The sequence below is a fragment of the Lysinibacillus sp. NPDC047702 genome (assembly GCF_050272555.1).
Lineage (GTDB): Bacteria > Bacillota > Bacilli > Bacillales_A > Planococcaceae > Lysinibacillus.
In genome coordinates, this window is record NZ_JBNNMG010000027.1 from 1 (window position 1) to 57,671 (window position 57,671).

Consider the following 57,671-nt stretch of genomic DNA (forward strand, 5'->3'; position numbering starts at 1 on the left):
GAACGGAGATCAACCCCTCGTTTTGAAAAAGGGCTATACTTTTTAATTTGTCACCTTGATTTCATTGACATAATAGTATTTCAACAACATGAAAAGACGAGAATCTAAATTATTCTCGTCTTTTCATCATGCTCTTATTCAGCATTTCGCATTTCATCTAATACACGATTTACACGTTTTTCTAGCATTTTCATACCGCTGCCACCAGCTTGCATATGACGCAGCTGACCATCTTTATCAAACACAAAATATGCAGGCACATATTGGTTTTCAAAAGCATCTGTTAACTTCATTTCACTATCCACAAAGATTGGTTGCACAATGTCATGCTCAGCCGCTACTGCTTTAATTGTCTCTAAATCAGTATCTGCTTCAGAACGCGGCATATGTACTGCTACAACATTTAGCTCATCTTTATATTGATCACGGAAATTATTAACATCTGGCATAGCCTCTTTACATAAATGACAGCTCACTGACCAGAAATGGATTAATGTTGGTTTTTTGCCTACTAATTCTGCTTTTGTTACTTCTCCATTTAACCAAGTCGTTGCGCCAACTAATTCAGGCATTTGTTCACGAAGTTTCATAAAAATCCTCCTCTAATATATCATTTGTTTTAAATGTTTTAGATTATGGTCGAAAACTCTTCCCAAAATCTATTACAATCCGAGGTAAAGTAAATTAACATTCACCAATTCACTTAAAAGTCCCCACAAGCATGTCGTGGGGACTCTTTTTTTGTTAAATAATGACTCAACTCTATTTTATTATAGAGTTGCTTGACCTGGACGCCAGTTTGCTGGGCAAAGACCACCAGTTTGTAATGCTTGAAGTACACGTAAAGTTTCATCTACATCACGGCCGATGTTGTTATCGAAAATTGTTTGGTATTTTAATTCGCCTTCTGGGTTGATGATGAATAAACCGCGTAGTGCGATACCTTCTTCTTCAATTAATACACCATAATCTTTAGAAATTTGGTGGTTTGTATCAGCAGCTAATGGATATTTTAATTCACCAAGACCATTTTGAGTGCGGTCTGTGTTGATCCATGCTAAGTGTGTGTGAATTGTATCCGTAGACACACCAATTACTTCTGCATCTAAGTCCTCGAACTCGTCGTAACGATCGCTCATTGCAGTGATTTCAGTTGGGCATACAAAAGTGAAGTCCATTGGGTAGAAGAAAAGAACAGTCCATTTGTCTTGTGCTTTAATGTCTTCTAATGATACTTTGCCAAAAGATTTGTCTGGAAGTACTGCTTCCATTGTAAAGTCAGGTGCTTGTTTACCTACCATGCGTTCTGCCATAATAAATCCCTCCGATTAAATATGTAGTGTATATATTCCATTCGCACTAGCGAACTCGTCTTCTACGATAGCAGAGTAATCGTAGTTTTTCAAACAAGTAAACTTCGTTAAGGGACATGTTTCAAATTATCTGACAAATTTTTGTCAAATCCCGAAATGGAATAGCGGCTACAGCCTATTTATTAGCTATTTTTAACAATTTTATTCTAGAATAAACAAACTTTTTCTTCTTGCGATTTATGTTAAATTTCTAAAAATTTTTTCTTCTTTTTTTTCACTAAAAACGATTGCATATCTAAAATTTTTATGTATAATTGTAATGGTTTTAGTAAACTAAAAGTTTTGTTAAAGTAAACTTCATATTTCAAAAGTTTATGATTGCTAAACTTCTTCTAGGAGGGAAAAGATGCAAATAGGAGCAAAAATTAAAGCGCTTCGTTTAAAAAAAGGTCTTACCCAAGAGGAGCTTGGAGAACGTACAGATTTAAGTAAAGGTTATATTTCCCAATTAGAACGTGATTTAAATTCACCTTCTATAGAAACACTCTTTTCGATATTAGAAGTGTTAGGGTCAACACCTAAGGAATTTTTTGATGATGAATCACCTGAACAAAAGGTTGTTTATACAGAGGAAGATCAATCCACCTATACGGATGAAGAAAAAAAATATGAAATTCAATGGCTTATTCCAACATCAAATGAAAAAGAAATGGAGCCTATTTTCCTAACTCTTGCTGCTGAAGGTGAATTTAAACAATTTGAACCCTCACTCTCCGAAACCTTTATTTATGTAGTGAAAGGTCGTATTCGTCTCGTTTTGGGGAATGAACAGTATATAGCTAGTGAAGGTAACGCTCTCTATTTTGATGCGACAGATCATCATCAAATTTTTAATGCACATGATGCTGAAACAAAGATTTTGCTTGTCGCTACGGATTCATACTTATAGCTAAGGAGGCGCATCTATGACAACGAATTCAATTATCCGCTTTGAAAATGTTTCAAAGTCTTATAATGACGGCACGATCGTTTTAAAAAACATTAATCTAGAGCTAGAAAAAGGGAAATTTTACACATTATTGGGTCCCTCTGGTTGTGGTAAAACAACTATTTTACGAATTATCGCAGGCTTCACTGAACCATCTACAGGAGATGTTTATTTTCACGATAAGAAAATCAACTCAGTGCCAGCAAATGAACGTCAAGTAAACACAGTCTTTCAGGATTATGCATTGTTTCCTCATTTAAATGTCTTTGAAAATGTCGCATTTGGACTACGTATTAAAAAGCTGCCTGAAAACGAAATTAAGGAACGTGTGGCTGAAGCATTAAAATTTGTCAATCTTGCTGGGTACGGAAGCCGTGAAATTTCTGAAATGTCAGGTGGTCAGCGTCAGCGTGTAGCAATTGCTCGTGCGATCGTAAATGATCCAGAAGTAATCTTATTAGATGAACCTCTTTCAGCGTTAGATTTAAAGCTACGTACTGAGATGCAATATGAGCTTCGAGAATTACAGCAACGTCTTGGCAAAACGTTTGTCTTCGTGACACACGATCAAGAAGAAGCACTTGCTATGAGTGATGAAATATTTGTACTAAGTGAAGGCCAAATTCAACAATCAGGTACTCCTGTTGATATTTATGATGAGCCCATTAACCGCTTCGTAGCTGACTTTATAGGAGAATCAAATATTGTACCTGGTGTAATGGTTGAGGATTTCAAAGTAGAGTTTGCTGGCAAAATGTTCGAATGTGTTGACCAAGGGATGAAACCAAATGAAAAAGTCGATATTGTTATTCGTCCAGAGGATTTAGAAATGACAACTATTGATAAAGGTAAACTTATCGTAAAAGTTGATACGCAATTATTCCGTGGTGTGCATTATGAATTATCCACATATGATAAAGATGGCAATGAGTGGCTTGTCCATTCTTTGAAAAAAGCTGAGGTAGGGACAGAAATTGGCTTAGATTTTGATCCAGAGGCTATTCATGTTATGCGTTTAAATGAAACCGAAGAAGAGTTTGACAAACGTTTAGAAGCTTATGGAGATGAAGACGATGCAAGCTAAAACATCGAAATCTGCCTTATTTCCATACGTTTTATGGATTGCATTTTTCGTTATTGCACCAATTGCACTGGTCGTATACTATTCCCTACTAGATATACATGGCAATTTCACGTTTGATAACTATAAAGCATTCTTTACTTCCGTTTATTTAAAAATGACCTTAAGCTCGTTCTGGTATGCGTTTTTAATTACTTTCTTTACGTTACTAGTTTCGTATCCAACAGCCTATTTTTTAACAAAAACTAAGTATAAGCAGCTTTGGCTACTACTAATTATTATTCCTTCTTGGATTAATCTTTTGTTAAAAACGTATGCTTTTATCGGTATTTTTGGCTTGTACGGTCCATTAAATGCATTTATTGAAGTATTTGGCTTTGATCCAAAGCAAATGCTATTTACAGATATTAGCTTTGTATTTGTATCAGTGTATATTTTTATACCTTTTATGATCTTACCTATCTTTAATTCTTTAGATCGTTTAAACCCTACTCTTATCTATGCAGCACGTGATTTGGGTGCATCTGCCTTTACGACATTCCGTCGTGTTGTACTGCCTTTGACTATGGATGGCGTTAAATCGGGAATACAGGTTGTATTTATTCCTGCATTATCTCTATTTATGATTACACGCTTAATTGCTGGAAACCGCGTGATTACACTTGGCACAGCTATTGAACAACAGTTCTTAGTGACTCAAAACTGGGGAATGGGCTCGACTATCGCTGTATTCCTAATTTTATTCATGGTCATTATTATGCTGATTACAGGACAAAAGGATAAAGGGGGCAGCGTACGATGAATAAATTATCAGCTTCCGCAAAGGTGTATTTAGCTCTTGTTTTTATCGTTTTGTATGCACCTATCTTTTATTTAATTTTTTATTCTTTTAACAGTGGCGGCTCCATGAATAATTTTGAATCCTTTACGCTTGAACATTATAAAGCTGTATTTGAGGACTCCCGTCTGCTGGTTATTTTAATTAATACGGTCATCGTAGCACTGCTTTCCGCTTTAATTTCAACAATTATCGGTACATTAGGTGCAATTGGTATTGTAACAGTGAAAGATGCAAAAATGCGTAATACATTACTTTCCTTAAACAATGTATTGATTGTCAGTCCTGATGTTATTATTGGTGCGAGCTTTTTAATTTTGTTCACGATGGTTGGTATTAAATTAGGCTTTGCTTCTGTTTTATTAGCACACGTAGCTTTTAGTGTACCAATTGTTGTACTGATGGTTTTACCAAAGCTGTTAGAAATGAATACATCATTAATTGATGCTGCATTAGATTTAGGCGCATCCAAAAAAGATGTGATGATGCGTGTCATTTTACCGTATATTCAGCCTGGGATCTTTGCAGGGTTCTTCCTTGCCCTTACGTATTCCTTAGATGACTTTGCGGTTACCTTTTTCGTAACTGGCAATGGCTTCAGTACATTATCTGTGGAAATTTACTCTATGGCACGTGCTGGAATTTCCTTAACGGTAAATGCTATTTCTGGCTTAGTATTCTTCGTTACGGTGATTGTCGTAGTCAGCTATTACTTCATCACAAGTCGAGCTAGTAAAAGAACGGAGGGACAACAATGAAGCAATTAATTCAAGCTACAATTGCGATACTTGTCGTGTCCGCCCTATTATTCTACGCTGCTGATGCCTTGAGTGCTGGTGGTGGAAAAAGCGGGAAAAACACGTTAACGATCTTTAACTGGGGAGAATATATAGATCCTGATTTGCTAAAGCAATTTGAAAAAGAAACAGGTATTCATGTAATTTATGAGACGTTTGACTCCAATGAAGCCATGATGACAAAAATTCAACAGGGTGGAACAGCTTATGATATTGCTGTACCTTCTGAATATATGATTGAAAAAATGAAGGAAGAAAATTTATTAATTCCTTTAGATAAAACAAAAATCCCTAATTTAAAAAATATTGATCCATATTTTCTAGATTTACCATTTGATGATGACAATAAATATTCAGTCCCTTACTTCTGGGGAACAGTAGGTATTGTCTATAATCCAAACCTTGTTGGTGATTTAGATTTCTCTTCATGGGATGATTTGTGGGACCCTTCATTAAAACGAAAAGTCTTTTTAGTAGATGGTGCTCGTGAGGTAATCGGGATGGGCTTAAATAGCCTAGGACATTCGCTGAATTCATTGGATAATCATGAACTACGTGAAGCTACAGACAAATTAATCACACTTGCCCCAAATGTTAAAGCCATCATTGGTGATGAAATTACGCCGTTAATGATCAATAACGAGGCAACTGTAGCCCTCACTTGGTCTGGGCAGGCAGCAGACATGATGTCAGAAAATGAAGAGCTAGACTTTGCAGTACCAGAGGAAGGCTCAAACTTATGGTTTGATAATATGGTCATCCCAAAAACATCTAAAAATATTGAGGGTGCTCATGCCTTTATTAATTTTATGCTAAAAGCTGAGTCAGGTGCCCAAAACGCTGATTATGTTGGCTACTCTACCCCTAACATTGCAGCAATGGATTTAATGGATAAGGAAGTTGTATCTGATGAACGCTATTATCCTTCTGAAGAGCAACGAGAAACATTAGAAGTATATAAAAACTTAGGTCCTGATTACTTAGGCAAATACAATGAATTATTTTTAGAATTTAAAATGAGTATTCGATAGATTATAAAAAGTGATGAAAAACAAAATTGTTTTTCATCACTTTTTTTCATGTTGTTGAAATACTATTATGTCAATGAAATCAAGGTGACAATTTAAAAAGTATAGCCCTTTTTCAAAACGAGGGGTTGATCTCCGTTCCGACTGAGTGCTTTCCTGGGGGCGTCCGATGAGCCGCTTGGGGCAACAGGAGGTTGGTCACGAAGGCGTTATCACAGGACGTGACGGTTTTAGCCTTCGTTCCCCTAATTTGCTCGCTCCAGGGTCTCATCTGTGACGCTGAATCCCCGAGGAGTCACGCAGTCTACACTCCAATCAACCATCGCTCATAGTATTTTCATTGGCATTTCACATAAATGTATAGTGATTAATTGAAGTCTTAACCATCACTATTTTGCGGTAAAATGGAGATTTTATATAACATTTTACTTATGCGAAAACAGAGCGACAGCAACAAGTAGCTTTATGTAAAGTGACAATGTGGTTTTAACCATAAAATGCAGGACAACAATTATAGAATTGTGCCACTATTCTATCCATTTAATGATGGTGAGTAACATGCTTTTACTTTACTTTTCTTTTGAAGGAAGAAAATATTTAAAGTTCTACACTATTGCTGATTGGAGTGCAAGGCTACTCGACTCCCGTGGGATAGCGAGACAGACGAGACCCTGCACGGAGCGTTAGCGCAGGAAGCGGCTCGTCGCTCGCCCACAGGAAGCCTTGCTCTGCGCGAAAGCGAAGCGTCAGCGGCAAAGCGAGTAGCCTGGAACGGAAATCACCTTCATTTAACTTAGTAGTGTTCACAAAGAATCCCTTGACCATTTAGTTTTTTTGTTGAAGGAAAGAAGAAGCATTTTTTATCGAGGAAGCCATGTTGATGATTTTTGGATTACATCTGATTTATCAGTATTCTGTACTGCCTCTTGGATAATATTTAGCTCAGTAGCTGAAAGATCACCCGTTATCTGTAATTGTTGTAAATCAATTTCACCTTTATTAGAATTTGAAAGTAATGTATGAACCATATTCATTATCATAGTATTCCCTTCCTTTCAATTTGTTTACAGTTATAATAATATAAAGGGAGTGTGTATTAACCGCAAATCTATTTGTAATAACCGCAAATTTTTTATTTGGGGAGGGTTATATGAAGAGTAATAAAAGAAAAATTCTATTTTTACAATTAATATTTTTATTAGCCCACTTCTTTTTAATATTCACTATGTTGAAACCATATATAGGTATAGATGTACAGTATAATAAAAATGGCCAAATCATCATATCCAATATCTATGATAACGATGGCTGGGCTCGCTATTCAAATCTCGCTATCGGTGATACTATCTTAGAGGTAGATGAGATCAATATGACTACGATCAATAATCATCTCAAACATAATAATTGCTTTGTTCATGGTTCCTCTATAAAAATTATAAGAAACAATGAAATACAGTACATACAAGCACCACCTGATTCTGTTAAAGACACCTTTCAGGAAATTATCATTCCTAGCATATTTTCCTTAACAGTATTCATTCTGACTCTTTTTATCTATCAACAAAATAGTAAAGTTGCTTTTTATTTAACTGGATTTCTATTATCAGTGTCTCTTAGTTTTTTTGCCTCGACAGAATCTGGAAGAGGAGATATTGTTTCCAGTATTATTATTAGTGTATTTTTTCCCTTAGGCTCTCTTTTTCTGACACATTTCATTCGAGTGCTGTTGTTAGAAAAGGGTATTAAAATCAAATGGCATATTTTTTATAAAATAAATGGGTTTATCTGTTTGGCTATTATTATTTCAAAATTATTAACTCTTTTCTTCATTAATAATTTAGATGCTTTCAACACCATTCTTGTTATAAGCTACTTCTGTTTCAATATTTGTTTTTCAATTTTGCTACTAATTTATTTTTATTTAACAACTAAAGGTTCTCATCATGAGGTATTTTTAAAATGGTTAATATTAATTCATGTTTGTGCATTTGTACCTTTTATTTTTTTACATGCAGTTCCATTTATCTTTAGACTACCTTATATACAAGATGATCTTGCAGCTTTTACGTTATTTATTATTCCTATTGGTTACACTTATATTGTGTTGACTAATCGCTTAATAGATATTAATTTTATATTAAAACAAATTCCATATTATGTATTTTTAACTTTTATCCCCACTCTTATCTTGACAATTTTCATTATCAGTGAAAGATTCTACTCTAGAAATATTATTTTATATTTTATAATTTTATTTCTAGCTATTCTTACCATCAATATTGTGACATTATTTCTAAAAGAAAAATTAGATTTTCAATTAAAAGATAGTTTACATTATCATCAGTCCTTTTTTTCTAAAAATTTAAATGAATTTTCACAAAAACTAGCTTCTGTTATGAAAGAAGATGATTTAGAAGATTTATTACTGCATCAAATCAAAGAGACATTAGATCCTCAAATTCTACTATTGATAAGAATAAATTATGAAACCACCGAGTACCAATGCTTTGATTTCACCCAAAATAATACAGAAAGCATACTTGCAGATTCTATTAAACTTAAGCTCAAAAACAATCATACAGATATATTAATTGACCATCCTAATTATCTTGGAATTCAGCTTTATGAACATCATCACATAGGTACGTATATTTGGATTAGCAAAAAAAGAAATAATACTACGTTCAATTTGCATGAAAAAATGTGGTTAATAAATATTGTTAAATATGTAAGATTAGTCTATGAAAATTTAAATATAGTAAAAAATATTATTGCAACTATCGAAAATAGAGACACAACCAATCAACAATCATCAAACACCCTTACTCGATTTTTATTGCAATTAAGTGAACAGGAACGTAAACGATTGGCTTCAGATTTACATGATTCTGCTTTACAAGATCAAACAATTTGGTATCAGAAATTAAATCTTCTTATACAAAATTCAAACACTTTACAGAAGGAAGACTTAGAAACATTAAATAAAATCAAGAACGGTTTATTGGATGTTATTAAACAAATTAGAGACACCTGTAGTGAGTTACGTCCCAACTTTTTGCTAAATACTAATTTTACTGCATCTTTAGAGGATCTTTGTAAAAAGAAACAAGCGAAAGCTAGTTTTAGTCTACGGTATGAATTTCTACTTTCTAATTACGCGAACAATCATAATTTAACAATTTCTATCTACCGTGTACTTCAAGAACTGCTGACCAATGCTGAAAAGCATTCTGATGCCACATTAGTATCCATAGAAATGTGGGAGGATGATCATTATATTTACTTAGATTATAAGGATGATGGTGTAGGGATGGACAATATAAGTGAGCAGTATAATGAGGATCATATTGGATTAATAGGTATAAAAGAACGTATTCATATTTTAGATGGAGAAATTGAATTTATTACAGAACTTACTCAAGGATTACAAATTTTAATAACAATTCCGAGGTGAGAACATTGATTCAGCTATTAATTGTAGACGACCATCCAATGGTTGGTCTCGGTACTAAAAATATACTAGAGGAAGTAACTGATTATCATATCACTTATCTATCAAATTGGCAGCAGGTCATACAAGACATAAAGAAAAAATCATTTGATCTTTATTTATTGGATATTAATATGCCTAACTGCTCTGGCATCGAATTATCAAAAAAAATCTTACTTACTCATTCGGATGCTAAAATCATACTTTATACAGGATTTGATTATTCCTGTCAGTTGAACACTCTAATCGAGTTGGGAATTTGCGGTATTATAAGCAAATCTGCATCCTATCAGGAATTAGTGATAAATATACAAGCTGTACTAAATGGTTACGTAATGATTCCAAGGGAAATGTTAATACGTTCGTTACCATCTAACATATCCCAAGGTTTATTAGTCGCTGAGCAACAACAAGAATTTTCACAAAAGGAGATGGAAATTTTAGAGAGTTTAGCCAAAGGATCCAGCAATAAAGAAATTGCAGATGAACTTTTTATGAGCATTCGTGCCGTTGAATACAATTTAACTAAAATATATAAAAGGTTATGTGTAAATTCTCGTTCTGAGGCAGTTGCAAAAATTTTAAATAATAGTCGTGCTCAATTTTAATAATGACTTTCAAGAGATGGAGGGATTATATTGAAGGCATATCAGGACATGAATTTACAGGAAGAATTAATCACATTAGCAAATCAAATAATTGAAAAGTCATTTTCCGATGTCTATTTGCAACAGCTTGCTCAAAGCTATGTAAATTTTAAATTTCAACAAAGTTTAAATTTTGCCCTATTAACTGAACTTCATTATTCCATCTTTAGAGAGCAACAGAATTTAGAAGAAAAAAGAGAATTACAAGTCATTGTAGAATTCATCATATTAGCAGCAGATATATTAGATGATATACAGGACGAGGATGTATTGATTTATCCTTGGTCAAACGTTAATTTAGGGGAAAATTTAAATATTATTATCGGGTTTTTACTAACCTCCCTCCATAAAGTTACACTATTAAATTGTAGTGATGAAGCTAAAAATTTTATCAGTCAACAAATTCAACTATTACTACTCAAGTCAATCAATGGACAACAAAAGGATATGCATAACCGTATTTCTAATGAATCTGAATATTTGGAAATGGTTAGCCTAAAATCTGGCTCTCTTATGCAACTTGCTTGTATTTTAGGAGCTGGGAATGTTCTATCAGAAACATTGCAAACGATTAAAACATATGCAAATTATTTAGGCATAGTAGCTCAAATTCGTAACGATGTACATGATGTTTTAACAGATCATACTATAAATGATTTACATATTAAAAAGGTCACTTTACCTATCCTCTACTATTTGTACATAGAGGATAGTAATTTTCAACCGATTAAAAATTACTATCACAGCAAAACCCAATATATGCATTTAACAGAATCTGAAAAAGCAAATTTAATGGACATCATTCGTAATGGTGGAGCTATTCCATACTGTCATATTCTAGAAAAAATATACTACCACAAATTTCAAGCTTGTATTAATGATATGACTCTCACTAGTGTAGCTCGTGAGCAGCTATTAAATATTGATATTTAAAACATGAAAAGGATAAACTCGCTTCGAATTGAAAGCGAGTTTATCCTTTTCACTGATCCCTCAACATATCTAACTTTTTATTTATTTTCTTTCTTTTTTTATTAAACAACATCTCTTTCAGCTTACTATCCGTATTATTATATTTCTTAAATAAATCATCTGGATTATCAAATATTCCTAAATCATCTGTTATAGAAAAGCTTTGGACATATACACTTTCACCAGTCCAGCAGAGATTTATATTATCTTTATCCTTAACTGAAATTCCATAACCGATAAATCCTTCATTAAAGCTACATAGTCGATTTTTCACTTGCTTTAAATAGGAATCATCTATAATCACCCCTTCTAGCACAATCCAGTCATCATGTAATTGAACCTCCGTCCACGCGTGAACAATTTTACTTGGTGCTAATAGATAAGTGATGCCAGTCAAAGCTCCCTTTTGCATTTTTTTATCAATCAGGAATCCATGTATTCTACAAGGAATTCCAACTGCTCTAAGGAAAGCCATTAAAAGTGTACTTTTTGTATTACATTGCCCATATCCATCACGTAATACTTCAGAAGCGGGAATATCATCTGTCCGATTATAGCCAAACTTAATTTCGTTTCTTACAAAATCATAAATTTCTTTAATTCGATCCTCATAGGCTAAGTCACTCCATCCTCTTTGTTTAACTAGTTGCTGGAGAGCTTCGTCTTGAAAATTTAGCATGGCTGTCGGTTCCAAATATTTCATCATCAGTATTCACCCTTTTCTCCCTCTCTTAATTACCTTATATTACTATTATATCTATAATTATCTATTTCTACTAGAGTGTCGTATGACTATTGTCTATTGTTCTTTAATCATTGCAAAGTATGTATTAAATTGAGTAGTAATTAAGAGAAGATATACATTTGAATCGGTAGGGATTTTTTACCCTACCGATTACTAGTTCATAATTTACCCTTCAACATGCTTCTTTCTTAAAAAAATCAAGGATAAACTAAAAAGGCATGTTAACAATAATCCACACCAAAATGCTTTTGTCATTGCCTCAACAATATATCCTTGCGCATCATTTCGGATATTGCTCTGAATAGCTTTAACTTCCTTTTCTATATTTTCAATTTCAGCATTTACCATAGCAGTTATTTTCTTTTCTATATCTGGTGAAGCATTGACCTCCACAGTTTTAGGCATTTGTTTTAATGCTTCCTCCATTTTCATCGCAACAAATTGATCAGACATTTCCTTGGAGACCTTAAAATCCTCTACCTTCTGCTCTCCTTCAAAAAAGCTATCTTTTTTTCCCTTTAAATTATCAATAGCTATCGTCTTGACAGCATCAGGTACTTCACTATTTTCAAAGCGTGTCACACCATCATCCACTATATCGTTTGCATATTGATTTAAAAAACTTAGAGTAATAGAAACAAATAAAGATACACCAATGGCACCTCCAAGATTTCGTGCTGTCGCAAATATACCTGACCCCAAAGAGACATGCTTTTCTGAAACAGAAACCGTGCACACCGTTACACTTGTAACCATTATGATACCTAATCCAGTTCCTAATAAGGACATCATCGTAATAAGCATTGGAAATTCAGTATCCGGTGTTAATTTTAAGAGGAAAATAAAACCTGAAACAGTAAAAACATATCCAAAAAGCATTGGAACTTGATAGCCAATTTTGTCAATTATTCTTCCTACAATCGGTGCTACGATTAACATTACTGCTGATAAAGGTGTAATAAGAAATGATGCATAAAGAGTCGTAAAATCCTTTACCTGTGTTAGATAAACAGGTAACAAAATTAAAGTACCCATTAACAAAATGCCACCTAAAAAATTCGAGAGAATGCCACCTAAATAATGTTTATTGTTAAATATTGAAAAATCCACTAATGGCACCTTAGCCCGTTTTTCTATAAAAATAAATAATAGAGTGGCTATGATACTAATTGAAAAATAAATATATATGGTCGTTGAAGTCCATCCTAATTTTTCACCCTGTAATATCGCATAAGTTAAAAAATAGAGCGCAATGCTAACAACTAGCATACCTAGAACATCTAATTTAAATGGGGATTTGATATCTTTAAATCCTTTAAAAGCTAGTAGGATGAATGGAAAGGCTACTATAATAATTGGAACATTGATATAAAAGATCCAACGCCAATTAATAAAATCTGTCACTACACCACCAAGACTAGGACCAATAGCTACAGCTAGTGCACCAACGGCTCCCCATATCCCCATGGCAAGCCCCATTTTTTCTGCTGGTACAGCTGTCCTCACTAGCATCATACTAGTTGGAATAATCATTGCCCCACCAATTCCTTGTAAAACTCTAGCTGCAATTAAAACTTCTACTGTAGGGGCCATTCCACATAATAATGAGCTTACAGCAAATACGATAACGCCAATTAGAAAAACTTTTCTCCTGCCAAAAAAATCTGCAATTTTTCCTAAAGTAATTAGTAAAATAGCGAGCGTTAGCACAAACGAATTGATAATCCAAGAAGCTACACTTAAATTTATTTCATAATCATTCATAATATTTGGGAGTGAAATATTAACTACAGTACTGTCTAAAAAAACTAAAAATAAACCAAGGCTTACCGCTAATACCTGCTTCATACCCCCGTATATAGGCTCATTTTGATTTGTCATTGTCAACCCTCTTTCATCTGTTCCATCAATTTATAATTGAGTCGGGACATCCAATACAATTTTCCCAATCAATTCCTTTAGAACATCTGGCGTTGGCCCCATGACTGTTCCTGCCATACTATCACGAATATACCTCTCAATCGGTGTATTAGCGGAATAGGCATGCCCTCCACAAACTTTTAAGCCTAATTCTGCCACCTGTAATACTGTTTGACAGGCCATTACCTTAACCTCTAGTGTACTGACCATATCAACTTCCTTTTTCTCCATCCGTTGAACAAATACATTTAACGCTGTCTCTGCCTGATCGCATAGTACTTTTATTTCTCCGATCATTTGCTGAATACTTTGAAAATCAGAAAGATTTGTATTGATATGTGTATAAAATCGTTTCTTCACATAATTTACTGATTCATTATATATTGCCTTTGCGATACCAATATTGACTGCTGAAATTCCAATTTGCCCCATTGGAAGCAGAGCCTCTCGAGTAATTTTAAAACCCTCGCCTTCTTCCCCAATAAGCATCTGTTTATTTAAATAGGTATCTATATTTAATGGTGCACTTTGGTTCCCTCTTAATCCCATGCCTTCCCATTTTCCACCAACTTCAATGCCATTATATTCGCTAGCTACAGCAAAAAAATTACTTTGCATTGAGTTCTTTGCAAATGTTGCTTTTGAGTTAATGACATACACATCTGCCTCTCCTGCACTGGTTACCATAATTTTATTGGTCTTTAATCGAAGCCCTTTGTCAGTTTCATTTACCTGACTAACTGGTAAGAAAAAATAACAGCCAGATCCAGCTTCACTGAGTGCAATTGTAGTAAGACATTGACCTTTACCAATATTACTTAAAATATTTTTTATATAGTTATTTTCTCTTCCATACAATAAAATAGAAACCGCTGACATATGTTGCACATAGACAAGTGCTGTAGAAGCACAAGCTTGAGCCAGCCTAATAACCGTTTCTTTATAGAGGGATAAAGGTGCCTCCAATCCTCCCAACTTCTGAGGTATGATTAATCCTAAAAAACCACTTTGTCCAAGCTCGGTAATATTTTCTCTTGGAAACTCTCGTTCTCTATCAATTCGTGCAGCATTAGGAGCAACAAAATCAACGATAATATCATCCAATTTCGTCAAAAGATCTTGCGTAAAATTTTTTTCTTGTATAGTACTCAATTTATTGCCTCCTCTTTTAATAGTATTGGTGAAAATCTCGCATCATCACATAATGAATCCACTTCAAATGGTATGCTTTCATTTAGTTTCTTCATATCCTGAACAACCATATTTCCATAAATAATAAGATTCCCCATCTTCTCTCGACCATCTCTTGAAATTTTAATGGTTGTATCCTCAAATCGATTCCATCGTTCTCTTGGCTCAATTGTGATACCTCTATCACATAAATGCTGACATTTTCCAATTTGCTCTGCATGAAGTCGAAGTGTATGACAGGATCTAGAGGTAGATACTAATGGGTAATTTAAAAAAGCATTTACTTTAATTCCTTCATCTCTAAGCAATTGCACAGAATTTTTTAGATAAATATTCACATCTACATCTATTTCCGTTACACCATTTTCTTTCATAAAGCTAATCATAGGTGGATTAGCAATATTTAATTGTAAAAATTGTTCCTTCGTCGCTTGATCCTCATATTGCAAAATATCTTCATACCATGGGCAGTTTCCATAGCTAAAAATTAGTTGCCTTCCTAAGGATAAAGAGATATTTGGGGGTAATGGCTGTTTAGCTAAATAACGCATTGTCCCCCAATCATTCACAATTAAATTTAGCTCATAATGAAAAAAACGTGTCATCTCAGCAATAAACTTTTTCATCGATGCTTCAAATAAAATAGGAATTTCAATTTTCACTTTTTTATTGCGTTCCAATAAAAATTGTATATGCTGATTCTCAAGACCAACCATTTTATAGTGGCAGCCTGAATGCCCTAAGGAAACAACTTGATATTGATCGAATACTTCATCTGTTAATGTATATAAATAATCATGATGAATTCTAAGCTCTTTTACTGGTGTTTTCAATTATGCATCACCTAAATGTATGTTTTTGTAATTGCAGTTGGTTTATAAGTACATCGACATTTTTCACAGAAGCGGGGCACCCATTTCATAATCCACATAAGCTGCTCCTGCTCTGTTATTTTCATTTTTTGATCTATTGATAAGCCCGAAAGTCCCATTTCTCGCCATTCATTAAACATATTCACAACCATCGCTAATGTCACTGGATTAGGGGCTTCCCTTCCAAGAAATTTTATGGCTGTAACACCAGCAGAAACCAGATCTTCTAGATTACATAAACTACAATCAGTTGCACTATCTAAAAAATGATGCTGGTTACTGTATGTGTTTTGTGAAGATAAAACTCGATATAAAGTTCTGATCCCTTCTCCAATTTCAAGATTATTTGGGCTTTCCCATAAACGACAGCTCCCAGCCATACTACCAGTGCCAAAGTTCCCAGTAATCATAAGTTCCATCTCTAAATCTCGAAGTTCATGAATCTCTTCTAATGTCATTGATTGGGACAATGTTATCCTTTTGATACCTAAATCCTTTAATAGCTCGGCTCCATATATATTTACTGGTGCTAATTGTGAGCCTGAAATTATTTGAATGTCCTTTTCCAAATGATTAAGTAGATGGCACGATTGTATTGAGGATATTGTAATAGCATCTACACCTTTTTCAAGTGCTCTATAAACATGCTTTTGATAATCTTTTTCAATGCTAGTAGGGACGTATGAGGTATTGGCCATGAATATGACTTTAAGATTGTTCGCTTTTGCTAAAGCTATTATGCCATCTATTTCCTCCCAATCTGAAAAGTGGGCAGGATAATCTGCAACTGTTTGAAATTTATTATCAAATGATAGTTGTTGAAAAAGCGGAGTTGAAACGCCAAAATATATTTCATTTGCACCAGCCTCTATCATTTCTTCCATCATAAATTTTGATCGTACAGGTGCCACAATTTTTAAATTCTCCACCTTATTGACTCCTTTCTATCCAACTGGGAGCATACTTCGTAGACGGTTAACAGATGCTTTTAGACTTTCAATAAAAAAATCAATATCCTTGTAGTCCGTATAATAACCAAAGCTAATACGAATAGACGATTTTATTCTATCTTCAGTTAGGCCGAGTGCTAATAATACATGAGATAAATTAGCTTTATCGGCACTACAGGCAGAACCAATAGATACTGCAATACCATAAGCTTGGCATAATAGAACAGCCAATGCTTCTGCTCGTATATTCAGAAAAGATATATTAATAGTATTTGGTAATAAATTCTCACCTAACACAGGACCATTAATTTCATAGTATTCAATCGAATTCTCTAATTTATCTAGTAAATAAGATCTTAATGCGATTATGTTATTAGCATTTTGCTTTAGCTCTCTTTTTGCTATTTCGCAAGCTTTACCAAAACCAATAATAGCTAAGAGATTTTCTGTACCACCACGAAGACCTTTTTCTTGCCCACCGCCGTGAAGAAGCTGTTCTAATTTGCGATCACCGTTTTTCAAGTACAATGCACCTGTACCCTTAGGACCATATATTTTATGGGCGGCCATCGATAATGCGTCCACTCCTAAGTCCTGAACATCTATCTGGATTTTTCCTATCACCTGTACAGCATCAACATGAAAGATAATATTACTATTGATCTTCTTAACAACTTTCACCATCTCTTTAATTGGTTGAATTGATCCGATTTCATTGTTAGCATACATGATTGAAATAAGCGCTGTATTCTCTTGAATAGCGTTTTTTAAATCTTCAATTGCTATGAATCCATTAGTATCAACAGGTAAATAGGTAATTTCAGCACCAAGGGTAGCTAAATATTTACATAATTCTAAAGTTGCAGCATGCTCGATTTTAGAAGTGATGATATGAAACGGGCGCATTTCATTTGAAAAGAAATATCCTTTCAATGCGGTATTAATCGACTCTGTACCGCCAGAAGTAAAAAATATATCTGTCTTTTCTGCATTGATTACTGTGGCAACATTTGAGCGTGCCTCTTCCATTTTTAATTTCGCTAACTGTCCAAAGGAGTGCGTGCTAGAAGGATTACCAAATAGCGTTATATTTTCTATCATAGTAGAAGCCACCTCCTCCCGAAGAGGGGTAGTGGCATTATAATCAAAATATCTTCCTATCATAAAAGCCTCCTAAGCTGCCGAACGTATTTGCTCAAATAACTCATGTAAAATATTCAAACAATGCATTTGAGGAGGCTCCAACTCCCCTAGCATTTTATCAATCTCATGTTGCGGTTGCTGCTTAATTTCTTCTATTGATTTATTAATGATATATTCTGCAAATATATCAGCCGTTGCTAAGGATGTAGCACAACCATATGCTTTATATTTTGCATTATTTACCATTCCGGATTCTACCTTTACACTCATAAAAATTGTATCTCCACAAACAGAGTTACCAATTTTTAATTCCATATTTGCATCAGCCAGTTCACCAGAATGTCGAGGGTTACTAAAATAATCAATAATGATAGAATTGTACATGCTTAGAATCCTCTCTTATACTTCTGCCATTTCATTTTTTTCTTCTGCGGCATCCATATGCTTCTCTAAATTAATGGCACAACAACCTATTTCTGCACCCGCTACTCTAGAAAGATATACCACCTTCTGACCATTTCTTCCGCATTCACATGTATTTTCTTTCTTTAAATACACTAAATCCTCAGTTTGAATAAATCCTGGATATGACAAGGATGTAGGGTCAAATATTGCTAAAACACCCCTTTTTCCTTGTGGTACTTCTTCCGCTAAATTTTTGGGATTTCTTAATGAAAAATGAACCCAAGGTGGTACATGTTTAGACTGTTTCTCACACTCGATAGCTAAAATATTAGATTCAACTAATCCATACATATCCCTTATATTTTCTTCAGGAATACCTAAAAATTCAGCACATTCTTTATTGTATTGTTCTCTAGGTATCTCCATACCAGAAAAGCGTTTCCAGCCTCCTAGATTGATAATCATCGTCTTTTGATCTAACTTCAAATGAATATTATTTGTTTTTAAATAATTGACCAGTTTATAAATTAAAAATGGAGGTCCTACGATGTGGCGTGTATGAATGTTTTGCCATTTTTCTAAAGTTTCTATTGCCTCTTTAGGCTTGAAGGATGCTCTCTTAACAAGACATCTTGTTGCATCAAACAAACCTGAGAGCATATTTAATACTTTTACCATTCCCATCTCTGGCATTTCTTCTGGAGAAGGGAATAAAAAGAGACCAGCTCCACGAGAGAAGGCAAACATCTCTCTATACATTGCGTATATACTAAATACGCAATTGTTTAATGTTTCAGCATCCCTTCTCGATATACTTGGGATACCACTTGTTCCTGTACTTCGCATTTCAAATTCTATGTTCTCTAAAGATGTTGATAATAATAAATGAGAGTCAGGTCTTTTAAAACTTGTTACCGGAATAAGTGGAATTTTTTGTATATCATCTAAACTTTGTATATCAGCAGGTGTAACGCCGCTATCCTCGCATAGCATTCGATAAAAGCTATTGTTTTCATAATGATGTTTAAAATTTTGGGAGATTAAATAACCCTTTAATTCATTGACTTTTTCTTCATCCCATTGAAATAGCTGTTGAGTTGACCCAATGACTGCTGTTACTGGATTAATACCTAATTCTTTTAAATTTTCCATTGCTGCTTGAATAGTTACCATTACATTTCCTCTCCTTTTTAATATCAATTTCTCTCGGGTTTTCAGCTTATGACCTCTTCATGTAGACCAGTAATTAGCCGTTATTACAGGAATTATTAGGGGAATATCAACCATATATAAGGCACTAATTATTACAATTTTTGTCATACAGTTGACATAAAAAGATTAACATAAGAACAAATGATGTAACCCCTAATTCACTACAAGAAAAAAAGTAAATTCCACAAAAAAACTTGTGGAATTTACTAATTGATTACTTAATTATTATTGCAAAATATTTATCATTTATTAGTTTAAGAATAAACCATTGGTCCACTATTTAGTGTAATCCTAACTAATAGCAAACCATTTTTCTTTGTGATAGACTGTACTATATTTGATTAGAAAAGGGGGGTATTCGATGACCCAGCAGAAGTCTAATAAGGCGGCTTTGTATATTTTAATGTTTAATATGTTTATCGCAATGGGGAGTATTGGAATTATTATTCCTGTCATGCCAGAGTATTTAAGAATATTTGGTGCTGCAGGACAAGTTTTAGGCATGCTTATTGCAACGTTCGCCTTAGCTCAATTCGTTTTTTCTCCAATTGCTGGGAATCTTTCGGATCAGTATGGTCGAAAAAATCTTATAATTTTCGGGCTTATACTAACAGGACTTGCACAAATAGGTTTTGGGCTCTCTACAGAAGTTTGGATGCTCTTCTTGGCACGCTTTTTAGGTGGCCTTGGATCAGCCTTTGTTGCACCTCCTATTATGGCATTTGTGGCAGATGTTACAACATATGAAGAACGAGGCAAAGGGATGGGGATGCTTGGTGCTGCCATGTCTCTTGGGTTTATGATTGGACCAGGTATTGGTGGATTCTTATCGCAAGTCAGCTTACATTTTCCATTCTATACGGCTGGAGCTGCGGCTATTTTGGCTGCTATTTTATCGTTCTTTTTATTACCATCTACCAAACCAAATGCAGCACAAAAAATGCATAAGCAAGACAATCTCGCAAAACAAATGGTACGTTCAGTACATATGCCTTACTTTGTTATGCTTATTATTATGATGGTATTCTCGTTCGGAATTGCTAATTTCCAAACGACTTTATCATTATTTGTTACAGATAAGTTTCATTATACACCCGGAGATATTGCTATTATTTTAGTAGTGGGTGGTGCTTTTGGTGTAGTTGTACAAATGTTTGTCATTACCCCACTCTTTAATCGCTACGGTGAAATGAAGGTCGTATTAGTCAATTTATTTATTGCAGCTGTATCTATTTACTTAATATTATTCGTTTCTGGATTTGCCCTTATTTTAGTTGTTGCAACAATCTTCTCTACAGCTACAACATTAATTCGTCCTGCTGTCAACACACTGATCTCCAAACTTGCTGAAAATGAGCAAGGATTTGCAGCAGGTTTAAATAATGCTTATATGAGCCTTGGGAATATGATTGGTCCAGCATTGGCAGGTATTTTATTCGATTGGAATATGAATAGCCCTTATATATTTGGTGCTATTATTTTGATGGCTTGCTTCTTCCTTGCCCTTATTTGGACAATGAAAAAAGCACCACATCTTATGCAGCCCGATTCTAAATAGTCTGAAAAATCATTGACTATTATTAGCAGTATGTTACATTTATCTTGTTACGATGTTATACACAAATTAAATAATTTTTACCACTAGGGGAGTCTTTAAAAGGCTGAGACATATATTGTCATATATGGACCCTTTGAACCTGATCTAGTTCATACTAGCGTAGGGAAGTGGCGACATCTTGCTTTTTAATATGTAAATGCAAGGCCGCTTCCTATTGTTTTCAGGAAGCGGTCTTTTTGTGTTTAACCAGTTTAGCAGCGATAACCATTCATTTAATATTTCAAGGGAGTGTTACTTATGTCAATTCGAAAATTAACAATCATGGCCTTATTAGTTGCAATTGCTGTAGCAGGTTCTACCTTCGTTTCAATTCCAACAGGGATTGCGCGAGCTTATCCAATACAGCATGCCATCAATGTCATTAGTGCCATTCTACTCGGTCCAGTACCAACCATCATCATTGCCCTTGTCACGGCAATAATTCGTATTCTAACAGGGACAGGCTCCCTATTAGCCATTCCTGGAAGTGTCATTGGCGCATTTTGTGCAGCATTAGCTTATAAATACAGTGGCAAACCTTGGCTAACAGGTGTCGGTGAAATAGTAGGAACTGGGATCATCGCTTCCCTCATAGCAGTACCATATGCATATATCTTAATGGGAACATCTGTCGCAGCAATGTTTTTCATGCCTGCTTTTTTGAGCTCTAGTATTATTGGTGCTATTTTAGGTGTGGCCGTTGCTAGTAGTCTACGAAATACTGTACTTATTAAAAATTTCCATTAAATGAACAGGGATTCCTTCAATTCTATTTTGATCGGAAATCTCCTTTATTGGATCACTTCCCCCTAATTTATGAGATGAACTTCCCCTTTTCAAAGAACCACCCAATCATATACAAAAAACAGTGCAAAATAATCAATCATTTTGCACTGTCATTTAATCCAATTTATCGTTTCTTCATGCCCTTTAATAACTGAGCAACATTCGTATCCTCTGCCTGTATGGTTTTATTCTCTACAAGCGACTCTTTCTTCTTCGACTTAGCAAAGATGCCCCAGCCAAAGCGGCGAATCGTAATATCGATGAAGAAGAATAACATACCTGCTAATATAAGCCACGTTGCTATATTTTGCCGGTCTGCCCCTTTCTTCGTAAATTCACGAAATACCTCCTTCGGTTCTTTCAAAACAGAGCCACCCGTTTGCTTTGTCAGTTCTTCCACCAGCTTATCATTTACTGGTTGTAATTCATATTCAGCACTATAAGGTACACTTATCCCTGCCTGATAAATAGCTTGATCTTCATCAGCAATACGGAAGAAAATGAGTCCTGGCTCTGCTTGCACAACTGCCCGAACCTGTGAGGCTGAAATGGCCTCAAGCTGTGTTTCAAGTTCTTCTCCTGCTTCATTGACAGCTACAATATCTAAAAATGCTGCTTCGTTGGTAGGATCTGTAATAATAAATGAACCATCCGATTCTAAACGTACATCGTAGGCAATGTCATTATAGCTTGGTAGCATTTGAGATATAAGCGTTTGCCAAAATGTTCCCCAATCCTGCCATCTTGCCCAGTCACCTGTCCATTTACCTGTCGAATCGGAAGTAAAGGCAAATGTCTTGCCAAGGCCATATTGCCATTGAGCCAGCACCGGATCCTCTTTCTCACTTTCCGCAATTACAGAGGCACCCTGTTTCGCTGTTGTTCCGATATAAGCATTCATTTGAGGTACACCATTTGCAAATAACTTGTTCCAACCAGATGCGTTATAGATGGCTGGATAGAAGGGGTTATCCTCAATATATGTGCGTGAAATCATTGCCGTTTCACGGGATAAAATAGAAGGTATGGTCTGCTCATCAACAACATCATAAAATCGCCCGCTACCCAATTCACTAAGTGCTTCAAGTAAATTGGCATCTGCATCTTGTCCAATCGCTACAGTTGACAATGTTACGCCATTTTCTTTTCCTTCAGCAATTAAGTCTTCATAATTCCCTGACTGTGACTGTCCATCCGTTAATAGAATAATATGCTTTCGCTGTAGTTTTAAATCTGCTAAGTTCTCATAGGCCTTAGCGAGTGATCCATAAATCTCTGTCCCACCGCCTGGCGTTACTGATAAAATCGTATCTACTGCTTCTTCCTTATTGCCAAGTGGTCCTGTTTCGATAATTTCCCAAGGTCGATCATCGAAGGCAATGAACCCAAGCGTATCTTCATCTCGTAACATTTCAACAGAACGAGCTGCTGCCTCCTTAGCTAGCTCTAGCTTCGCTCCGTACATACTGCCAGAGCGGTCTAGTACGATAACCAGTCCTAATGAAGGTAATTGTTCCTTTCCTTTAATTTCCATTTCAACAGGTAGTAAAGTTTCGATTGGCGTTTTAAAATAGCCACCCAAGCCAAAGCTATTTTCACCACCAACCATCGTAAAGCCAACGCCAAAGTTTTTTACTGCCTGCTCTATAACATTCATTTTGGCCTCGCCCACTAGATGTCCTGGCACATTATCAAAAATAATAGCATTATACTGTAGATAACTAGAAAGCTCATTTGGCAAACTTCGAGCATCTATAACATCAAAGGAGATAGATTGTCTACCAAGAGCGGCTGCAATAGGTGATGCACTATCATAACCGTTAACAATTAATAAATGTGGTTCACTTTGTACCATTGTTACGCTTGTTAGTTTATTATTTTCAAAAATGGCATCCTGCTCAACCTGTACAACAGCTTCATACTTTACAAGACCCTCTGCTGTAGCAGTATGTTTATACGTAAATACATTGGAGCCTTGTGCAAGCTCTACAGCCTCACGGTGAACAAGTTTGTCGTTTTCATATAATAGAAGCTCCCCTTGACTAGCAGCTGTCGCATGAACTTCAGTAACTAATTGCTGCTGCTCACCCACATATGCAACTTGTGGGGTTACAAAGCTTTTCAGTGATATATCTGTAGAAACTGGTTGATGAAATGGAACAACATCAACACTTATATTGGAGCCTTTAAATTTCGATGCAAGCTCTAAAGCATTCCCTTTTGTTTCATTGCCATCTGTTAGAAGTACCAATCGTGTTGCCTTTTTTGAATTAACAATCCCCGAAGCAAGCTGGAGACTTTGTTCAATATTTGTTTGATCTGTTGCTCCTATATTTGTAAACTTCGGCACTTCCTTTAATGATTTCGATAAAATCGCTTCTGTTTGCAGTGTTGATGAAAAAGAATAAATCCCTGCAAGTTGTTCATCCTTTTTCGACTGTAAACTTTCCTCTATAAATTTAACCATCTCACCATCTGTGCCATTCATAGAAGCAGAACGGTCTACCATAAATAATATTTGTTCTTCCTTTATAGGTAATAAAATATAAGGACCTGCAAGCGCAAAAACTAAGCAGCTAACTGCTAGAATACGAAGTCCTAGCACTGTTATATGGCTCTTTTTCAAGCGCTGACGTTCTCGCCAATAGGTCCAGCCAAAATACATTAATAATGGGAGTAAAAGCAACAATGCTAATGGCATATCAATTCGTAAATCCACGTCGTCGTTGCACCTCCCACTCTGTAACAAGTACTAATAAAATAAGAAGAATAAGCCAAGGTACAAGTGAAGCTTTTGCTATCTCTTCTTTGCCATTCTCTTGGAGCTCTCCTAGTGTATAGCTTGTTCCTTTTTGGATGACACGCTCCTGTGCCTGAAGCTGGACAATTAAGCGCTTTTCTTCATCTTCTGAGCGTGCTGTATAAATACCTGGCTTCATTGGAGCTGTTAATAAGCCATTCGTTATGGACGATAAAAACTGATCGTCCTGAGAATATACACTCCAATCGCCCTGTTTCAAAGCAACTGCGCGCTGCTCGTTCGGCGTAAAAATACCAAGTGAACCAATCGATTCTGAAAGCTGCTGTTCCGCACTCCACAAAAATAATGGAAATGAAGGGTGCAGAGGCCAATCTGTATCTGCAATATCAGCTAATATGACAAGATCACCTTTAGGAGAACGTTGTATAAAGGGATGATCTCCAACCGATGCAATTGTTTTGTAGCCATCAAAACCAGGATATACAGTGCTAACATAAATATCTTTTAGCTCACTAAATGCAAACAATGCATCACTTGTTGTATTTACTTCGCCCTTTGCTTCAATTTTTTTGGCATCATCACGACCAAATAATACTATAGGTTTGTCCATCTTTTCGAGCAGTGCTGTTTGGTTAGTTACTACAGTCGCTTCTTGATTATCAGCTATCTGTAAAGACGGAATAATCTTGACACTGTTATTAATTGTTTGAAAGCCTTTTTGAATGAGTTGATGCATACTTTGATCGACCACTATTTTTGAGGTAGTCGTTTGTAGTAAAACAGTTTGTGAATTATCGACTATATAATCATCATTTGCATCAATCATAGCCGTCAATGTAGCCTCTAGTGGTAAATCTTTAAAAGTTTTCGTCACAGCTTCATTAGGAGGTAATGTTAAATCTTCCGATACAACCTTATTATTCTCTGCATTTTGTAACAATAAAGTGATCTTTTGCTCCAAATCAGTATCATTTTGTAGCTGTACCAATGCCATAGTCGATTGACCATCTGTAGTTGCAGCAAAACGTGTGATTGCGATATTCGTTAAATCTTTAGCAGAACCTTTTACAATCCATTTCACTGTATCTTTTTCCATTGGTAAGTGCTTTTTATCCAGCGCATCTGTAAATACATAAATGGATGTTGGTATATCACCAACAAAAGCCTGCGCCACATCAAGTGCCTTATTCATTTGTGCTGTTTCATAGGTTACTTCCAGCTCTTGAATCGCCTCTTCAATATCTTTGGTGTTTGTCACCTGCTGTAGCACAGCTTTCGGTGTATTGCCTGTTGTAATGAGTGTCACAGGTCTACCGTTAAGTTGATTCACCAAAGACAGCAATTCCTTCTTATGTGTATCGAATGTTGACTGCCCTTTCCCAGCAAGCATTGTTGCGGACGTGTCCACAATAAAAATTGTCTGTGCTCCTACAATTGTTGACTTTTTAATATAAGGGTTCATTAGGGCTAGTACTAATAAAAGAAGTGCTAGGAGTTGCAAAAAGAGCAGAGCATTTTTTTGTAGTTGCTTTAAGTATGGTGATACACGCGTTTCCTGCATAATTTCCGACCAAAAAAGTGTAGAAGATACGGTTTGATCGATATATTTTTTTCGAAAGAAATAATATAGTAGGACAATGACCGGGATGATGGCCGTCCAGCTAAAAAGTATTTGACTAAAGCCCAATACGGCTCACCTCACCTAATCCAATGTGCTTTTAATAATTGCTGAAAGATGGCATGCTGTAATCCATCCTCCACTTTAAGCTGTAATTTTCTAACACCGAAGCGTCGACAGATAGCTTCAAATTCCTCTTCATGTAATAAACGTCGTGCCATATATGCGTCTAAAACTTTAGAGGACATTGTAACGTTGACATCTTTGCCAGTCTCACGATCTAATAGGCGGACATCACCAGTATAATTAGGAGATAACTCCTCTTCCGTGACAATTTGTAATAAACGTACATCCCCTGCATAACGTGGTAATCTTTTTAAAAGTTGTTCCCATTCCTCGATTGGCTCTAGCCCATCTGTAACGATAAATAGCACTGTACTATCCTTTGGTAATGCTTTTAAAGCTCCCTGTGCAAAGCTTCCCGTATAATCTGCTTTTTCTATTTCTGTGATGATTTGTAAAAAAGCGCGTCGATACATAGCGCCTTTACGACGAAATGGCGGCTTCATCTCATCTTGCACAAAAGAAAAAGATAACCGATCGTCACGACCAAGCACCATTAAACCAAGAGAAGCAACAATTTGACGAGCAAATGTCCATTTAATATCATCATCCATGGATTTAGTGGTATCCAGCAAAATGTGTACACGCATCTCTTGCTCATCTAAAAATCTTTTAATAAAGTATTTATCAGTTCTTGCAAAAACGTTCCAATCGACCTGCCGTACATCATCACCTAAATGATATTCACGAAAATCTGAGAAATCGAGCGATGCCCCGAAGCGCTGCGAACGGTGCGAGCCTTTATGCTGCCCTCGCAATTTGGAGGCCGTTGCCAATTGAAAGCGACTAATTTTCGCTAACCAATCTTCGGGCAATATTATTTTTTGTGTCACTTGCTAACACCTTGCTGTACTCTTTCTAAAATAACATCAATCACATCATCCGCTGTTTTTCCTGAAGCCTCCCCTTCATAATTCAACAGCATACGATGACGTAATACTGGTTTCGCTACAGATTTAATGTCTGCTACAGAAACATGGAAACGCCCATTCATGAGTGCCCTCGCCTTTGCTAACTTTATTAAGCTTTGCAAACCACGTGGACCACTACCATACATCGCATATTGCTTGACCTCGTCTATAGCATCGACTCTTTCAGGATGTGTAGCGACAACTAGGTCCGTTGCAAATTCAAGCATTTCATCTGCAACTAGTATTTCCTTTACCATTTGCTGTGCCTCTATAAGTACCTCTGTGTCCATTATTTTTTGCAAGCCAATTTCCTGAGCGCCCGTTGTACGCTTCATAATTTCCATTAGCTCACTTTTCTCAGGATATGGTACAAGTATTTTACATAGGAAACGGTCCATTTGCGCCTCAGGTAATGGATAGGTTCCCTCCATCTCAATCGGGTTTTGTGTAGCTAGCACAAAAAAGGGCTTAGCCATCCTTTTTGTATCCCCTAAAATCGTAACTGTCTTTTCTCCCATAGCCTCTAGCAATGCACTTTGCGTTTTAGGTGTTGCACGATTAATTTCGTCCGCTAACACCATCTGACTAAAAATCGGACCAGGCTGGAATGTAAACTGCTGTTTACCGTCTGTTGTACGCTCAATCATACTTGTTCCAGTAATATCTGCCGGCATAAGATCAGGTGTAAATTGAATACGTGAAAACGATAAATCAAGTACCTCAGAAATTGTACGAATTAACATCGTTTTGCCTAAACCCGGCAGCCCCTCTAATAATGCGTGACCATCGGCTAAAACTGCGTACAATGTATAATCGATTGCCTCCTCTTGACCAACAATAAAGCGATGAATTTCCTCTTTCACCTGCTGCAATTTCATACTCATTTCAACATACTGCTGCTCTGTAAATGCCATTTCTTTTCCTCCTACTGCGACTCTATTGACGTGAAATAAGATTGCACGACATTTTGTAAATCTTTTGGTAATTGTAATCGTTCTGAGCTCTCAATATAGCTATCCTTATATGACCCTATTACTTCGTCATATGGGCGGATGGTTCCCTTAGTTATTGGACCATTTCCTTGCTGCTCAGATACATGTGAGCCATCTCCTAGTGCACCACTGTCCACTGATGTCTCACTTGAGCCTCCAATTCGATTCGGCGTTGTTAATAAAGAGCGACTGCCCTGGCCCGATCCTGCACCTTGACCTCCTTGTCCAGAACCATTTCCCTGACCTTGTCCCTGTCCTTGACCTTGCCCTTGTCCCTGCCCTTGACCTTTTCCTTGAGCTTGACCTTGCCCTTGACTATTACTTGAAGACTGTTGGGAACTGTTTTGAGAATTACTTTGGCTTTGCTGGCCTGCCTGCCCTTGTTGATTGCTTGACTGCGAATTACCTGATGGATTTTGGCTCGAATTAGAATTGTTTTGCTGATTGTTATTAGCATTATTGGCACTCGCAATAGCATTTTGTAATGTATTGCTTGCTGGCTTTCCAAGCTTGCTCATCGCTGTCTGAGTAGCATTAGCATTTTGTGTCAGCTCTTGCTGCATTTGAGCAAGCTCCTTCAGCTGCTCCACTTCTTCCTTCGATAAACCATTACCTTCTGTGGCACCATCCTCGCTAGTCGTTTGCTTGTCCTTTAATTGCTGCTCCTTTAAGGCAAGCTCCTTTTGTTTTTTCACGACCTCACGTAATGCTTCTTCAGCCGTTTCTGCCTCTTTTAACGTATTTTGTAATTTCTTTAATTGCTCTTTCACGTCTTTGGTTTGAGCCTTTTTCTCTAGCTTGGCAACTTCCTTCTTAACGTCCTCAATAACAGCCTTTTCTTGCTCTACCTCAATGGCTTCCATTTGTGTGGCTGATGGAAATAAGTATAGAATTGCCAGTACAACTGTAAATGCAAATATCCCACTTAGTGCCTTTGGACGAAATAAATGCTTCTTTCTCGCTTTAAAATTTGTAAAGGATGTTTCAGCGTTTTGTACAGCTTTTATGAGCAGTGATTGTATTAGCGGGTCCTTATCATCCTGGAACGATAAGGCTGTCACTAATTCATTGTGTAAAAAATAATCATCCAAATTATGCAATGCTTCCTTTTCTTTCGCACGCTTCCACCACATAAATATTACTGCCGCTAGTACAATAACTATAAAGACAATTAGTGCTGCTTGTCTGTAAAATGGCCAGACAAATAATCTGGAGACGAGGACAAGTGAAGCACTCGAAAGCAAAGCAAAAAACAGACCATATTGTGCAATGGGAATACTTCTTTCTACTGTTAAACTCGTCTTTGCACGTTGAATATATTTTCGTAATTGCTTACGACGCTCCATAAGAATTCCTCCTCATCGGTTACTTTTCATGTTGGCACGTAATTTTTTAATAGCGATTGTTAGGCATAAAACGATAATCAAGATATACGCTATTAAATAAGTAATCCAAACAGGTAATTTCACACCTGAAAGCTCGCTAAGCGCATCTCCCATTTCGGGTGAAATAAGTGTTAACATCAATGCGCCGGGGTTAATGGACGCCCAAAAATAAGTCATATAGGATGTATTTGTGCCAATGTTGTTCCCCATTTGATGGAAGGCCATTGTTAAAAAGAAGAAAAATGCCGTAATGCCACCTAAAAAGATAATTGAACCATATGTTGCAATCATGGCAACGATTGTTCTTTTTGTAATGGTTGAAAACATTACACCGATACTACCTATTGCAACTACTGTTACTAGGTAAAATAAAAATATTGAAATTAACTGAGATGGTGATACCCCACCAAATAAAAATACTAAACTATATAATGGCAGCCCTGCGATTAGCATTAATACTAAAAATGCTACCGAAGAGAGTAGTTTGCCAATAATGATTTGTGTAGAGCTTTGTGTTGTTGTTAATAAAATATTTAATGTTTGCTTTTCCCTTTCACTGCTAATGGCACCAGCAGTCAAGCTCGGTGTAATAAATAGTACAAGAGCCATCTGTAAAATAGTTAATACAGCAAACATCATAAAGCTCGTATCTGGTCTAAAAAAGCCTCTGCCTGTGAATTCAGTTGTTAATAGAAGGAATCCCGCTATGAAAATACAAAGGACTGCTAAATAAAACATCAATCCTGAAAAGCTTTTAAAAGAACGGAAGCGTAACTTCAATTCTTTTACGAGTACTGGATTATAAAATCGTTCCATCATTGTTTGTCCGCCCCCTTCGTAATCGCCATAAAGACATCCTCTAAATCTTTTTCCTCTTCACTTAATGCATAGATAGGTAAATTTGCTAGCATTGCCTTTTTCAAGAGTGCTACTTGATCAGCATCCGTTCCACGATAGTTAAAGGCTATTTCTAGGCGATTATCTATCACATCTATCGAGGAGATTAAAGGGTCCTCCTCTAAGAATGCACGTACCTCATTTACTCGATCTGTAACCCTTATAACAATGCGCTTCTCACCTTGTAGCTGTGCCTGAATGGAAGAGACATTACCATGAGCAATAAGCTTGCCATTGTCAATAACGCCAATTTCATCACACATTTCTGCAAGCTCAGGCAAAATATGTGAGGAAATTAATATCGTTTTGCCCATTGATTTTAGATTTCGTAGAATATCTCGCATTTCTACACGTGCACGTGGATCTAATCCTGAGGCAGGCTCATCCAATATTAATACCTTTGGGTCATGAATAAGAGCACGCGCTAAACATAAACGCTGCTTCATCCCTCGCGACAGTAAATCTACATATTCATAACGTTTGCTTGTTAAATTCACAAGCTCAAGCAGCTGTGGAATAAGGACTTTTCGTTCAGCTACACCTATACCATAGCTAGCACCATAGAAGTCTAAGTACTCATCCACTTTTAATTGATCGTACACACCAAAGAAATCTGGCATATAGCCAATTTGCTTTCGAACCTCCTTGGGCTCCTTAATAACACTTTTTCCATTAATAAGAGCATCACCGGAAGTTGGTGACAACAAGGTCGCCAATATCGAGAAAGTAGTGGATTTTCCTGCTCCATTGGCACCTACAAATCCAAATACAACGCCTTCCTCTAATGTTAAGTTTAGATGATCTAATGCTGTAAAGGAGCCATATCTTTTCGTCAAATCACGAATTTCAATCATTATTTCGCCACTCCCTTCAGCTCTACTTCTGGTAATTTTGTTTGCTCACCTGTTTGATCTGGTCCAAATTTAATCTCAATCAGCAACTCGCCATTTTCGTTGAAGTACTTTGAAATGTTATCTGTAAACACCTGTTTGGTATCTACTAATGGCTCATAATTTTTCGTTTTATTATTCCAAATCGATAGTTGCATACGCGTAACATCCTTATTTGAAACCGTTAGTTCATTTAAAGTTTGAACTGAACTCATAAAATTATCTGGCATTGCAATGGATACCTCATATAAACCAACTGACATATACCAGTTATTTAACTGCTCATCTATTTTATCGTAATACGCATTAGCGGATTGGGGATTTACTGAATACGAAAAGTTGTTACGTTTCATCGTAAATGGTCCTGATAGCTCTACTTTGCCATCAAATGGCTGAATAAAATAAGAAATTGGTGACATTTTGGCACTTGTTTCAAGTTCCACACCAGCAATGGCTTGTTCAGCCCATGCAGTTATAACAGGTTTCTTATCATTTTCTACAAGTGGAAGTGCTAAAGATTGCATCCGCTCAATTCGAAGTGGATTTACTTCTTCCTTCTTCGATGGATAATTATAATTGTAGTTCGTAAATGTAGACGGCTTTTGAAGAACAGTCGCCGTTAACTCTTTATCTACTTTAAGTGTTCCATTCGCTTCTATATCGCCAAGCTTAACTTCTTTAACACCAGAGATTAAGGTAACATCCTTTAAAGCAAACGGGAAATTATTCTTAATTGTCCCTGTTAATTTTTCATTTTTTAATGTTATATCGATATCCATTTTGCCAATATTTTGCGCCGCTGTTTTTCCTGCGAAGGACTGTACAGACCAATAGCTTAAATCACGTAAAGTTAATGTAGAGCCATTTGCATTTTCTTTAATATAAGATGTTTCATGTAAATTTCCACTTGTTCCAGTGAAATTATTATTTCGACGAAGCGCAAATGCACTAGTATCCTTATCTGTATTCACAACAAAATCACCACTACGGTTTGTCAGTAGGGATTCTACATAATAGCCATTTAAACTACTATCTTCATTCACTTTAAAAAATGCTGATTGCTGAATTTGAGGCTGTACAATTCGATCCTTGGCACCGAAAATAAACAAAACAATCGATAATGCAACTGACATAATCGGAATTATCCACCATGCCTGTTCACGCTTGTCTAATTTCTTTAGGATAAAATATAAAATCGGTCCAATAATTAAAATATATAATATGATAACGATTAACATATAGCTAACTGATACTTCAAAGGATGGGAATAATTCATTTACATCACGCAGTTCATAAGACAATTGATCCATTGTTGACTGCCCGCGCCCCATCATACCTTGCTGAGAAAGGCTTTGAATATCCAATAATTTTGCTGCTAATGTTGCATAGCCATCCATAGATGCAAGCGGCTGATCTCCTAATGAAAAGGCGGTTTGAATAATTTCTCCACTGCCAACCTTTTTCTTGGATGCTAGAAGGGTATTATTGTCTGTTAATACAGGTAAACTTCCTTGATTTCCAGTTGCCGCAAAAACAGATATTGGCTGTGAAAAAGTACCCCCGCCTGCTATTTTGGATAAGCTATCTGCGGAAACAGTTGTCAATTGCTGTGATAATGTAAGTGGTAAATCATCCTTAAAAATGCCGGCTGTTGCATTTACTTGATCACCAGCTCCCACTAATAATGTACTGCCATCCTGCACCCATTTAAATAAAGCCTGTTGTTGTTTTTGTGATAAATCAGCTATGGCGATTTCATCGATGACAATGATGTTCGCCATCGCAAAGCCCTGCGCATCTTCAGGCAATGTAAAATCTTTTATTTGCTTTAAATTAAAAACCTCAACATTGTTTTGAGCAGCAAATTGAGAAAGACGTAAAAATCCTGATAGGCGATCACTCTTATCTGTTAGCGTATAGATAAATACAGAAGAGGGATCTAAAAAGTTTCCTTGTATTTGTTTTGTCCCTTTATAATCAACCTTTTTCCCCTTTTCAATGCTTCCCTCATAAAAGGCAAATAAATCTGCATCTGAATAACTATAATCAGCTAAACCATCTAAATAGAAATCAAATGTTTTTTCTTCTCCTGCTGCAATATCAATCGGCAGCACTAGAGCGGATGCAGCTACATAGGAGCTAGAAGCATTAATGGCCATATCTCCCGAAAAATCTGCACCATTATTTTTTACTGTTACTTGAAGTGGCACCAATGATTGATATTTTGCTTTCCCTGTAATTCCCACCTTAGCTTGTACCTCTAAAGTTGCAGCTGCTCTTGCCTGCTCCACAGGCAGAAGAAAGCTAATAACAAGCATAAATATGAATACGAGTGCCGTGATATTCGTTTTTTTCAAAAGCTCAACCCCTTTTTTCTCTATAAATATTAATGGTTACATAATTATACGTTTAAAATTGAATTTTGTTCCATTTCTTATGACATCTTCATGAATATTCATAAACTCTTAAGAATTAAAAAGCAGTCCAGAAAGTAATTTTTTTTACTCTGGACTGCCTTCAGATTTTCTATTTCAAGTAATCAAACAAGCACCGTGCATGATCTTGTATCACTTCGACGAAAGCCTCTACTTGCCGTAATTCAAATGAAGATTCATACCCTATTAACCATGTATCCCTCGTTAAACCGAACTCTTTTTCATTATTTGTAAGGGCTATTTTATTAATACCATCATGATCATTTAAAGTAATGGAAGGTAAGATAGCATAACCAATTCCGTCTAATGCCATTTGTTTACAGATTTCAATTTGATCAACCAAAATCTGTCGTCTTGGATTTGAAGCAAAATGTTGCTGCCACCATTGTTGAATTTCCTGATAATAATTGGAATCACTTTTAAATTGAATAAAAGGTCGCTCTGTTGACAGTACATCTTCAATTGTTTTTAATTCCTTATCAACTAAATAAAGGGTGTCCCGAAAAAGATGAATTTTTTCTCCCCTCCAATCAACCTGTCCACGAACAATTCCCACATGAGCCTCTCCTTCATACAATGCTTTCACAATTTCAGAGCTCCAACCAGTCATAAGTGAGATTTTCGCCTCAGGATATTTCGTTACAAAATCTTTCAATATTTTAGGGAGCCAGTTTTGACCAACAATCGAAGCACATGCTATTTTCAATGTCCCATTCACTTTTGTTGTCAATGATTGGATTGTTTCAAAAATCTCCTCTTTTTTGCTTAGCATTTCTGTGGCATAGCCAATCACCATTTCTCCAGCAGGTGTTGCTGTCAGTCCCTTTTGCGAACGGATAAATAGCTGGGCTCCCCATTCCTTTTCAATCGTTTGCAAACGTTGAGAAAGAGCCGGTTGGGATAAAAATAGACGTTCTGCTGCCTTTCGCATATTGCGTTCCTCAGCTAATACTTTTAAGATTTCAGCTTCTGTCGCCATCAATCAGTAAACCTCCAATACAAGCAAAGAGGGTCTCATGATTTTCATCTGAGTCCCCCTCTTAACCTACTACTCTTTTAGATAAATATATTTTTTCAATTGCTTTAAAATCACACGTCTTGTTAAAATCCCTGCAAATGTACCTTCTTCATCCACAACACATAAAAAGGCATGATTAATCACTAAATCGAGAGCTCGCTGAAAAGTATCTGTTAATTTTAATACAGCAATATTTTTGTCCATAATTGTATCCACTTTAATATCAGGCAGCTTTTCATATTCAATATGTTCGAGTCCAAGAATGGATTCTGTAATCATCTTCATGCTTAGTAACCCTTGAAGTCGGTATTTCAAATCTAAAACAGGTATCGACGAATACCCTGTACGTGTAAGTACAAGGAGTGCATGCTCCGCACTATTCCCACTTTGTACATGTGCAACCTTTTCAGATGAAATAATAAAATCACTAATTGGCATTGCTAATAAGTCTTTGCTGTTAGTTGAAATCATGAACTTCTTCTCCTTTACTGTCCTTACTATACAGAACAGGGTGCTTCCTTTTTATCATATCATAACTTTTCCTTTTATGACCACGACAAGGTAGAGAAGAGTTTTTAAAGAACCACGAATGATTTAATTGCTTTGAACTAAACTAAGACGTAAGTTGGAAAGAAAAAATCATAAAAAGGACCTTCATTCAGACATACATCTGAATGAAGATAACAGTTTTAATAGCCTGCCTGACTCCAGTAATAAAAAATCATGATCCCTAAGAAAAGTAAAAAAATGATATAGACCCATACTATGGGGTTTAGCATTGTTGCATACTCTTCAACCGTTTCTGAAATCGGTGTATCGTTTTCAGACTTTCGTTCAGTGGTCATTTTCGCAATCTTTAGTGTTGACACAAAAGAAATAACGGAAATGATTGTAATGGCAATAAGAGCCGGTATTAACCACATACCCATTGGCAAAACTCCTTTCTTTACCCCTAGTATGCGTCAATCCGACTCTTCATTATGCAATTTATTTTATTTAGAATGGATACTGATTAAGCCATTGTCCACCGTCAAGTGTCACACATTCACCATTCATATAGCTAGCCTTATCAGACAGCATGAATGTTGCTAAGTCAGCAATTTCCTCAGGAGTTCCCGTACGCCCTAATGGTACAGAATCTAATGTACGAGCAGCCGCAGCCTCTGATTCCCAAAGCCTTTCTGCACCCCCTGTTCGCTCAATTGGACCTGGTGCAATTGCATTCACCCGAATCCCGTACTGTTTCCCCCATTCAACAGCTAGTGTTCTCGTTAATGATAATACACCCGCTTTAGCTGCTGCTGAATGAATAACGCCAGCACCAGCATTCCACGCATAAGTTGCAACCATATTCAAAATGGCTCCTTTAATATTATGTTGAATCCAATACTTACCAACAACAGAAGAACAGAAGAATGTACCATTTAACACAATATCAACAACAGCCCTCCAGCCATTCGGTGATAAGTCTTCCGCACGTACGATAAAATTGCCAGCAGCATTATTCACAAGTCCATCAACCTGTCCAAATTTTTCAACAGCAAATGCTAGCATCGCCTCTGCATGCTCTGGCACTCGTACATCCATTTGGAAGGTCTCAATTGAAGTTCCAGCCCCTAAAATAAAATCCTTTGCCTCAGCTAAGCGTTCTTCATTACGACCTGTAATAACAACATTCGCTCCTTCGGCAACAAAGGTCTTAGCCATATAAAGTCCCATTCCACTTGATCCACCCGTAATAATAATTGTTTTCCCCTGCAACATACCATTTCCCCCTTCACAAAAATGAATGATGATTCATATAAATATTACTATATTTTCTCGTATATGTCATATTAATTCTGTAAAGAGTCAAAAAAATTGATACACTATTTACCATAGCTCTACTTATTTCCTACATAAAAAAGAACCATTCAAGACTTTTGAATAGTTCTTTCTAATTTAGTGGGCAGTTCAATATTTACCATTTATCTATTTGAAATTTCCTTGGTTACTTGATTACTTAAAACTCATAATGATAGGCCTTTTTATAAAGCTCTCTTAGCTCTTCTTCTGTAGGTATTTTAGGATTATTTCCTGGACTTCCGCTAGCAATTGCATCAATGGTCATTTTTGGGATAGCGGCATAAAAGGCTTCTTCCTCAATTCCCCATTGTTTTAAATTACCGATATTCATTTTTTTACACATCTCTTTAATAGAAATGATCGCTAAATCAGCAAGCTCTTCCTTCGTTAATAATTTCCCATCTTTATTAAAAAATTCACCAAGATCTGCGAGCAGATTAATACAGGCATCCTTAGAAAACTCCAAAACTACTGGTAAAAGCATAGCATTTGATATGCCATGCGGCACATGGAATAAAGCTCCAATTGGCCGAGACATACCATGCACTAAAGCAACAGACGCATTAGAGAATGATAGGCCCGCCTGCATGGAACCGAGAGACATGGCTTCTCGTGCATCAAGATCATCACCATGTTCATAAACCTTTACTATATTATTGACGATTAATTCCATAGCTGATAATGCCAGGACATTCGAATAGGGATGAGCTAAGCGAGATAAATAGCTCTCAATCGCATGGCTCAATGCATCAATACCTGTCGCTGCTGTAATAGCAGGAGGAGAGGTAACCGTTAATATGGGATCAACAATCGCAATGGTTGGCATAAAAGCAGGTTGCTTTATCATCATTTTCACATCATTCTGTGTGTTAGTTATAACTGTTGCATCTGTTGCCTCAGAGCCAGTGCCTGCTGTTGTCGGGATTGCAATATGAGGAATAGGTGCCTGCTCTGCGATTTTTAGCATTTTCATATAATCTCCTATATAGCCACCATTTGTTGACACCACAGCAATTGCTTTCCCTGTGTCGATACAGCTTCCACCACCAACCGAAATGATGACATCACAGCCTTCAGCCTGTAAAACATCCAATCCTTCAGTGACATACGTATCCACCGGCTCTGTTGCTACACCCAAGTATGATACAGCTTCTAATCCTTGTGTCTTTAAATAACTGCAGCATTGGTTGACAAAGCCTAAACTGTCCATAATAGGATCACTTATAATAAGTGCCTTGTTCCCCAACTTTTTTGCATACACCCCAACCTCCTCAAATGCATCTCGGCCATAGACAATAGTTGCTGGTGAATGAACGGTAAAGATTGTTTTTGTTTGAATCATTATTTCTCCCTCCTAAGCTATTGTGCTGTATATCCACCATCTAAGATTAGTGCTTGCCCAGTGATACCCTTTGCCATATCACTCGCTAAATAAAGGGCAAGACCCGTAATTTCAGTTACATCAAGCAGACGTTTTTGAGGGACTAGGGGATAAAGCACTTGCTCCAATACCTCTCCTACTGCCATTCCTCTTATTTTGGCTAAATCTGAAAATTGATGTCGTACTAAATCTGTATCCACATATCCTGGACAAATCGCATTCACTGTTATTCCGTTAGTGGCCACCTCTAGCGCTGCCACTTTTGTTAGACCAATAACACCATGCTTTGCTGCATTATATCCAGCCTTACCTGCAAAACCAATAACACCATTAATAGAGGCCATATTAATAATACGTCCATAATTATTTTTCTTCATATGTGGTAATGCGTACTTCATGGCTACAAAAGGTGCGAATAGCATTACTTTCTGCATGGATTCGAAAATTTCTGTTGAGAAATCCTCTATTAGAGAAACATGTTGAAACCCAGCATTATTCACTAAAATATCTATAGTCTCAAATTTTTTAACAGTAAAAGCAATCGCATCGCAAATTGCCTGTTCATCTATTACATCACAAGTGTAGGCTGTTAATTGAGGATTTTGTTGGATTGCCTCTTGTAAAAGTTCTTCATTCTTATCAGTAATGACCACATGCGCACCTTGTTCAGCAAATGCTTGAGCAATGGCAAGACCAATGCCACGAGCTGCACCTGTAATAAAGACAGTTTTTTCTTTCAAATATAGCCCCTCCCATTCTTGTCCTAATCATTATTGCTTGGAAACGCAAATGTAGAAGCTGATGTTGTATGAACAGTCATCCAACGCTCTGAAATTGTTTTTGTTTTTGTAAAGAAACGTGCTTGATCTGGTCCAAACATATGTCCTTCGCCAAAACGAGAACCTTTAAATCCAGCAAAATTATGATAGCCAACCGGGATTGGAATAGGTACATTCACACCAACCATTCCAACATCTATTTCTGTTGTAAACTTACGTGCTGCAAGTCCATCATTCGTAAAAATCGTTACACCGTTGCCAAGCTCATGTCGATTAATAAGTTGAATAGCTTCCTCTAAAGAATCAACACGTACAACATTACGGGCTGGACCGAATATTTCTTGTTCATAAATTTCCATCCCTGGTTTTACATTATCGAACAATGTTGGTCCAATGAAAAACCCTTTTGATTCTTTTACAATATCAAGATCTCGACCATCACAAACAACTGTTGCCCCCTCTACTTCTCCCCGATTAATCGCAGCAATTATTGCTTCTTTTGATTGATGTGAAATAACTGGACCGAAATCTGTCTCTGGGTTTGTATAGGATCCAACTTTTAAGTTAGCAATTTTCTCCTTTAGAATTTCGACAAGTTTATCCGCTGTATCCTTTCCAACAGGCATAATCGTTGAGATAGCCATACAGCGTTGAGAAGCTGCTCCATATGCTGCGCCGATAAAGGCGTTGGCAACCTGCTCAAGATCAGCATCTGGCATTACAACCATATTATTTTTACCACCACCTAGGGCTGTCACTCTTTTTCCATATTTGGCACCCGTTTCATAGATGTACTTAGCAACTGGTGTCGATCCAACAAAAGAGATTGCCTGTACAGCTGGATTTTCTAATAGTTCATTAACTGCATCTTTATCGCCATTTATCACAGTCCATATCCCATCAGGTAATCCAGCTTTTTTCCACAGCTCACTAACATATAAGGCCGTCATCGGAACACGTTCGGATGCTTTTAACACAACAGCATTCCCAACAGCAACCGCCATACTTGTTTGTGCTAAAGGCACCATAATTGGAAAGTTAAAAGGTGAAATAGCCGCCACTACACCTAAAGGGAACTTAGCTGAATAAGCATTTATTTGACCACCAACATTTACGGAATACTCCCCCTTCATTAGGTGTGGCGCACCAATTGCTAAATCAACGGACTCTAAACCACGTGTGATTTCCCCCTTGGCATCCTCTAAGGTTTTACCACTCTCTGTACAAATAATTTGCAACAGTTCCTCGATATTTTCTGTAATAAGGTTGCGGAACTTTAGCACAATTTCAGCACGTTTAGGCACTGACGTATCTCGCCATTGCGGAAATGCTATCTGTGCCTTTTCAATAGCCTCTCGCGTTTCCTCAGCTGTCGCTAGTGGTACCTTAGCGATTACATCACCAGTAGTTGGATTGAATACTGAACCAAAACGACCACTTTTCCCTTCAACTAGCTCCCCACCAATAAAATGCGTTAATGTTTTAACCTCTTGTACTGTTGTCATATTGTTGTCCTCCTTTAATTTGTTTAATTTCACATGCTTTAATAGCAGGCTTTTTTCCTTTTTCCAATTATTTTGTAGCCGTCCCTACTGCGAATGCTTTCCAATTATTTCGAAAATTAAATAGCCGTGAGTATTTTTGAATAACTACCGCTAATAATTTTGCCTCCTATATCAATTAGCAGATTGATAGACTATCTACACAATCGGAAACCCTACTCTTTCTACAATATATTTTATTGTTCATATATTGAGCTCTAGTCAATTCCAGAGATTTATCGTAACATGAATAATTAGATATATTGAATGACCGAAGTCATTGACCGCAGTCAATTAAATCATAATCAAATAAATCCCATTTCGTCAATTATAATTTTAATATTTCTGACTTTTTAGAACGAATTTTTTTCGGAGGATGTGCAAGAAGCTATGGAAACACTAACTAATAGACAAAAAAAGGCATTGGAAACAAGAGAGAAATTATTAAAAACTTCTTTAGAGCTCTTTAATAGACATGGATTTGAGCATGTCTCCATTGATCAAATAACAAAGGCATGCCATGTATCAAAAGGGACATTTTACACACACTTCCCATCTAAATATGATGTGATTTTAGAAAAATTTAAAGAACTCGATAGTTTTTATAGTACTGTAGAGAAGACCATTAACCACTCCTTACCAGCAAGTGAAAAAATATTGATACTGTACCAAGAACAAATGAACTATTTAACAAATGTGGTAGGAAAAGATTTACTACGGACGGTATATACTGCTGCGATGACAAATCAAGTGGAACAAGATCATTATTTAATCAGTCCACAGCGGAAAATTTTCCAAATTATCAATTCATATATTGTGGAAGGAATTCAACAAGGGGAATTCCGACAAGATTTACAAGTAACACAAATGCAAACTATTATTCAGCGCTGTATGCGAGCAAATGTCTACGATTGGTTAATTCATAATGAAGATTTTGATTTAGCTACCCAAATGGCACAATTCACAGCTATCGTATTGGATGGAATGAAATTAAAAAATAACTAGTCATTACATAGCTTACTTAGTTAATGCTCGAGCTTCTCTGGACATCAGTTTCGCTCGGGCTTCCCACCTTTTCGCTCAGTTTCAATGCATTTTCGCTCGGCTTGCCCGCTTTTCTGCTCGGCTTCATTCATTTTCCGCTCGGCCACACATCTTTTTCGCTCGGCTTCATTCATTTTCCGCTCGGCCACACATCTTTTTCACTCTGCTTCATTCATTTTCCGCTCGGCCACATATCTTTTTCGCTCAGCTTCATTCATTTTCCGCTCGGTCACATATCTTTTTCGCTCAACTTCATTCATTTTCCGCTCGGCCACACATCTTTTCAGCTCAGCTTCATCCTTTTCCGCTCGGCCACACTCTTTTTCCGCTCAGCCTCATCCCTTTTTATTCAGTTCGCCAAATTTTCCTCTTCCAAAAAAAAATAGTAGCACTTCACAATTCATGAAGTGCCTCTTAATTATTAACTTACAAAATATTGTTCAACTATGGTTTCTACAGGTAAGGGCTTGTTATATAAATAGCCTTGACCTTTTTGGCATCGATGGCGCTTGAGAAAATCGACTTGTGACGCTTCCTCGATTCCTTCTGCAACGACCTCTAAGCCTAAATTATGAGACATTGAAATAATGGCCTTGATAATGGCCTCGTTTTTATCATCCTTAGCAATGTCTGCAATAAATGATTGGTCAATCTTTATAATATCAATCGGATAGCGCTTTAAATAACTTAAAGAGGAATAGCCAGTACCAAAATCATCAACTGATACATAGACACCTAATTGCTTCAATTCCGTTAAAATGGAAAATGTTTCATGAACATTGGTCATGGAGCTTTCGGTAATTTCTACTTCGAGTAATTTAGGCGGGACATTATATTTTTTTAAGGTTTCCTCAATCTTTCGAGCAAAATTTTCTTTTCTAAATTGCTTTGGTGAGATATTCACAGCAATTCGTACAGGACGATAGCCTTTCATTTGCCACTCCTTTTGATAGCGGCATACCTCATCAATTATCCAATCGCCAATCTCAATGATTAAGCCTGATGCCTCTGCAATGGGTATAAATTGTGCAGGTGATACAAAGCCAAATTTACGATTATTCCACCGTAACAATGCCTCAAAACTATTGATACTATTATTCGTTAAATCCATTTGCGGCTGTAAATGAATACTTAGCTCATTAAATTCGATAGCACGTCTTAAGTGCGCTTCCATTAATGCCTCGTTAGGAAAAACAGTTATCATATCTTCTCGGTAGTAACGATAGTGTGAACGTCCATGCTCTTTTACAGAAAATAAGGCTTTATCTGCTTTACGGACTAGAGTCTCTAAATCCTTGCCATCCGCTGGGCTAAGGGAAATACCGATTGATACACTAATAAAATATTCCTGTCCATCAATCATAAACGGCTGTTTAAGAGCATCTAATATAGCGTTTGCTGTTTTTTCTATTTTATCGATGGTTGCATCTTTTAGGACAAAAATAAACTCATCACTATTATAGCGATAAAGGGAGCATTTTGAGTAGCACAGTTCACGAAGTCTATGACTAAACATGCGCATTAGCTCATCTCCCTTACTTTCACCAAGAGATTCATTAAATTTTTTAAAGCGGTCAATATCCACTAAAATAAGTGCTGCTTGTTTATTTTCATGCTTTTTATCATTTAAATGATGCAACCAGTGCTCTTTAAATGCTTTACGGTTCCAAATACCCGTCAATTCATCCATTAATGCTAGGTAATAAAAAGATTCTTGATCATTCATAAAGCTATTGGCATCTTTTACAAATAAATGCACACCAATAATTTCTCCATTAAAGTAGGTTGGATGAGTCGTTAAGTAGAAAGGTTCATTACTTAGCAATTGGTCTTTAAGCAAACATTTAGGCATACCAAAAGCAGAACCCTCAACAGTTTTTGCAAATAATAATTTGAATTCATCAATATACTTACTTTCTAATAATGAAAAAATATTTCGTCCTACAAGGTTGTGATGTTCACTTGATAATAGAGTAGTAGCAGCACAGTTTTGGTGTATAATACGACCTTGAATATCAGTTGTTAACACAGGGCTTACATATTGTTCCACAAATTGCAAATAAGGCGCCACATCATTATGTGTCTCACGTAAAATAACTGCAACAACTGATTTTTCTAGATGCTGTACATTGACAATAAATTTTTTTACTTTGTTCCCTGTACAAATCTCTAGTTTTCGATCCATATTTAGTTCTTGCTGTAATATTTTCAATATCTGCAGCCAGCATCGCTCTGGAAAAAATTGCTCGGCATTGGTGGCATCCACATCCTGTAGCTCAATAAATGACGGTAATTTATCGTTAAAATTAACGACTTCAAACGCTTTTGTATCAACTTTTCTCAAACATACAACTGCATCAAATGGGTTAAGCTGTATGACTTGGTGATAGTCTGCAAATGGCGCTACACTCTCTTTATATTTTTCCATTATATCCCTCACTAAGTAGCGTGTTTGCTTTATTCTTCGTCTAGCGTAGGCTTTAGTGCATCCTTTAAGAACATTTCTTGACTATTAATAGGATCTTCGCTTCGATCAAACTCTTTGTAGTGATATTTGCCATTAGAATCTTGAATACGTGCTTTGGCTGTATCCTCAAGTTGTGCATTCATGATGTTTATAATACGAGCTTTTGCTTCACTTGCATATACAGGGAATAAAATTTCTACACGTTTAATCATATTGCGTGTCATCATGTCCGCTGAAGATAAATAGACTTTGTTTTCCCCATTATGATGGAACCAATAAATACGAGAATGTTCAAGGAAACGGCCAACAATACTAGTTACAGTGATATTGTCACTAATGCCAGGAATTCCTGGTCTAATACAACAAATGCCACGAATAATCAGCTCCACTTTAACACCTGCAATGGATGCCTCATATAGCTTCATCATTAAATCTTTATCAGTTAGGGAATTCATTTTTGCACGAATAAAACCATTCCCATACTTCTTATGACAAGCTATTTCTTCATCCATTAAACGAATAAATTCATCTCGAATATCGAACGGTGCTACAACTAAATGATTAAAAGTAGGCTTCTCTGTATAACCGCTTAAATAGTTAAAGAAATTAGTCGCGTCAATACCAAATTCCTTATCTGACGTTATTATGCCCATATCTGTATAGATTTTTGCAGTGGCATCATTATAATTTCCTGTACCTAGATGTACGAAGCGTTCAATTTTTCCGTTACTACGACTTACAACAAGCGTTATTTTAGAGTGTGTTTTTAAGTTGTTCATACCATATATAACAAGACAACCAGCCTGTTCAAGTTGCTTTGCCCAATGCACATTATTTTCCTCATCAAAGCGAGCCTTTAATTCAACTAAAACCGTTACCTGCTTGCCATTTTCAGCTGCCAGCTTTAATGCCTGTATAATCGGGGAATTCCCACTTACTCGATACAATGTTTGTTTAATAGCCAATACATTCGGATTTAGTGCCGCTTCTGAGATAAAATCGACGATAGGAGCAAAGGACTCATACGGATGGTGGAAAAAGATATCCTGCTGTAAAGCCTTTTCAAAAATATTTTCATCAGATTGTATATCTAAAGGCGGCTGCGGGATAAAGCTTTCATATTCTAAATGCTCTCTGCCAACTGATATGCCCTTTACAAAGGAGAACATAAATGTTAAATCTAATGGTCCGTCAATATGAAAGACATCCGATTCCTCGATTTCAAATTCATCTAGTAGATAATTGAGAACTTCTTCATTCATTTCACCCTCACGTACTTCAAGACGACTTCCAACGCCCCATTTACGTTTTTTCAACTCTTTCTCAATTTCAACCAGTAAATCCCTTGCCCCTTCTTCATGGATGGTTAAATCGGCATTACGTGTTAAACGGAAAGCCTGTGCTGATTTAACACTATAGCCGTAAAAGAGCTTATCTATATGGGCTACGATCACATCTTCTAGAAGAGCAACTACTGTTTCTCCTTCTGCCGAAGGGACTTTAATATAACGATCTAATACAGATGGCACCTGTACAATCGCTACTCTTTCACGACTTTCTAAGTCTGTCTCGTCTTGCTCTAATAATACGAGTAAATTTAATGTTTTACCAAGCAATGTCGGGAAAGGACGATAGGCATCTACTGCAACAGGTGTCAGCACAGGGAAGATTGTTTCTGTAAACATTTCATTGATAAATGCTTTTTGTGTACTATTTAAATCTTTGATGTCTGCTATATGTACATTATGTTGGGGTAATAAATCATAGATTAAATGTCTGTATACCTCCGTTTGGCGACGCACTAATGCCTGGGTACGCTCTGCAATTTTGGCAAGCTGCTCTTTCGGTGTTAAACCAGACTTATTTTCCGCCTTATGAAATCCTGCACGTACCTGATCCTGTAAACCTGCTACACGAACCATGAAAAACTCATCTAAATTCGAGCTAAAAATTGCTAAAAACTTTAGACGTTCTAGCAGAGGATTATTAACATCCTCTGCTTCCTCTAAAACCCGTTCATTGAAGGCAAGCCAGCTTAACTCACGATTATTATAATATTGAGGTTTGGCAATTTCCTCTAATAATCGACTTTGTGTTTCTGAAACTTCCTCTTCTAGCTGATTATTCGTCAATTCAGTTGTCATCATTAATCAACCCTTCTTCAATAAAGTTTATTTTTATCGGTATCTTTAATGCGCGTTCAAGATGCTTTTTTTGCCGATTTGCTTGATATTTTTCAGCAGCAGCATGATTTTTTACGTATATACCAAGCTGTACATAATCCTCTTCATTGTGCATTTCAATAGCATGTACAATTCTTCTTTTAGAGACATTTAAAGCATAAATAAATTTTAAAAGTGCTCCAAAGTCTCGTATTTTTCGGTATTCTTCACGCCCTAGCCAGTCTTCAAATGGAGCTGCAAATCGTTGGTAATAATCTCGATTTTTATAAGAAGCTAGCAGTGCTAATTTCACTCGCTCCTTGTGATTTAATCCGTCTATTGATTGATTTGCTAGTAAATAGAAAGTATGCTGACTTGCAGAGCTTAACTCAATATATTCTCCAATATTAAATACTTTCGCCGCTTTCGTTAATAATTGCAAATCTTTTGGATTATATTGTAAATACTTCGAATGACAGCACTCACGATATAATTGGTCAGCTAAATGCATTAAATAGTCGACCTCGTCTTCAGTTCGACCATACTGACGGGCTAATCTTCTAGCGTTTCCCTCAAATACATTGTATTTATCATAGGCACTCGGATCCGTCTGTAATATACGTTGAATAATAAGCCCCTCACGTAAGCCTTTTTTCGTTAGTTGGAACACTTCACTTCCCACAACCTCCATTAGAACGCGAAAAACTTCTAAAGCAGGGACAATAATATCGGCTCGATCCGCAGAAAGTCCATCCAATTGCTTCAGATCATTAAAGCTCAAATCTCCTAAAAATACACTAAGCTCATCTAAATTTCCCTTCGACATTTCATAGCCATGGACACTTGCAATCGGATAGTCGCATTTTTGTTGATGAATTTGAGCAATATTTCGTGCACTTCCTCCAATAGCGATAATCGGTAATCCAACGTTTTGAAGCCAGGGAAGTGTTTTAAATTGACCTCTGATAAATTCAATGAGCTCTTTTTTTTCACTGCTATTAATAATGTCACCCTTAACAAAGCGCTGCTTTAAAGACACTGTACCGAATGGAAAACTGTAAGATTTCTGAAGTTCTTTGTTTTCAAATAGTGTAATTTCAGTACTCCCACCGCCAATGTCAATGGTTACAGCAGATTTAGTACCCATTGAATGAGCTACTGCAACAAAGCCAAAGTAAGCCTCTTCTTCCTCAGATAAAAGGTCTATTTGTATGCCTGTTATTGCCTTCATACGGTCAATAATTTCAGCTCTGTTAGTAGCTTGACGTATAGCAGCTGTTGCAGCAGCTTTAACATCAATTACTTCAAAATCATCAAGCATTGCTTTAAACGTTAATAATGTTTCAGTCAATACTTGTATACCTTCCTCAGACATTTCTCCAGAGGGTTGTAAAAATGTACGTAAACGTGCAACTGTTTTAATATTTCCAAGTTCACGAAGCCCCTCTTCTTTATCGTATAGATACAATACTAATCGAATGGTGTTAGAACCAATATCGATAATCGCCGTTTTTAATTCATTCAAATAATCACTTCCTTAATGCTTCATGCAAATGCATAGTCTTATTTTGTTCTTGGCATATTTATCTATACAAAAAAGTCGGACTCCCTTGCTAGGCATCCGACTTTCTTTTAGTTATTAATGATACGTTCAGGATACCCATTATTAATATTGTGAAGTACCTTTTCAACTCTATCCAATATTGACAGTAAATCTATAAAATCAGCTGGTCTACGCGTAAAATAAGCTCAGCAATTTCTGGTTTACTGATTTGATCCTCCGCTCCTACTTTATCACCTTTATGACGAAGATCATCCGTAATTAAGCTTGAGAAGATAATGACAGGGAGCTTTTGAAGGTCTGGATGTTCCTTGATTTTTCGTGTTAGATGATGCCCATCCATTTGTGGCATTTCAATATCAGTCACTACTAATTGAACATGCTCGGATACATCACTTCCACCTTTAACAATGGATTCTAAGTATTCGTAGGCATCACGGCCATTTTCGAAAAATTCGACATTAACATAGCCTGCTTCACTCATCGTATCAAATAATAGTTTACGTAATAATGGTGAGTCTTCAGCAATCAAAATACGTTTTTCAGAGCGGTCACGTTTACCAAGCTTTTTAACAGATTCTACACTAATACCTGAATCTGGATTAATGTCCACCATAATTTTCTCGAAATCTAGCAGCAGAATCATTTGCTCATTTTGCTTAATAACACCGATTACTTGTGAGGTACCCCCTTGATACATATCTGACGGCTTTTCAATTTGATTCCATGAAATTCGATGAATCTGTGTAACATTATCGACATGGAATACAACGCGTTGTTTATTAAATTCAGCAACTATATATTTTTGTTGAGGATTACGCTCTGAATGCTGAATACCTAAAACACGAAGCATATCAACTACTGGTAAGACCTCACCTCGTAATTGAATAATCCCCTCTACATGCGGGTGCGCGTGTGGAATAAATGTTACTGGAATCGGTTGAATAATTTCTTTTACTTTAATAACGTTAATACCGAATTTATTGGTAGCCACTTCAAATTCAACGATTTCTAGCTCATTTGTGCCACTTTCTAATAATATACCTTTTTGTTCCAAAGCAACCCCGCTCCTTTCTGTTCAACTTCTATTTATAATTCAATTGTATCATAGGCAATACATTTCTCCTACTTGCTATTTCCATTTTTATCATGAACTTTTAAATGGACAAATAGACCAATTACCGTCATTACAATTAATGTGGATAGTGCCACCCTACTTGCTAAAGTGCCATAATCTTTCATCCATAATGTAACTGTCCCATAGACTGCTGGTCCAATGATGGAGGATACTTTACCTGAAAATGCAAACAACCCAAAAAATTGTCCACGCTTTTCATCTGGTGAAAGTTCGATAATATAGGTTCTTGAAGTTACCCACATGGAACCTAGTGAAATGCCAAACATGCTTCCCGCAATCCAGAACATCCATTGCTCTGACGCAAAGACAGCAAATGTTAGAGCAATAATCATTAATAATGCCACTAATGTAATTGCTCGCTTAGCACCAACTGCTTTTGTTATGTAGCCAAATGCAAGTGAACCAATAATTGTCGATACAGTAGATACTAAATAAAGGACAATAAATTGACCTGATGTAAATCCTACAATTGTTTTGGCATAAACCGCCATCATCGCAATGGTTGTAGCGATGGCATCATTTAAAAAGAAATACGCAATCATAAAAGTAAAAATGGTTTTGTATTGCTTCATATCCTTAAATGTTTGAGCTATTTCTTTATAGCCATCTAAGAATTTCATTGATTTACGCTGTGCCTTAGGGATTGGTGTATCTTTATTAATAAAAAATAATGGCAATGAAAACAGTAAATATAAAATAGCTGTTGGTATAAATGCGCGATGAAAATCTGAATTTCCAACATATAAATAAACCAGTAAGCCAAAAATGGTACCTAAATAGCCAATCGCTACACCATATCCAGAAATAAGGGGCATTTCCTCTTTTGTCCCTAAATCACCCATCATAGAATCATAAAATACAAGACTTGAATTAAAGAAGAATTTAGCAATAACGAAGCTAACCACCACTAAAAACAAGCTCAAAGGTACACCTGAAAAAGTCGTTGTTGTTTGCAAATCCGCAAAAATGCCCATCATAAAAGTAAAGAAAATTGATATGGACGCAAACCAGACGATAAATCGTTTTTTATAACCTGTTTGATCAATCCATACACCAAATAATGGCGAAAAGACAACAAGGAAAAAACTGGCGACGGCATTTGCATATGAAATAAAAGTACTCGCCACTTGCTGCCTCACTTCATTAGTTCCTAAGACTTCATCCATGTAGAATGGAAAAAATACAGTGTTTATATTGGAGGAAAAAATCGTATTAGCAAAGTCATAAAATGCCCAAGATAAAATGGGTAGTGATAGGTACAATGCCAGTTGATTTCGATGCTGTGTTTCACCCTGTTGGCTTTGTCTCATAAAACCCCTCCTCTTCTCTCTTATATTAGTAAATTAATTCCCCTTTGCGATAAAAAATACCTTTTTTTTAAAGAAAAATAACACGTCTTTACATACCATTTACAAAAAAAATCACCTCATAAGCTTTTTGAGATGACTTCTTTTCATGTAAAGCTAGAACATAGTCAATATCTGTAAGGTCTTCCATAAAAGCTGAGAGTCGAAACTAAGTGCAATTCCCATCCAAGTGACTTTTCTAACTATAGTACATATGCCAAATTACAACACTATAAATGATAATAAACATTAAATTCACGATAACACAAACCATATTCAAGCGCCATGTGTGACGTCAAAAAACACTAAAAAGCCCTGCTATTACCAGATTAGCTATAACACTTGCACTATGCATACATACCATTTCTAGCGTGTTTGGTGGAGTTCGAATTACACGTGTAATTAGGAATAACAATAAATGAAAGTACGATAACGTTCCATAAATTAAAAGTTGCACAATAACATGTGTAGTAATCACTATAATTGTTTATTTCATATATGATTACCTCCTCCCTCGTACTCTCATAAAATATGATTTACAAATCACATGCAAAATCCTATCAACTAGCAAAAAAATATCCAAGCCCCCTCGCTTGGATAATTCTTTTCACTATTCTTCGATATTAACCCACATGGAAGACCATTGTTCAATTGCCTGAAGAACAGGCGCAAGTGCATGTCCTTTTTCCGTTAACTCATACTCAATAACTACTGGTGTTGAAGGAATAACTGTCCGTGTCACAATTTGTTCAATCTCTAATTCTTTTAATCGTTCTGTTAACACCCTACTGCTAATGCCCAGCTGATTTTTGATAGCTGAATACCTTTTAGGACCTTCTAATAACTGATAAATAAGCAAGGTGTTCCAGCGATGATTCAATATGGTTAGCGCTTTTTCAAAGCGTGGACAAATTTTTTTTTGCTCCAATCTACCTGCCTCCATCGTCATTATTTCTTATTTAACAGTATATCATTTTTTCAAAAATCAGTTATAAAAAATAAAACTTAGTTACTTGACAAAAGTTGTTTTTAAAAATAAACTAAGTTACGAAATGTAAGCGAAAGGAGATAATTAAAAATGCAAAATATTGGATCAACTATTTTACGTGTCGTACTTGGTATTATTTTTGCAGTTCATGGATATCAAAAATTTCAGGGTGGTATTAGCTTTACAGCTGATTATTTTAGTTCCCTTGGAATCCCTGGCTTTATGGCTTATGTTGTAGCTATCATCGAATTAGTGGGTGGTGCTGCGATTATTTTAGGCTTGGGTACAAGACTTTTTGGAGCTTTATTGACTGCAACAATGGTAGTTGCTATTTTTACAGCGAAGCTTAGTGTTGGTTTTATCGGAGAGAATGGATTGGCAGGTTATGAATTAGACTTAGCTTTAGGTGCCATTGCTTTATACTTTGCTCTTGCTGGGGCTTCTAGCTTCTCTTTAGATACAAAGCTTTTTGAAAAAGAGTAATGTTATCCGCAGCTTTCTATTTTCTGTGTGGTAGTGAGCAGCATTATAAGAAGAAAACCCGAAGTATTCCTTACTATAAGGTTATACTTCGGGTTCTATATTATAGATAAGCTTTTAAAAGCGCTTGCGTACCATTCTCGCCATAGCCCTCTTCAATAAGCTTCTCATACATTTCAAAGGCAAGTGTTAAACCTGGTAACGATATCCCCATTTTTTTAGATTCATCTAAAGCAATTTTCATGTCTTTGACAAAATGTTTAATATAAAAACCTGGTGCATAATCATCTTTAATCATACGTGGTGCTAAATTACTTAAAGACCAAGATCCAGCAGCACCAGACGCAATCGATTGTAATACTGTTGGTAAATCAAGCCCAGCTTTTAAACCGTAAGCTAATGACTCACACACCCCAATCATCCCTGAAGCAATAACGATCTGATTACACATTTTAGCATGCTGTCCTGCACCTGCTTCACCCTGATAAACAATATTCTCACCAAAATGTTTCATAACTGCTAATACTTTATCGAATGTAGCCTTGCTTCCGCCAACCATAATGGATAGTGTACCATTTTGAGCACCGATATCTCCTCCAGAAACAGGTGCATCTAACGCTTCTACCCCAAGATCTTGGGCATGATTAAAAATCTTCTTGGCTAAAGTTGGCTCTGAAGTAGTCATATCAATCAAGATATTGCCTGTTTCAGCAGATTGAAATAATCCATTGTCTCCAAAATAAACTTCCTCTACATCTGAAGGATATCCAACCATTGTGAAAGCTATATCCTTATTTTTAAATGCCTCTGCTGGAGAGCTTGCCCAAGTTGCGCCCAATGCTACAAGTGATTCAGCTTTTTCTTTAGTTCGAGTGTAAACCGTTACTTCATGACCATTGTGTAATAAATGCTTAACAATACTAGCGCCCATAACGCCTGTACCAATAAATGCAATACGTTCTTTTCCCATATGTAGCGACTCCTTTATTATCTATGCTAGTCACCAATTGAAAACCAATGATTAGCACTAATTATTATCTTTTCAGTGTAGTGGAATAAGTTCAATAATTCAAACTCTTCTTATGACTTGTACTAAAAAGTCATGGTTGAGCATATATACGAATAAATAAAAAAGAGAGCAAGTGATGGGGTATCACTGCTCTAAAGGGGGAAATGAGAATGTTGCTGTGTTCAATTTTAGTATTCCCCAGTAAATGTTTTTTAAACATCATTTTTAAAGTTTATACTCTGAATACTAGAACATTCTTTTATTCTTCTTGATCTTCTTCTTCCTCAAATACTGTCTGTCTATAATAAGTGTTCATTAACTGATCTAATCTGCGACTCAGTTGAATGGTTTTTGCATTTTGTAACCCGTTTTCTACACCTGAGCGAATCATCATCTCACGAGTTTGTTCCATTTGTTTCAAGAGTAGATTGACCATTCATACAACCCTCCACATACAAATAATCATACCATTATTATACATTTATATTTCATTTCTTACAGCATTAACTTCCGACAATGTTCGACAAATTAACTTCTAGGAATTTCCTGATAAGTATAAATCACTAGCCCATTTTGTTTGGCCTCACCACGAAAATGTTTGAATAAAGGATGTTTTACCAGCACTTCTCGAAATTCATAAAATTGTTCCTTATCAATTTCTATACTGTTAATTTCCCCATTTTGTAATTGTTTAAGCATATTTTCGTATTTTTCCATTTATTACATTCCTTTCTTCTTAATCATTTTGTGTATTAAATTATGAATTATTCAAAAAAAGCTTTACGTTTCCCTTTTTTTAATGCAAACTGTATATTATTAGTCGATGAAGGAGCTGACTGTCTGTGAAAATAGCTGAAGTTGGAAATATTATCGAGTTTAAAAATGGTCTGCAAGGTATTGTTGAAAAGGTTAATGAAAATTCGGTAATTGTAGATTTAACATACATGGAGAACTTCGATACTTTAGAGATTGAAGAGAAAACAGTTGTCAATCATAAACGATACAAAATTTTATATACTAATGAAGCTTAATAGTCTGAATAGTCCCTATTTGTCTTTATAGATGATATGGGACTTTTTTTTTGATAAAATTAAAGCATGGAGGTCGAATTATGCTTACAAATTCGAAACAAACAATATTATTTCTCCTTTCTTTATTATTCGTTTATGGCATGCTAGCTTTTACCTTTGCTAATCAAGCTGTATTTTGGTACTTGTATGCATTTATTTTGCTTGTATGTATTGCAATCTCCATCTTGGCTGGTAAAATCGAAGATCAATTACCTACATGGCAATTTCTACTCTTTGGTATTGGATACGGTACAATCACATATGGTATCATTCGCCTTGGTTATTGGCTTGCACCATACATCAATGATTCGTTAGTACAATCTGTTCAAAATTTTTTAACAAACTATGGACCACAAAATATTTGGCACTATATTTTACTTGTATTCATTATAGCTATTGGTGAAGAACTATTTTGGCGCGGATATATTCAACAACAGTTAAAACGCTTTATGCGCCCTGCTGTTGCTGTTATTGTAACAGCTATTTTATGCGCCATCTCCATTGCATTAAGTGGCTTTATGCTTGGTATGGTTGCTGCACTCATAGCAAGCCTTATTTGGGGCTTTTTATATGAATGGCGTAAAAGTATGCCACTTGTTATTGTAGCCCATGTAGTTTTTGTACTATTATTATTTTTAGTGTTACCTTTAACATCATAACATTAAAAATTGGAAACATTTTATCTTTACCAACGTTTAATTTAGAAAAGGAGGGCTTTTCATGCAAAAAAAATTATTCCCATTACTTGCATTATTACTAACAGCCGTTTTAGTTGTAGGATGTAATACTACTGACAAATCAGAGAATTCTGATGCTCAAAATAATGAGCCATCAAATACTTCCAATGAACAAAAACCAACTGAGGATAACACTGCAGGTGAAGTGCAAGAAACGCCTACATCAAATGATTCAAACACAGATACCTCTACTAGTCCACAGCAAGAGGTTAAATACATTCAAAAAGGTGTAGATAAAACTGAAAAGGCAAGTGAATCTAAAAGTGCTGAACAGGGCTATAAAATGCAACAGCTACCTGGATTCACACTTACTCAAGAAGAACCAGGTAAAGACATGTTAGTCTCAAATGAAAATGATGAAGTATTTATGCGTATTGAAACTGTAGATGCTTCTCAAGCAAACTATAATGATGTTAAAACTTCTCTGCAAGATCATATGAATGCTGTTGGAGAACCAGTAGCGTTAACTTCTGAGGAGCTTGCTGCATTTAAGAATGTAACAAACATCGAAGGCTATGTAGTTGATTTCGATACGGAAAAAGTAGTTGGGGTTGTTTTTGAAAAAGATGGCTTAATTACAAAACTAATAATCCATGATAATGATGAATTAGATTTAACAGATGCTATGCTTAATATGGCAGCAACAATTTCAAAACAATAAATATTGAAAAAAAGACTGTAGTCAAACTAAAATGTTTGCCTACAGTCTTTTTTGTCTATAAAAAACACCCCTAAAGTTAGATAATTCACTCTAACTTTAGGGGTACAGCTTGTTTCTCTTTTTAATAAGACAAATCTTTAATGGACAACCCTAACTTTTTCAACAAAGTGATAGCTTGATCTTTTTCTTCCACAGATAACACACTCACTAGCTCATGTAAATGACGCTCATGCTTTGGAAATAGCTCACTCATAAACGCCTCACCCTTATCAGTAATTTCTGCATAGGTAACCCGGCGATCTGCTGGACAAGAGACTCGCAATAAATATCCTCTTTTTTCAAGTTTGTCAATGACATACGTAATAGACCCACTGGCTAGCAAAATTTTATTGCCAATTTGCTGTAAGGGTTGTCTTCCTTTATGATAAAGAAGTTCTAGTACAGCAAATTCAGTAGGATTTAATCCATTCTCTTGGAAAAATGAATGGGTTGTCTCATTAATCGCTTTATGTGCACGTGATAATACAATATATAATTTTAAAGATTGCTTTAAATCTTCTGACGTCATATCCTTTTCCTCTCAATTCGCTCTTTATACATGCCATTATAGCGATTTTAGAAAAGCATTGTCAAAAGCAATATCTATATTTGTGCACTTTAAAACATTTATGCAACCATTTTTACTTTCCTTATGTTACTAAATACGCAGAGTCCTTCGTCGATACATCTACTGCATCCATTTGATTAAATGTGTAAATTGGGAATTGCATGTGGAAGCATGTCCCCTTCTGTAATTCACTATTCACACCTATTAGCCCTTCATGCTCTTCTATCACTTTTTTCACGAAAGCAAGGCCTAGTCCTGTCCCTGTTGATTTGGTCGTGTAAAAAGGCTGGAATAAGTTTTGAAGGGTACTATTATCCATACCGACGCCTTCGTCTTTAATCATTAGTTCAATCGTACAGTCAATGACATTCATTTCTATCGTGATCGTTCCACCATTATTCATGGACTCCATCGCATTTTTGATGAGATTCATGAAAACTTGCTTTAAACGATTTTCATTGCCGCCAATATATGCTTGATTAGCAGAAGAAATATATTGAATCATAATATTTTTCATCAATGCATCTGGAAGCATAAATTCAATCACTTGCTTTACAATATTGTCTAAATCTAATAATTCCACCTTCATACTTGTTGGCTTGGACAATACTAAAAGTTCGGATAAAATTTGTTCCATCCGTTGTAGCTCACTATCAATGACAGATAAATACATTCTTGATTCTTCATCAGCGTTCAGCTTTAATAATTCCGTAAAGCCTTTGAGTGAAGTCAATGGATTACGAATTTCATGGGCAATGCTTGCAGCCATTTGACCAACAACATTTAATGCCTGCTGATGCTCAACTTTATGTTGAAGTTGTTTCTTTTCTGTTTCATCATTAATAACTGTGATAATAATATTGTTGTATTCGTCAAAAACACTAGAGATTTCATAATAACAAGTTCTGCTAACTTGCGTTTCATCAACAACATGAATACTTGCATGTTTCTCACCCATCAATTTTGAAAGATAGGAAGTAATTTGCCCTTTTTTCATTGTAAATGAGTCAAAGATATGCTGATGTGCTTTATGAAGAAGCTGCGCTTTTTCTATTTTTAAATACATTTCGGCATACTTATTGAGCCCAAGAATTATCCCGCTAGCATCACTTACTATGACAGCATATGGTAAGTGATCGTACGCATTGAAAGACTGTGATCTTTCCTGCTCCTGACTAACATATAACTTATGGGCAACATCATTATTTAATGTTGAAATTTGGGCAACGATTTCCTCCGTGTTTGAATCATAAAAGCATTTGAAGGACATCATCTCAAATTCGTTACCAACAATACGAATATTAAAGATTTCTTCAGATCTCAGGTCGTTTTGTAGTTGTTTGACAAACTTCGCCCATTTTAAATTGGATGGCTCGTCCATTGCTAAATAGCCAATATACGTTAAATTCAGGTTAAAAAGTTTTATAGCAGCTTCATTAACGTTTAAAATTTTTCCTGCTTTATTCAGAATAAGTGTTGGTGACGAAGTACTTTTCATAAGATTTCCAAAACATTGATTAATATCATTTTGCTTCAACTTTCTCACCGAACCTTTCAAAAGAGTAAAAAACCTCTAAATTGAATTTTGAGTCTTTACTATACTTTATGACTGTACGATTCTATTATTACAAAATTTAGTAAATTTAAGTATTTAAAATTATTTCACGAACCGTTCACAAAATAAATAGGTAAAAAGGATTATATTGTATGATAGCTACTTGACTGTTACAATTAGATGTTGAAAGGAAGATTATTGTATGAATACTATTTTAACTACTTTAAACGCAAAGTATATTCACACAAATTTAGCATTGCGTTATTTAAAAGGAGCTGCTTTACCAGAGTTTAAT

Annotated in this window: 53 protein-coding genes and 1 riboswitch (1 of these 54 running past the window's edge); of the genes, 16 read left to right on the plus strand and 37 right to left on the minus strand. The window is 36.1% G+C overall.

The window, feature by feature from the left end:
- Window positions 1–134: 134 nt before the first annotated feature.
- Together ACQKIM_RS14030 and ACQKIM_RS14035 are read right to left on the minus strand one after the other, a co-directional pair.
- Entirely contained in the window at window positions 135–590 is a 456-nt protein-coding gene (locus tag ACQKIM_RS14030) for a TlpA family protein disulfide reductase (RefSeq protein WP_427544898.1), read from the minus strand.
- A gap of 180 nt (window positions 591–770) precedes the next feature.
- Window positions 771–1,313 (minus strand): peroxiredoxin, encoded by a 543-nt coding sequence (locus ACQKIM_RS14035; protein WP_427544900.1) that lies wholly within the window; start codon window positions 1,311–1,313, stop codon window positions 771–773.
- Between the two features lie 406 nt (window positions 1,314–1,719).
- Between ACQKIM_RS14035 and ACQKIM_RS14040 the strand changes: the two genes are divergently transcribed.
- From ACQKIM_RS14040 to ACQKIM_RS14060, 5 genes are read left to right on the plus strand one after another with little or no spacing between them, the layout of a single operon-like run.
- The gene (locus ACQKIM_RS14040) at window positions 1,720–2,262 is read left to right on the plus strand and encodes a helix-turn-helix domain-containing protein (protein ID WP_427544902.1); all 543 of its coding nucleotides are present in this window, start codon (window positions 1,720–1,722) and stop codon (window positions 2,260–2,262) included.
- A 16-nt stretch (window positions 2,263–2,278) separates the two neighbouring features.
- Window positions 2,279–3,385 (plus strand): ABC transporter ATP-binding protein, encoded by a 1,107-nt coding sequence (locus ACQKIM_RS14045; protein ID WP_427544904.1) that lies wholly within the window; start codon window positions 2,279–2,281, stop codon window positions 3,383–3,385.
- The gene (locus tag ACQKIM_RS14050; RefSeq protein WP_427544906.1) at window positions 3,375–4,184 is read left to right on the plus strand and encodes an ABC transporter permease; all 810 of its coding nucleotides are present in this window, start codon (window positions 3,375–3,377) and stop codon (window positions 4,182–4,184) included. The genes ACQKIM_RS14045 and ACQKIM_RS14050 overlap by 11 nt, the downstream gene beginning before the upstream one ends.
- Window positions 4,181–4,978 (plus strand): ABC transporter permease, encoded by a 798-nt coding sequence (locus ACQKIM_RS14055; RefSeq protein ID WP_427544909.1) that lies wholly within the window; start codon window positions 4,181–4,183, stop codon window positions 4,976–4,978. Before ACQKIM_RS14050 ends, ACQKIM_RS14055 begins: the two co-directional genes overlap by 4 nt.
- Window positions 4,975–6,048 carry an ABC transporter substrate-binding protein gene (locus ACQKIM_RS14060; protein ID WP_427544911.1) on the plus strand — a complete coding sequence of 358 codons (1,074 nt, stop codon included), beginning with the start codon at window positions 4,975–4,977 and terminating at the stop codon, window positions 6,046–6,048. Before ACQKIM_RS14055 ends, ACQKIM_RS14060 begins: the two co-directional genes overlap by 4 nt.
- An 857-nt stretch (window positions 6,049–6,905) precedes the next feature.
- On the opposite strand, the gene ACQKIM_RS14065 is transcribed toward ACQKIM_RS14060, so the two are convergent.
- A complete protein-coding gene (locus tag ACQKIM_RS14065; RefSeq protein WP_427544913.1) occupies window positions 6,906–7,085 on the minus strand; it encodes a hypothetical protein in 180 nt (59 codons plus the stop codon).
- Between the two features lie 110 nt (window positions 7,086–7,195).
- On the opposite strand from ACQKIM_RS14065, the gene ACQKIM_RS14070 reads away from it, so the two are divergent.
- The 3 genes from ACQKIM_RS14070 to ACQKIM_RS14080 are packed head-to-tail and all read left to right on the plus strand — an operon-like array spanning window position 7,196 to window position 11,115.
- On the plus strand, window positions 7,196–9,499 hold the full coding sequence (locus ACQKIM_RS14070) for a sensor histidine kinase (RefSeq protein ID WP_427544915.1): 2,304 nt from the start codon (window positions 7,196–7,198) through the stop codon (window positions 9,497–9,499).
- A gap of 5 nt (window positions 9,500–9,504) precedes the next feature.
- Window positions 9,505–10,143 (plus strand): response regulator, encoded by a 639-nt coding sequence (locus ACQKIM_RS14075; RefSeq protein WP_427544917.1) that lies wholly within the window; start codon window positions 9,505–9,507, stop codon window positions 10,141–10,143.
- A gap of 30 nt (window positions 10,144–10,173) precedes the next feature.
- Window positions 10,174–11,115 (plus strand): polyprenyl synthetase family protein, encoded by a 942-nt coding sequence (locus ACQKIM_RS14080; protein WP_427544919.1) that lies wholly within the window; start codon window positions 10,174–10,176, stop codon window positions 11,113–11,115.
- Between the two features lie 49 nt (window positions 11,116–11,164).
- On the opposite strand, the gene ACQKIM_RS14085 is transcribed toward ACQKIM_RS14080, so the two are convergent.
- From ACQKIM_RS14085 to ACQKIM_RS14120, 8 genes are all read right to left on the minus strand, one after another.
- Window positions 11,165–11,860, minus strand: a complete 696-nt coding sequence (locus ACQKIM_RS14085; RefSeq protein WP_427544921.1) for a transglutaminase-like domain-containing protein — start codon at window positions 11,858–11,860, stop codon at window positions 11,165–11,167.
- Between the two features lie 204 nt (window positions 11,861–12,064).
- Window positions 12,065–13,780: an MFS transporter gene (locus ACQKIM_RS14090; RefSeq protein WP_427544923.1), complete on the minus strand. Its 1,716-nt coding sequence runs from the start codon at window positions 13,778–13,780 to the stop codon at window positions 12,065–12,067.
- Window positions 13,781–13,810: 30 nt separating this feature from the next.
- The gene (locus ACQKIM_RS14095; protein ID WP_427544925.1) at window positions 13,811–14,971 is read right to left on the minus strand and encodes an acyl-CoA dehydrogenase family protein; all 1,161 of its coding nucleotides are present in this window, start codon (window positions 14,969–14,971) and stop codon (window positions 13,811–13,813) included.
- Window positions 14,968–15,843, minus strand: a complete 876-nt coding sequence (locus ACQKIM_RS14100; RefSeq protein WP_427544927.1) for a hypothetical protein — start codon at window positions 15,841–15,843, stop codon at window positions 14,968–14,970. Before ACQKIM_RS14100 ends, ACQKIM_RS14095 begins: the two co-directional genes overlap by 4 nt.
- An 11-nt stretch (window positions 15,844–15,854) precedes the next feature.
- Window positions 15,855–16,811, minus strand: coding sequence for a peptidase U32 family protein (locus ACQKIM_RS14105; protein ID WP_427544929.1), 957 nt, complete (start codon window positions 16,809–16,811; stop codon window positions 15,855–15,857).
- A gap of 15 nt (window positions 16,812–16,826) precedes the next feature.
- The gene (locus ACQKIM_RS14110; protein ID WP_427544931.1) at window positions 16,827–17,996 is read right to left on the minus strand and encodes a cysteine desulfurase family protein; all 1,170 of its coding nucleotides are present in this window, start codon (window positions 17,994–17,996) and stop codon (window positions 16,827–16,829) included.
- A gap of 9 nt (window positions 17,997–18,005) precedes the next feature.
- A complete protein-coding gene (locus ACQKIM_RS14115; RefSeq protein WP_427544933.1) occupies window positions 18,006–18,359 on the minus strand; it encodes an iron-sulfur cluster assembly scaffold protein in 354 nt (117 codons plus the stop codon).
- Window positions 18,360–18,374: 15 nt separating this feature from the next.
- Complete coding sequence (locus tag ACQKIM_RS14120) at window positions 18,375–19,553, minus strand: LuxE family acyl-protein synthetase (RefSeq protein WP_427544935.1); 1,179 nt, start codon at window positions 19,551–19,553, stop codon at window positions 18,375–18,377.
- Window positions 19,554–19,953: 400 nt separating this feature from the next.
- Here ACQKIM_RS14120 and ACQKIM_RS14125 point away from each other — a divergent pair, with 400 nt between their 5' ends.
- Window positions 19,954–21,150, plus strand: a complete 1,197-nt coding sequence (locus ACQKIM_RS14125; protein WP_427544937.1) for an MFS transporter — start codon at window positions 19,954–19,956, stop codon at window positions 21,148–21,150.
- Window positions 21,151–21,225: 75 nt separating this feature from the next.
- A riboswitch (TPP riboswitch) is annotated at window positions 21,226–21,333 on the plus strand.
- 114 nt (window positions 21,334–21,447) lie between these two features.
- Entirely contained in the window at window positions 21,448–21,936 is a 489-nt protein-coding gene (thiW, locus tag ACQKIM_RS14130; RefSeq protein WP_427544939.1) for an energy coupling factor transporter S component ThiW, read from the plus strand.
- 163 nt (window positions 21,937–22,099) lie between these two features.
- Here the strand turns inward: thiW and ACQKIM_RS14135 are convergent, their stop codons facing one another.
- The 15 genes from ACQKIM_RS14135 to ACQKIM_RS14205 form a co-directional block, all read right to left on the minus strand.
- On the minus strand, window positions 22,100–24,694 hold the full coding sequence (locus tag ACQKIM_RS14135; RefSeq protein WP_427544941.1) for a VWA domain-containing protein: 2,595 nt from the start codon (window positions 24,692–24,694) through the stop codon (window positions 22,100–22,102).
- The gene (locus ACQKIM_RS14140; RefSeq protein WP_427544943.1) at window positions 24,678–26,423 is read right to left on the minus strand and encodes a vWA domain-containing protein; all 1,746 of its coding nucleotides are present in this window, start codon (window positions 26,421–26,423) and stop codon (window positions 24,678–24,680) included. Before ACQKIM_RS14140 ends, ACQKIM_RS14135 begins: the two co-directional genes overlap by 17 nt.
- 11 nt (window positions 26,424–26,434) lie before the next feature.
- A complete protein-coding gene (locus tag ACQKIM_RS14145; RefSeq protein ID WP_427544945.1) occupies window positions 26,435–27,310 on the minus strand; it encodes a DUF58 domain-containing protein in 876 nt (291 codons plus the stop codon).
- The gene (locus tag ACQKIM_RS14150; RefSeq protein WP_427544947.1) at window positions 27,307–28,302 is read right to left on the minus strand and encodes an AAA family ATPase; all 996 of its coding nucleotides are present in this window, start codon (window positions 28,300–28,302) and stop codon (window positions 27,307–27,309) included. The genes ACQKIM_RS14145 and ACQKIM_RS14150 overlap by 4 nt, the downstream gene beginning before the upstream one ends.
- A gap of 11 nt (window positions 28,303–28,313) precedes the next feature.
- Entirely contained in the window at window positions 28,314–29,726 is a 1,413-nt protein-coding gene (locus tag ACQKIM_RS14155; RefSeq protein WP_427544949.1) for a hypothetical protein, read from the minus strand.
- Window positions 29,727–29,738: 12 nt separating this feature from the next.
- Window positions 29,739–30,584, minus strand: coding sequence for an ABC transporter permease (locus ACQKIM_RS14160; RefSeq protein ID WP_427544951.1), 846 nt, complete (start codon window positions 30,582–30,584; stop codon window positions 29,739–29,741).
- Window positions 30,581–31,516, minus strand: coding sequence for an ATP-binding cassette domain-containing protein (locus tag ACQKIM_RS14165; protein WP_427544953.1), 936 nt, complete (start codon window positions 31,514–31,516; stop codon window positions 30,581–30,583). Before ACQKIM_RS14165 ends, ACQKIM_RS14160 begins: the two co-directional genes overlap by 4 nt.
- Window positions 31,516–33,909 (minus strand): hypothetical protein, encoded by a 2,394-nt coding sequence (locus tag ACQKIM_RS14170; protein ID WP_427544955.1) that lies wholly within the window; start codon window positions 33,907–33,909, stop codon window positions 31,516–31,518. The genes ACQKIM_RS14165 and ACQKIM_RS14170 overlap by 1 nt, the downstream gene beginning before the upstream one ends.
- Before the next feature lie 169 nt (window positions 33,910–34,078).
- Window positions 34,079–34,966: a LysR family transcriptional regulator gene (locus ACQKIM_RS14175; RefSeq protein WP_427545005.1), complete on the minus strand. Its 888-nt coding sequence runs from the start codon at window positions 34,964–34,966 to the stop codon at window positions 34,079–34,081.
- A 69-nt stretch (window positions 34,967–35,035) separates the two neighbouring features.
- Entirely contained in the window at window positions 35,036–35,476 is a 441-nt protein-coding gene (cbpB, locus tag ACQKIM_RS14180; RefSeq protein ID WP_427544957.1) for a cyclic-di-AMP-binding protein CbpB, read from the minus strand.
- Between the two features lie 218 nt (window positions 35,477–35,694).
- Entirely contained in the window at window positions 35,695–35,934 is a 240-nt protein-coding gene (locus tag ACQKIM_RS14185) for a short-chain dehydrogenase (RefSeq protein ID WP_427544959.1), read from the minus strand.
- A 67-nt stretch (window positions 35,935–36,001) separates the two neighbouring features.
- Window positions 36,002–36,769, minus strand: a complete 768-nt coding sequence (fadH, locus tag ACQKIM_RS14190; RefSeq protein ID WP_427544961.1) for a 2,4-dienoyl-CoA reductase — start codon at window positions 36,767–36,769, stop codon at window positions 36,002–36,004.
- A 238-nt stretch (window positions 36,770–37,007) separates the two neighbouring features.
- Entirely contained in the window at window positions 37,008–38,192 is a 1,185-nt protein-coding gene (locus tag ACQKIM_RS14195) for an iron-containing alcohol dehydrogenase (RefSeq protein WP_427544963.1), read from the minus strand.
- 17 nt (window positions 38,193–38,209) lie between these two features.
- Window positions 38,210–38,971, minus strand: a complete 762-nt coding sequence (locus ACQKIM_RS14200; protein ID WP_427544965.1) for a 3-hydroxybutyrate dehydrogenase — start codon at window positions 38,969–38,971, stop codon at window positions 38,210–38,212.
- A gap of 23 nt (window positions 38,972–38,994) precedes the next feature.
- Window positions 38,995–40,515, minus strand: coding sequence for a CoA-acylating methylmalonate-semialdehyde dehydrogenase (locus ACQKIM_RS14205; protein WP_427544967.1), 1,521 nt, complete (start codon window positions 40,513–40,515; stop codon window positions 38,995–38,997).
- A gap of 426 nt (window positions 40,516–40,941) precedes the next feature.
- Here ACQKIM_RS14205 and ACQKIM_RS14210 point away from each other — a divergent pair, with 426 nt between their 5' ends.
- Entirely contained in the window at window positions 40,942–41,556 is a 615-nt protein-coding gene (locus tag ACQKIM_RS14210) for a TetR/AcrR family transcriptional regulator (protein ID WP_427544969.1), read from the plus strand.
- Window positions 41,557–42,016: 460 nt separating this feature from the next.
- Here the strand turns inward: ACQKIM_RS14210 and ACQKIM_RS14215 are convergent, their stop codons facing one another.
- The 6 genes from ACQKIM_RS14215 to ACQKIM_RS14240 form a co-directional block, all read right to left on the minus strand.
- Window positions 42,017–44,023 carry an EAL domain-containing protein gene (locus ACQKIM_RS14215; protein WP_427544971.1) on the minus strand — a complete coding sequence of 669 codons (2,007 nt, stop codon included), beginning with the start codon at window positions 44,021–44,023 and terminating at the stop codon, window positions 42,017–42,019.
- Window positions 44,024–44,052: 29 nt separating this feature from the next.
- Window positions 44,053–46,206 (minus strand): RNA degradosome polyphosphate kinase, encoded by a 2,154-nt coding sequence (locus ACQKIM_RS14220; protein WP_427545007.1) that lies wholly within the window; start codon window positions 46,204–46,206, stop codon window positions 44,053–44,055.
- Window positions 46,196–47,749, minus strand: coding sequence for a Ppx/GppA family phosphatase (locus ACQKIM_RS14225; RefSeq protein WP_427544973.1), 1,554 nt, complete (start codon window positions 47,747–47,749; stop codon window positions 46,196–46,198). The genes ACQKIM_RS14220 and ACQKIM_RS14225 overlap by 11 nt, the downstream gene beginning before the upstream one ends.
- Window positions 47,750–47,939: 190 nt before the next feature.
- On the minus strand, window positions 47,940–48,842 hold the full coding sequence (locus ACQKIM_RS14230; RefSeq protein ID WP_427544975.1) for a chemotaxis protein: 903 nt from the start codon (window positions 48,840–48,842) through the stop codon (window positions 47,940–47,942).
- Window positions 48,843–48,910: 68 nt separating this feature from the next.
- Window positions 48,911–50,233: an MFS transporter gene (locus ACQKIM_RS14235; RefSeq protein ID WP_427544977.1), complete on the minus strand. Its 1,323-nt coding sequence runs from the start codon at window positions 50,231–50,233 to the stop codon at window positions 48,911–48,913.
- Between the two features lie 646 nt (window positions 50,234–50,879).
- On the minus strand, window positions 50,880–51,197 hold the full coding sequence (locus ACQKIM_RS14240; RefSeq protein WP_427544979.1) for a winged helix-turn-helix transcriptional regulator: 318 nt from the start codon (window positions 51,195–51,197) through the stop codon (window positions 50,880–50,882).
- 150 nt (window positions 51,198–51,347) lie between these two features.
- Here ACQKIM_RS14240 and ACQKIM_RS14245 point away from each other — a divergent pair, with 150 nt between their 5' ends.
- Entirely contained in the window at window positions 51,348–51,740 is a 393-nt protein-coding gene (locus tag ACQKIM_RS14245; RefSeq protein ID WP_427544981.1) for a DoxX family protein, read from the plus strand.
- 100 nt (window positions 51,741–51,840) lie between these two features.
- Here ACQKIM_RS14245 and ACQKIM_RS14250 read toward each other — a convergent pair whose 3' ends face one another.
- From ACQKIM_RS14250 to ACQKIM_RS14260, 3 genes are all read right to left on the minus strand, one after another.
- Window positions 51,841–52,707 (minus strand): NAD(P)-dependent oxidoreductase, encoded by an 867-nt coding sequence (locus ACQKIM_RS14250; protein WP_427544983.1) that lies wholly within the window; start codon window positions 52,705–52,707, stop codon window positions 51,841–51,843.
- A gap of 298 nt (window positions 52,708–53,005) precedes the next feature.
- Window positions 53,006–53,182, minus strand: a complete 177-nt coding sequence (locus ACQKIM_RS14255; RefSeq protein WP_427544985.1) for an aspartyl-phosphate phosphatase Spo0E family protein — start codon at window positions 53,180–53,182, stop codon at window positions 53,006–53,008.
- Window positions 53,183–53,274: 92 nt separating this feature from the next.
- On the minus strand, window positions 53,275–53,463 hold the full coding sequence (locus ACQKIM_RS14260; RefSeq protein WP_427544987.1) for a hypothetical protein: 189 nt from the start codon (window positions 53,461–53,463) through the stop codon (window positions 53,275–53,277).
- Window positions 53,464–53,588: 125 nt separating this feature from the next.
- On the opposite strand from ACQKIM_RS14260, the gene ACQKIM_RS14265 reads away from it, so the two are divergent.
- From ACQKIM_RS14265 to ACQKIM_RS14275, 3 genes are all read left to right on the plus strand, one after another.
- On the plus strand, window positions 53,589–53,777 hold the full coding sequence (locus ACQKIM_RS14265; RefSeq protein WP_427544989.1) for a YkvS family protein: 189 nt from the start codon (window positions 53,589–53,591) through the stop codon (window positions 53,775–53,777).
- 80 nt (window positions 53,778–53,857) lie between these two features.
- Window positions 53,858–54,475, plus strand: a complete 618-nt coding sequence (locus ACQKIM_RS14270; protein ID WP_427544991.1) for a CPBP family intramembrane glutamic endopeptidase — start codon at window positions 53,858–53,860, stop codon at window positions 54,473–54,475.
- A gap of 61 nt (window positions 54,476–54,536) precedes the next feature.
- On the plus strand, window positions 54,537–55,214 hold the full coding sequence (locus ACQKIM_RS14275) for a hypothetical protein (protein WP_427544993.1): 678 nt from the start codon (window positions 54,537–54,539) through the stop codon (window positions 55,212–55,214).
- A gap of 121 nt (window positions 55,215–55,335) precedes the next feature.
- Here the strand turns inward: ACQKIM_RS14275 and ACQKIM_RS14280 are convergent, their stop codons facing one another.
- Entirely contained in the window at window positions 55,336–55,782 is a 447-nt protein-coding gene (locus ACQKIM_RS14280; protein ID WP_427544995.1) for a MarR family winged helix-turn-helix transcriptional regulator, read from the minus strand.
- Window positions 55,783–55,903: 121 nt separating this feature from the next.
- Window positions 55,904–57,367, minus strand: coding sequence for a PAS domain-containing sensor histidine kinase (locus ACQKIM_RS14285; RefSeq protein ID WP_427545009.1), 1,464 nt, complete (start codon window positions 57,365–57,367; stop codon window positions 55,904–55,906).
- 211 nt (window positions 57,368–57,578) lie between these two features.
- On the opposite strand from ACQKIM_RS14285, the gene ACQKIM_RS14290 reads away from it, so the two are divergent.
- Window positions 57,579–57,671: the 5' end (the start) of a B12-binding domain-containing radical SAM protein gene (locus ACQKIM_RS14290; protein ID WP_427544997.1), read on the plus strand. Its footprint extends 1,647 nt past the window's final position; 93 of the gene's 1,740 nt are visible here — the first part of the coding sequence; it begins with the start codon at window positions 57,579–57,581; its stop codon lies beyond the right edge, outside the window.

Excerpts from the sequence above, each read along its gene's own strand:
- ACQKIM_RS14030 (WP_427544898.1), bottom strand. The coding sequence starts at position 590 with ATGAAACTTCGTGAACAAATGCCTGAATTAGTTGGCGCAACGACTTGG.
- ACQKIM_RS14035 (WP_427544900.1), bottom strand. The coding sequence starts at position 1,313 with ATGGCAGAACGCATGGTAGGTAAACAAGCACCTGACTTTACAATGGAA.
- ACQKIM_RS14040 (WP_427544902.1), top strand. The coding sequence starts at position 1,720 with ATGCAAATAGGAGCAAAAATTAAAGCGCTTCGTTTAAAAAAAGGTCTT.
- ACQKIM_RS14045 (WP_427544904.1), top strand. The coding sequence starts at position 2,279 with ATGACAACGAATTCAATTATCCGCTTTGAAAATGTTTCAAAGTCTTAT.
- ACQKIM_RS14050 (WP_427544906.1), top strand. The coding sequence starts at position 3,375 with ATGCAAGCTAAAACATCGAAATCTGCCTTATTTCCATACGTTTTATGG.
- ACQKIM_RS14055 (WP_427544909.1), top strand. The coding sequence starts at position 4,181 with ATGAATAAATTATCAGCTTCCGCAAAGGTGTATTTAGCTCTTGTTTTT.
- ACQKIM_RS14060 (WP_427544911.1), top strand. The coding sequence starts at position 4,975 with ATGAAGCAATTAATTCAAGCTACAATTGCGATACTTGTCGTGTCCGCC.
- ACQKIM_RS14065 (WP_427544913.1), bottom strand. The coding sequence starts at position 7,085 with ATGATAATGAATATGGTTCATACATTACTTTCAAATTCTAATAAAGGT.
- ACQKIM_RS14070 (WP_427544915.1), top strand. The coding sequence starts at position 7,196 with ATGAAGAGTAATAAAAGAAAAATTCTATTTTTACAATTAATATTTTTA.
- ACQKIM_RS14085 (WP_427544921.1), bottom strand. The coding sequence starts at position 11,860 with ATGATGAAATATTTGGAACCGACAGCCATGCTAAATTTTCAAGACGAA.
- ACQKIM_RS14090 (WP_427544923.1), bottom strand. The coding sequence starts at position 13,780 with ATGACAAATCAAAATGAGCCTATATACGGGGGTATGAAGCAGGTATTA.
- ACQKIM_RS14110 (WP_427544931.1), bottom strand. The coding sequence starts at position 17,996 with ATGATAGGAAGATATTTTGATTATAATGCCACTACCCCTCTTCGGGAG.
- ACQKIM_RS14115 (WP_427544933.1), bottom strand. The coding sequence starts at position 18,359 with ATGTACAATTCTATCATTATTGATTATTTTAGTAACCCTCGACATTCT.
- ACQKIM_RS14120 (WP_427544935.1), bottom strand. The coding sequence starts at position 19,553 with ATGGTAACTATTCAAGCAGCAATGGAAAATTTAAAAGAATTAGGTATT.
- ACQKIM_RS14125 (WP_427544937.1), top strand. The coding sequence starts at position 19,954 with ATGACCCAGCAGAAGTCTAATAAGGCGGCTTTGTATATTTTAATGTTT.
- thiW (WP_427544939.1), top strand. The coding sequence starts at position 21,448 with ATGTCAATTCGAAAATTAACAATCATGGCCTTATTAGTTGCAATTGCT.
- ACQKIM_RS14150 (WP_427544947.1), bottom strand. The coding sequence starts at position 28,302 with ATGGCATTTACAGAGCAGCAGTATGTTGAAATGAGTATGAAATTGCAG.
- ACQKIM_RS14155 (WP_427544949.1), bottom strand. The coding sequence starts at position 29,726 with ATGGAGCGTCGTAAGCAATTACGAAAATATATTCAACGTGCAAAGACG.
- ACQKIM_RS14160 (WP_427544951.1), bottom strand. The coding sequence starts at position 30,584 with ATGATGGAACGATTTTATAATCCAGTACTCGTAAAAGAATTGAAGTTA.
- ACQKIM_RS14165 (WP_427544953.1), bottom strand. The coding sequence starts at position 31,516 with ATGATTGAAATTCGTGATTTGACGAAAAGATATGGCTCCTTTACAGCA.
- ACQKIM_RS14175 (WP_427545005.1), bottom strand. The coding sequence starts at position 34,966 with ATGGCGACAGAAGCTGAAATCTTAAAAGTATTAGCTGAGGAACGCAAT.
- cbpB (WP_427544957.1), bottom strand. The coding sequence starts at position 35,476 with ATGATTTCAACTAACAGCAAAGACTTATTAGCAATGCCAATTAGTGAT.
- ACQKIM_RS14185 (WP_427544959.1), bottom strand. The coding sequence starts at position 35,934 with ATGGGTATGTGGTTAATACCGGCTCTTATTGCCATTACAATCATTTCC.
- fadH (WP_427544961.1), bottom strand. The coding sequence starts at position 36,769 with ATGTTGCAGGGGAAAACAATTATTATTACGGGTGGATCAAGTGGAATG.
- ACQKIM_RS14195 (WP_427544963.1), bottom strand. The coding sequence starts at position 38,192 with ATGATTCAAACAAAAACAATCTTTACCGTTCATTCACCAGCAACTATT.
- ACQKIM_RS14205 (WP_427544967.1), bottom strand. The coding sequence starts at position 40,515 with ATGACAACAGTACAAGAGGTTAAAACATTAACGCATTTTATTGGTGGG.
- ACQKIM_RS14210 (WP_427544969.1), top strand. The coding sequence starts at position 40,942 with ATGGAAACACTAACTAATAGACAAAAAAAGGCATTGGAAACAAGAGAG.
- ACQKIM_RS14215 (WP_427544971.1), bottom strand. The coding sequence starts at position 44,023 with ATGGAAAAATATAAAGAGAGTGTAGCGCCATTTGCAGACTATCACCAA.
- ACQKIM_RS14220 (WP_427545007.1), bottom strand. The coding sequence starts at position 46,206 with ATGACAACTGAATTGACGAATAATCAGCTAGAAGAGGAAGTTTCAGAA.
- ACQKIM_RS14235 (WP_427544977.1), bottom strand. The coding sequence starts at position 50,233 with ATGAGACAAAGCCAACAGGGTGAAACACAGCATCGAAATCAACTGGCA.
- ACQKIM_RS14245 (WP_427544981.1), top strand. The coding sequence starts at position 51,348 with ATGCAAAATATTGGATCAACTATTTTACGTGTCGTACTTGGTATTATT.
- ACQKIM_RS14250 (WP_427544983.1), bottom strand. The coding sequence starts at position 52,707 with ATGGGAAAAGAACGTATTGCATTTATTGGTACAGGCGTTATGGGCGCT.
- ACQKIM_RS14255 (WP_427544985.1), bottom strand. The coding sequence starts at position 53,182 with ATGGTCAATCTACTCTTGAAACAAATGGAACAAACTCGTGAGATGATG.
- ACQKIM_RS14260 (WP_427544987.1), bottom strand. The coding sequence starts at position 53,463 with ATGGAAAAATACGAAAATATGCTTAAACAATTACAAAATGGGGAAATT.
- ACQKIM_RS14270 (WP_427544991.1), top strand. The coding sequence starts at position 53,858 with ATGCTTACAAATTCGAAACAAACAATATTATTTCTCCTTTCTTTATTA.
- ACQKIM_RS14275 (WP_427544993.1), top strand. The coding sequence starts at position 54,537 with ATGCAAAAAAAATTATTCCCATTACTTGCATTATTACTAACAGCCGTT.
- ACQKIM_RS14280 (WP_427544995.1), bottom strand. The coding sequence starts at position 55,782 with ATGACGTCAGAAGATTTAAAGCAATCTTTAAAATTATATATTGTATTA.